Here is a 57,147-nt window from a genome sequence, read left to right on the forward strand (position 1 = left end):
CAGGTGGAATTCGACATCATGTATGGCGAAGGCATCTCCAAGATGGGCGAGCTGCTGGATCTGGGTATCAAGGCCGGTGTGGTGAACAAGGCCGGCGCCTGGTTCAGCTATGGCGACGAGCGCATCGGCCAGGGCCGCGAGAATGCCAAGCAGTTCCTGCGCGAACACAGCGCCATGGCGCTGGAGATCGAGGACAAGATCCGCGCCGCCCACGGGTTGGAGTTCGACATGGCGGCGCAGGACACCGACGGCGACGACATCCTGGAGGCCTGAGCGCGTCCCGGTCGGACAGAGGGGCCTGGTCCTTCGCCAAAGATCGGACTGGCAGTGACAGACAGAGGCGGGGCAGCGGTCCCGCCTTTTTTCGTTGCCGCCTCCGTTCGCCTTCTGCCGCAGTTTCGGGCAAGCGGGAGTGGACAGGGCCGGGGCGGGGGGATAAACCTGCGCGGAAACCGCATAACTGGCCGTCGAGAACCCTAAAATGCCCACGCTGAACGAAATTCGATCGACGTTTCTGAACTACTTCGCGAAACAGGGGCACGAGGTCGTGCCCTCTGGCCCGCTGGTGCCGCGCAACGACCCCACCCTGATGTTCACCAACTCCGGTATGGTGCAGTTCAAGAACCTGTTCACCGGCCTTGAGCACCGCGATTATAAACGCGCCACCTCGGCGCAGAAATGTGTCCGCGCCGGCGGCAAGCACAACGACCTGGACAACGTCGGGTATACGGTGCGCCATCATACCTTCTTTGAAATGATGGGGAATTTCAGCTTCGGCGATTATTTCAAGAAGGAGGCGATCCCCTTCGCCTGGGAACTGGTGACGCGGGAATTCGGCATCGACAAATCGCGGCTGCTCACCACGGTCTATCACACCGATGACGAGGCCTTCGAGATCTGGAAGAAGGTTGGCGTGCCGGAGGATCGGATCATCCGCATCGCCACCTCCGACAACTTCTGGCAGATGGGGCCGACCGGGCCCTGCGGCCCCTGCACCGAGATCTTCTACGATCATGGCGACCATATCTGGGGCGGCCCTCCGGGCAGCGCGGAGGAAGACGGCGACCGGTTCATCGAGATCTGGAACGTCGTTTTCATGCAGAACGAACAGTTCGAAGACGGCAGCCTGCGCGAACTCGACATGCAGTCGATCGACACCGGCATGGGGCTGGAACGGATCGGCGCGCTGCTGCAGGGCAGCCACGACAACTATGACACCGATCTGTTCCGCGCGCTGATCGAGGCTAGCGCGGAGGCCAGCGGCGTCGATCCCTTCGGCGATCACAACGTGCATCACCGGGTGATCGCCGACCACCTGCGCTCCACCTCCTTCCTGATCGCGGATGGGGTGATGCCGTCGAACGACGGGCGCGGTTATGTGTTGCGCCGGATCATGCGGCGGGCGATGCGCCACGCCCATCTTCTGGGGGTCAAGGACCCGCTGATGTATCGGCTGGTGCCGGCGCTGGTGCGCCAGATGGGCGAGGCTTACCCCGAGCTTGGCCGGGCGCAGACGTTGATCGAGGAAACCCTGCAGCTGGAGGAAACCCGCTTCAAGCAGACGCTAGACCGCGGGCTGAAACTGCTGGACGAGGAGCTGGACAAGCTCGACGACAGCGCCGCGCTGCCGGGCGATGCTGCCTTCAAACTCTATGACACCTATGGCTTCCCGCTCGACCTGACCCAGGACGCTCTGCGCGAAAAGGGCCGCAGCGTCGATATCGAAGGGTTCGATGCCGCCATGGCCGAACAGAAGGCCAAGGCGCGCGCCGCCTGGGCCGGTTCGGGCGAGGCCGCGGATGCCACCATCTGGTTCGAGGTGGCCGAGAACAAGGGCACGACCGAATTCCTCGGCTATGACACCGAAACCGCTGAGGGGCAGATCCTCGCGCTGGTGAAGGACGGGGAAGAGGTCGCTGCGGCCAGTGCCGGCGACAGTCTGCAGATCGCGCTGAACCAGACGCCGTTCTATGGCGAATCCGGTGGTCAGGTCGGTGACACCGGCACCCTGCGGACCGATGGCGGTGTGGCGCGGATCATCGATACCCGCAAGACCGCCGGCGTCTTCATCCATTTCGCGGAAGTGGTCGAGGGCACGATTTCCACCGGGGAGGGCGCGCTGCTGGAGGTCGATCAGGACCGTCGCGCGGCGATCCGCGCCAATCACTCCGCCACCCACCTGCTGCATGAGGCGCTGCGCCAGGCGCTTGGCGATCACGTGGCACAGCGCGGCTCGCTCAACGCGGCGGATCGGCTGCGGTTCGATTTCAGCCATGCCAAGGCGCTGAGCCCGGAAGAGCTGGCCCAGGTCGAGGCGGAGGTGAACGATTACATCCGTCAGAATTCTGCGGTGGAAACCCGGATCATGACCCCGGACGATGCCCGTGAGCTCGGCGCCCGGGCGCTCTTCGGCGAGAAATACGGCGATGAGGTGCGGGTGGTCTCGATGGGGGTGCTGCCGGGATCGGGCAAGGGGGCGGATCACGCCACCTATTCGCTGGAGCTCTGCGGCGGCACGCATGTCAAGCGCACCGGCGATATCGGTGAATTCGTCCTGCTGGGCGACAGCGCCAGCAGCGCTGGCGTGCGCCGGATCGAAGCGCTGACCGGCCCGGGGGCGGAGGCCTATGTCGCCCGGATGCGCGGCATTCTCGCCGATCTGCAGGGGGAGCTGAAGGCGGCGCCGGAAGAGCTGATCGACCGGGTGCGGGCCGATCAGCACCGTATCAAGGAGCTGACCAATGAGCTGGCGCAGCTCCGGCGCGAGCTGGCGATGGCCGGCGGCGGCGGTGCGGCGCCCGAGGCGAAAGAGATCGGTGGCGTCAAATTCGTGGCCCAGGTGCTTTCCGGCGTGACCGGCAAGGACCTGCCGCCGCTGATCGACGAACACAAGGTCCGCATCGGCTCTGGCGCGGTGCTGCTGATCGCCGATACCGGCGGCAAGGTTGCAGTGGCGGCGGGGGTGACCCCGGATCTGACCGACAAGATCAAGGCGCCCGATCTGCTGCGCCCGGCGGTGGCCGCGCTCGGGGGCAAGGGCGGCGGTGGCCGGCCCGACATGGCGCAGGGCGGCGGCAGCGATATCACCCAGGCCGATGCGGCAATCGCCGCGGCCGAGAAAGTGCTGGAGGGATAACAGATGGGCGCACTCTGGATCGCGCATGTGACCGTGACGGACGAAGAGGCCTATGGCAAATATGCCAAGCTGGCCGGTCCGGCGATTGCCAAGCATGGCGGTGAATTCATCGCCCGTGGCGGCAATTATGTGCAGCTGGAAGGCAAGGAGCGGCCGCGCAACGTGGTTGCCAAGTTCCCGGACGTGGATACCGCGGTGCGCTGCTATCACTCGCCTGAGTATCAGGAGGCGCTGAGCCATGCGCGCGGCGCCTCGGAACGCGAATTGCTGGTGGTCGAAACCAGCGAATGACCCCTGAAGGGTGCGGGCCGGGCCCGCGCCCTGTCGCGCCGGGCGCTGCAGCTCAGAACGGGTTTCTGGCGCTGCGGTCGTCCGACAGGCTCTGCTGACGGCGTTCGACCAGCGCCTCGATCGCATCGGCCAGATGCACTTCCTCGATATGATCGTCGCCCCGGCCGGTGCGGATGCGGTGCGCCTCGATCATCACATCGGCATGGCTGCAGCCGAAGGGCGGCTCGAACTTGTAGCAGGCCAGTTCGATTAGCATGCCGAGCGGATCCTTGAAATAGAGCGAGTCCATGAAACCGCGGTCTTTCGGCCCGAAGTAATGAATCCCGCGCGCCTTCAGCCGCGCCTCCGCCTGGGAAAAGCTGGCGTGCGAGACGTTGAAGGCCAGATGGTGGACACAGCCGGGATCGGTGGCGGTGCGGTGGCGGTCGCCGGGGCGGTTCTCATTGGTGAAGATGGTGATCAGCCGGCCGTCGCCGGGATCGAAATAGAGGTGGCTGTCGCCGGGATTGTCCAGATTGGGCTGTTCGAAGACGAAGGGCATGCCCAGCACCCCCTCCCAGAAATCGATGGAGGTCTGGCGATCCGCCCCCATCAGCGTGATGTGATGCATACCCTGTACCTGAATCTTGCGCATGTCCGGCCTCCTCTCTGGTGGCCGACAGCCTAGCGCATCGATGCTCTTCCCGCAGCCCCGTTGTCCCGCAAACGCGAAGAGGGGCCTTGCGGCCCCTCTTCAACGATCTCTGGTCTCCATGGCGGCGCTTATTTGCCCAGGAGCGCCTTGACCTTGGCGGCGGTCGCCTCTGCGGTGATGCCGAATTTCTCATAGAGCACATTGGCCGGGGCGGAGGCGCCGAAGCCCTCCATGCCGACGAAATCGGCCTTGGCCTCGCGACCGCGCTCGCCCAGCAGCCAGCGGTCCCAGCCACCGGCACGCACCGCGGCCTCGACCCCGACCCGCACCGGACCCGCCGGCAGCACCTTGCGGCGGTAGGCTTCGTCCTGTTCGGCGAAGAGCTCCATGCAGGGCATGGAGACCACGCGGGTGCCGATGCCCTCGGCCTGCAGCAGGTCGCGGGCCGCCATGGCGATGGAGACTTCGGAGCCGGTGGCGATCAGGATCGCCTCGCGCTTGCCTGTCGCATCCGCCAGCACATAGGCGCCTTGGGCAGTCAGGTTGTTGATCTTGTGGTCCAGCCGCAGGGTCGGCACCCCCTGGCGGGTCAGCGACAGAACGCTGGGGGTTTCCTTGGCGCTCAGCGCGATTTCCCAGGCTTCGGCGGTTTCCACGGTGTCTGCGGGGCGGAACACATAGGTGTTGGGCGTCGCCCGCGAGATCGCCAGATGCTCCACCGGCTGGTGGGTCGGCCCGTCTTCGCCCAGACCGATGGAATCATGGGTCATCACGAAGACGGTGGGAATGCGCATCAGTGCGGCCAGACGCATTGCCGGGCGGGCATAGTCGGTGAAGGCCATGAAGGTGCCGCCATAGGGCCGCACGCCGCCATGCAGCGCCATGCCGTTCATCGCCGCCGCCATGCCATGTTCACGGATGCCCCAATGCACGTAGCGGCCCTTGCGGTTCTCCGGCATGAAGATGCCGAGATCGGCGGTCTTGGTGTTGTTCGACCCGGTCAGGTCGGCAGAGCCGCCGACAGTTTCCACCATCAGCGGGTTGACCACCTCCAGCACCTTTTCCGAGCTGGCGCGGGTGGCCAGTTTCGGTGCGGTTTCGGTGATCTGCTTCTTCAGCGCGCGGATGGTGGCCGACAGCTTTTTCGGCACCTCGCGATCATAGGCGCGGGTGAATTCGGCCTGCTTGCGTTCGGAGAGCGAGGCGAAGCGCACGTTCCAGTTGGCGCGTTCCACCGCGCCGCGCTGGCCGATGGCCTCCCACTGCGCCTTGATGTCATCCGGGATGACGAAGGCGGGTGCGGTCCAGCCATAGGCGGCCTTGGCGTCCGAGATCAGCTGCGGATCGGTCAGCGCGCCATGGCCCTTGGAGGTGTCCTGGGCCGAGGAGCCGAGCGCGATATGGGTCTTGCAGGCGATCATCGACGGCTTGCGGGTGGCCTTGGCCTTCTCGATGGCGGCATCGATGGCTTCGGGGTCATGGCCGTCGATGTCCTGCACATGCCAGCCGGAGGCGCGGAAGCGGGCGATCTGATCGGTGCGGTCGGCCAGATCGACGGTGCCGTCGATGGTGATGTTGTTGTTGTCCCAGAAGACGATCAGACGGCCCAGTTGCTGGCGGCCGGCAAAGGCGATGGCCTCCTGGCTGATGCCCTCCATCAGGCAGCCGTCACCGGCGATGACATAGGTATAGTGATCGACCACCTTCTTGCCATAGCGCGCGCGCTGCAGTTCCTCGGCCATGGCGAAGCCGACGGCGGTGGCAATGCCCTGGCCCAGCGGCCCGGTGGTGGTTTCGATGCCTGGCGCGTGGCCGTATTCCGGGTGGCCGGCGGTGATCGCGCCCCATTGGCGGAAGTTCTTGATCTGCTCCAGTGTCATTTCCGGGTAGCCGGTGAGATAGAGCAGCGAATAGAGCAGCATCGAGCCGTGGCCGGCCGAGAGGATGAAGCGGTCGCGGTCGGGCCAGTTCGGGGCCGCGGCGTCGAACTTCAGGTGCTTTTCATAGAGCACCGTTGCCACGTCGGCCATGCCCATGGGCATGCCGGAATGGCCGGAATTGGCGGCGTGAATGGCATCCAGCGTCAGCGTACGGATGGCGGCAGCCTTGTTCCAGTGGTCGGGATGGGCGGTGCGCAGGGCGGTCAGATCCACGGGAGGAGTCCTCGGACGTTATGGAGCGAATGAGCCGCTCAATATCAGCCGGGGGCCAAAGATCAAGTTTTGTACGGTTTTTCGCGGGTTTCACATAAGGTCAACCGGCCAAGTGCTTGAAACCAAAGGGGGGGTATTTTGCCCCTTGTTTGGGTAGACTAAGGCTGACCGGGGGCCGGCGCGATTCGTCGGACGCGGAACGGGGCATGCGGGGTCGTCGTGACCGGGGAGGCCCCGGGGGAAACGTGCGCAGCGCACCGGGGGCCACCCGGGCGAGAGGCGCGCAGCAGAAGGTAAGAGGCATGAGCCAGATAGAGGAATTGGAAAGCCGGATCACCGCAGCGATGGCCCGCATCGGCGTCGGCCTCGGTGCGCTGAGCGCGCAGGCGTCCGAGCGCGCCGCCGCGGATGTCGATCTGGCCAGCGCGCTCGAGGAAGAGAAGCTGGTCACCGCCCAGCTGGAGGAGCGGCTGAAGCATCTGAAGGATCGTCACGCCGAGGAGATGGCGGCGCTGCAGGCCGAACTGGAGGCTGCCGGCAGCGCCGAAACCGCGGAACCGTCGGAAGAGGCGGCGGCAGAGATGGAGGCGTTGCGCGCCGAGGTCGCCACGTTGCAGGCCCGGTTGGCGGAGACCGCCGATCTGGAGGCGCTGAGCGCTGAGCTGGAGACGCTGAAGACGGCGCTGGCCGAGGACGGCGCCGAGGCGGAGGCGCTGCGGGCCGAACTGGCCGCGCTGAAGGCCGACCGCAGCGACAGCGCCACGGAGGAGGCCCTGCGCGCCGAGATCGCGGCGCTGCGGGCCGAGATCGCCGAGCGGCCCGGTCCGGAGGCCGTGGCCGATCTGGAGGCCCTGCAGGCGGAGATCGCGCATCAGGCGGAAATGGCGGCGCGGCTGGATGTCGATGTGCAGAGGCTGCGAAAATCGAACGAACAACTGCGTGAAGCCAATGCCGCCCTGCGCGAGGCCAATGAGGCCGGCGTCGGGGAGCCCAGCCTGATCAACCGTGCCATGCTGGCCGAGCTGGAGGCGCTGCGGGCCACCCAGGCCGCCGATGCGGCGGAGGCTGGTGCAATCCTGTCGCGGCTGGAACCGCTGTTGTCGCATGCCGCGACCCGGCCGGAAGGGGAGGACAACTGATGCCCGAAGTGACCATTCATATCGGCGGGCGCGGCTTCGACGTCTCCTGCCAGGAGGGCGAGGAAAGCTATCTGCATTCCGCCGCCAAGATGCTGGATGACGAGGCGCGGGTGCTCTCCGACCAGATTGGCCGCATCCCGGAGGCGCGGATGCTGCTGATGGCCGGGCTGATGCTGGCCGACAAGACCGCCGCGGTCGAGGACCGGATCAAGGAGGTCGAGGCGCGGCTGGCCGAACGCGAGGCCGAACTGGAGGCGCTGCGCAATGCGCCGGCGCCGGAACCGGAGCGGATCGAGGTGCCGGTGGTGCCGGCCTCGGTCACCGAGACGCTGGCCGAACTGGCGGCTCGGGCCGAGGCGCTGGCCGATGAGATCGAGGAAAAGGCCGGCGCCGAGAGCTGAACCGGCGGGCTGCAAGACCCAGAGACCCGGAAAAAAGCCTGCGGGAGGGATGCTCCCGCAGGCTTTTTTGTCACTTCGGCGGAAGGGCCGCGACGCGCTCAGGCGTTGGCTTCGCGGATCTTCTCGGCGGCGTCCTTGTCGTAGGTCACGCCCTTGTCGTCGAACAGCTGATCCAGCTCGCCCGACAGGATCATCTCGGTGACGATATCGCAGCCGCCGACGAATTCGCCCTTCACATAGAGCTGCGGGATCGTCGGCCAGTCGGAGAAATCCTTGATGCCCTGGCGGATGTCGGCATCGGCCAGCACGTTCACATCGGCGTAGTCTACGCCCATGTAGTTCAGGACCCCGGCCACACGCTGGGAAAAGCCGCATTGCGGCATGTCCTTGGTGCCCTTCATGTAGAGCACCACGTCATTGGCGGAAATCGTTTCCTGGATACGGTCTGCTGCGTCGGTCATTTCGCGCGTCTCCTTGCGGCAGGTGGATGGATGGGTCAGTCGGGGGCTTTGGTGGTCAGCGCCAGCGCGTGCAGATCGCCGTCCGGTCCGTCCATCTTGCCCTTCAGCGCCGCATAGACGGCGCGCTGCTGCTGAACCCGGTTCTGGCCCCGAAAGCTCTCGTCGATCACCTCCGCGGCCCAGTGATTCCCGTCGCCGGCCAGATCGGTGATGGTGATCTGGGCAGAGGGGAAGCTGGCACGGATCAGAGCTTCGATTTCGTGGGCTTGCATGGCCATGCGGGGTAACTCCTGTTGGTCTCGTGACCAGATGTAGGATGCAAGGGCACGCCGCGCAAGCGCGGCGCACCCGTCTGGCGCAGGTTGCGGGCGGCTTAGCCCAGGGTCGCTTCGAAGCTGCCGCGATAGAGCGCGGAGAGCTCTTCCAGCGGTGCCTCGGACCCGTCGAACCGCACGGTGTCGCCGGTGAAACGGCCGACCGTGGTGATCGGCACGCCGGCCTGGCCGGCGGCGATCATCAGCGCCTCGGCCTGATCGAAGTTGCAGGCGATCAGATAGCGCGCCTGATCCTCGCCGAAGAGGAAGGGGGTGTTGCCGTCATCCAGATGCACGCCGACGCCGGAACCCTCGGCCAGCTCGAATGCCGCCAGTGCCAGGCCGCCGTCCGACAGGTCGGTGCAGGCGGTGATCAGCGCGCGATTGTTGCGGATGAAATCGCCGTTGCGCTTCTCGGCCTCCAGATCGACCGCCGGCGCATCGCCGTCCTCGCGGTTGAAGACCTCGGCCAGCAGGGCGGACTGGCCCAGATGACCGTCGGTCTCGCCGACCAGAAGCGCCACATGGCCGTCGCGGACCTGACTTCCGATCACATCGTCCCCGGTGGCGATCAGGCCGACCGCGCCGATGGTCGGTGTCGGCAGGATGCCCTGGCCGTCGGTCTCGTTGTAGAGAGAGACGTTGCCGGAGACGATCGGCATGTCCAGCGCGCCGACCGCAGCGCCGATGCCCTGGATGGCGCCGACGAACTGGCCCATGATCTCGGGCTTTTCGGGGTTGCCGAAATTGAGGTTGTCGGTGGAGGCCAGCGGTGTCGCCCCCACGGCGGTCAGGTTGCGATAGGCCTCTGCCACCGCCTGCTTGCCGCCCTCGACCGGGTTGGCCTTGACGTAACGCGGGGTCACGTCCGAGGTGAAGGCGAGCAGTTTCTCGGTGCCATGCACCCGCAGGATGCCGGGGCCGAAGCCGGGACCGCGGGCGCTGTCGGCCATCACGGTGCTGTCGTATTGCTCGTAGACCCACTGTTTGGCTGCGTAGTTCGGCGAGGAGATCAGCGCGCGCAGCCCGTCGATCGGATCGATCTGCGGCACATCGGCGAGCGGCTCGGCAGCTGGGGTTTCGACCCAGGGGCGATCGTATTCCGGCGCTTCCGACGACAGTTTCGACAGCGGCAGATCGGCCTTGGTCTCATTGTTCATCATGATCAGGAACCGGTCTTCGGCAATCGTCTCGCCGACGATGGCGAAATCCAGGTCCCATTTGTCGAATACCGCGCGCGCCTCGGCCTCTTTCTCCGGGCGCAGCACCATGAGCATCCGCTCCTGGCTTTCCGACAGCATCATCTCGTAGGCGGTCATCGCCTCTTCGCGGCAGGGCACCTTTTCCAGGTCGAGCCGCACGCCCAGTTCGCCCTTGTCGCCCATCTCGACGGCGGAGCAGGTGAGGCCTGCGGCCCCCATGTCCTGGATCGAGATCACCGCGCCGGTCTTCATCAGTTCCAGCGTGGCTTCCATCAGCCGTTTTTCGGTGAAGGGGTCGCCAACCTGAACGGTGGGGCGCTTTTCCTCGATGGTGTCGTCGAATTCGGCTGAGGCCATGGTGGCGCCGCCGACGCCGTCGCGTCCGGTTTTCGCCCCGAGGTAGACGACCGGCATGCCGACACCGGAGGCGGCGGAATAGAAGATCTTGTCGGCGTCGGCCAGGCCCGCGGCAAAGGCGTTGACCAGGCAGTTGCCGTTATAGGCGGGGTGGAAACGAACCTCGCCGCCCACGGTCGGCACGCCGAAGCTGTTGCCGTAACCGCCGACGCCTTCGACCACGCCATGCACCAGCTGCTTGGTCTTCGGGTGATCGACCTCGCCGAAGCTGAGCGAGTTCATCGCCGCGATTGGCCGGGCGCCCATGGTGAAGACGTCGCGCAGGATGCCGCCGACGCCGGTGGCCGCGCCCTGATAGGGCTCGATATACGACGGGTGGTTGTGGCTCTCCATCTTGAAGACCACCGCCTGATTGTCCCCGATATCGACGACGCCGGCATTCTCGCCGGGGCCGCAGATCACCTGCGGGCCGGTGGTGGGCAGGGTGCGCAGCCACTTCTTGGACGACTTGTAAGAGCAATGCTCGTTCCACATGGCGGAGAAGATGCCGAGTTCGGTGAAAGTCGGCTCGCGTCCGATGATGTCGAGGATCCGCTCATATTCGTCCGGCTTCAGCCCGTGGCTCGCGATCAGCTCCGGCGTGATCTCTGGGTCTTGCATCGGTCGGGGGTCTCCGCATGGCTCATGTCTGCGGTTCTCATAAGGCATGGCCTGCTTGGGGAAAAGGGGATTGCTGCTGTCACCGCAGCGGCGGCGCAGTACGATGCACAAAAAAAGAGGCCGAGCACTAAGCTCGGCCCAAGTCCAACAGGGAGGTATGAAGATGATGCGCAACTGGGCGCCATCGCCTTCGAGTGGTCATTTAGGCGCCACTTGGCGAACCTTCAAGGCCATTTATGCCGCAGGTGCAGCATGTCAGGCATGTTTTTTGTGCATAGCTCAGATCTTGCCGAGCTGGCGCAGCTGTTTGCGGTGGGAAATAATCTCGTCCTGAACGAAATCGCGGAAGGCGGCGATCCGTTTGGAGTGGCGCAATTCCTCGGGGTAGGCGAGGAAAACAGGGACTTCGGCCGACTCTATCTCCGGCAGCACCCGCACCAGATGCGGGAAATCCTCGGTCAGGTAATCGGGCAGCACGCCGATGCCGAGATCGTGCAGCACCCCTTGCAGCACGCCGAAATAGTTGTTCACCGTCAGCAGCGAATGCGGGTTGTTGCTGATCAGTTGCTGCACCAGCAGCGCCCCGGCGCCGACCTGCGGCGCGTTGGCGTTCTGACAGACCAGCCGGTGATCCGACATGTCGTCGAGCGATTTCGGCTCTCCCGAGCGGTCGAGATAATCGCGCGAGGCATAGAGCTGCATCTGCACCGTCATCAGCCGCTTGCGGATCAGGTCGGCCTGGCTCGGTTCCTTCATGCGGATGGCGACGTCGGCCTCGCGCATCGGCAGGTCGAGCACCCTTTCCTCCAGCATCAGGTCGATCTTGAGGTCGGGGAACTTCTCGAAGAGCTTGGGCAGGCGCGGCGCCAGCCAGAGAGTGCCGAACCCGGTGGTGGTGGTCACCTTGAGTTCGCCGAAAACCTCTTCCTCGCTGTCGCGGATGCGGGCGGATGCGGCCTCCAGCCGTTTCGACATCGAGGAGGTGGCGTCGAACAGCAATTCGCCCTGTTCGGTCAGGATCAGACCGCGGGCGTGGCGGTGGAACAGCGTGGTGTTCAGCGATTCTTCCAGCGCGCGGATCTGGCGGCTGACAGCGGACTGGGACAGATTGAGCCTGTCGCCGGCGTGGGTCAGACTGCCCGCGTCGGCAACGGCGTGGAAGATTCTGAGTTTGTCCCAATCCATAACGGGCGCTTTCGTCCTTTTGGCTGTCTCTAGGTCGAGGTCACAGAGGCTTTACCACTGTCATGCAGCCTTCGTAACAGAATGTACAAAAAAAACCCTACACGGGTCAGTCTTTTTGACCTAATATTGAAGGCGATTGTTGCAAACTGGTCAGACTGGGGAGGTGCCTGATGGGAACGCAAAAGATTTCTCTCAACGATAGGTTCGATCTGGAGAAGAGCCCCGTTCTTCTCAACGGGACCCAGGCGCTGGTGCGCCTGATGTTGATGCAGAAGGCCCGCGACCGCGCGGCCGGATATAACACCGCCGGTCTGGTGACCGGCTATCGCGGGTCGCCGCTGGGGGCGGTCGACATGCAGATGGTCCGGGCGGCCAAGCATCTGACCGCTAGCGATATCACCTTTCAATATGGGTTGAACGAGGATCTGGCGGCCACCGCGCTCTGGGGTGCGCAGCAGGCGGAACTGCGGGGCGAGGGGAAATTCGACGGGGTCTTCGGGCTCTGGTACGGCAAGGGCCCGGGGGTCGACCGTTCCGGCGACGCCATCCGCCACGCCAATATGGCCGGCACATCGCCGCTCGGTGGCGTGCTGATGGCAATGGGGGACGATCACACCGGCGAATCTTCCACCGTGCTGCACCAGTCGGAATGGGCGCTGATGGATGCCTATGTGCCGATCGTCAGCCCCGCCGGGGTGCAGGAAATCCTCGATCTCGGCATCTATGGCTTCGCCCTGTCGCGTTTCTCCGGTCTCTGGGTCGGGCTGAAGACGATGAAGGACACCGTCGAGGTGACCTCGGTGGTGGATGGCCGGCCTGACCGGATGCAGCTGGTGACGCCGAAATTCGACATGCCGCCAGGCGGGCTGAACATCCGGCTGGTCGACGACCGGACTGCGCAGGAGGCGCGGCTGATCGATATCAAGCGGTTCGCGGCCGAGGAATTCGCCCATGCCAACAAGATCGACAAGCGGGTCTGGGGCAAGCCGGGTGCCAAGATCGGCTTTGTCGCGGCGGGCAAGAACTGGCTGGACCTGCAGCATGCGCTGAGCCTTCTGAACATCGACGAGGCCGAGGCCGAGCGTCTGGGCATCACCACCTACAAGATCGCCCAGGTCTTCCCGCTGGACATGAAGGGCTTCCACGACTGGGCCGAGGGGCTCGACCTGATCGTGGTGGTGGAAGAAAAGCGCAAGCTGATCGAGGTGCAGATCAAGGAGGCGATCTTTGACGACCGCCGCGGTCGCCGGGTCTATGGCTGGTACAAGGGTGGCGCCGGCGGCATGCATCAGGAAGAGCTGTTCCCGACCCGGGGCGCGCTGGATCCGCTGATGATCGCCGAGAAGCTGGGTGGCATCCTGATCGAGGAAGGCCGCGATACCGACGGGCTGCGCGCCGGGCTTCAGGCGCTGGACGACGCGCGCCGCGCCGACAATGCCGAGGAACTGGCCAGCCGATTGCCCTATTTCTGCTCGGGCTGTCCGCATAACACCGGCACCAAGATCCCCGAAGGGTCGCGCGCCTATGCCGGGATCGGCTGCCACTTCATGGTGCAGTGGATGGATCGCGACACGCTCGGCTTCACCCATATGGGGGCGGAGGGCGCCAACTGGATCGGCGAGGCGCCGTTCTCCAAGACCAAGCATGTGTTTCAGAACCTGGGCGACGGCACCTATAACCACTCTGGCGTGCAGGCAATCCGGGCGGCTTTGGCAGCCGGCACCAATATCACCTACAAGATCCTCTATAACGACGCCGTGGCGATGACCGGCGGGCAGGAGAACGAGGGCGGGCTGTCGGCGGCGCGCATCGTCAACGAGCTGCACGCCATGGGGGTGAAAAACCTGGTCGTGGTCTATGACGAGAAGGAAGACGTCGATTTCGCCGCTTTCCCCAAGGGCGTGCCGACCCATGAACGGGCGGAACTGCTGAAGGTCGAGGAAGAGCTGCGCGATAAAGAGGGCGTTTCCGCCATCGTCTATATCCAGACCTGCGCGGCGGAAAAACGTCGCCGCCGCAAGCGCGGCACCTTCCCCGATCCGGACAAGCGGGTGCTGATCAACGAGGACGTCTGCGAAGGCTGCGGCGATTGCGGGGTGCAGTCGAACTGCGTCTCCATCGTACCGAAGGAAACCGAACTGGGCCGCAAGCGGGCCATCGATCAATCGTCCTGCAACAAGGATTTCTCCTGTCTCAAGGGGTTTTGCCCGTCCTTCGTGACGGTTGAGGGGGCCAAGATCCGCAAGGAGGCCACCACCGATCTGGACCTGCCGCATCTGCCGCAGCCGGAGCTGCCAGCGATCGACGGCACCTTCAATGTGGTGATCACCGGCGTCGGCGGCACCGGCGTTGTCACCATCGGCGCGGTTCTGGCACAGGCGGCGCAGATCGACGGCAAGGGGGCCGGAATGATGGAGATGGCCGGCCTCGCCCAGAAGGGCGGCGCGGTGCATATCCACTGCCGGCTGGCCGAGAAACCCGAGGATATCAGCGCCATCCGCGTCGCCACCGGCGAATGCGATGCGCTGATCGGCGGCGATCTGGTGGTCAGCGCCGGCGCCAAGACGCTGGGGCTGATGCGCCCGGGGCGGAGCGGGGCCGTGGTCAACAGCCATGAGATCGTGACCGGCGATTTCACCCGCGACACCGAATTCAGCATCCCCACCGACCGGCTGTCCCTGGCGCTGGAGGCGCGGCTGAAAGAGCGGCTGTCGCTGTTCGATGCCTCGGAACTGGCGCGGGCGACGCTGGGGGATTCGATCTATTCCAACATGATGGTGTTCGGGGCCGCCTGGCAGCGCGGGCTGGTGCCGATCAGCCATGAGGCCATCGTGCAGGCGATCGAGCTGAACGGCGCCGCCGTGCAGCAGAACCTGCGGGCTTTCGAGATCGGCCGATGGGCGGTGCTGCATGAGGCGGAGGCTGCCCGGCTGATGACCCCGAATGTGGTCGAGCTCCCCAAGACGCTGGATGAGAAGATCGCGTTCCGTGCCGGGCAGCTGGTGGACTATCAGGGGCCGCGGCTGGCCAAGCGCTACTCCAAGATGCTGGAGGGCATCGAGGACAAGGGCCTGAAGGAAGCGGTGGCGCAGGGCTATTACAAGCTCCTCGCCTATAAGGACGAATACGAGGTCGCCCGCCTGCTGCTGAGCAGCCGCGACAAGGCACGCGAGGAATTCGATGGCGATCTGAAGCTGACCTTCCATCTGGCGCCGCCGATTCTGGGCGGCACCACGCCGGAGGGACGGCCGAAGAAGCGCGAGTTCGGCGAATGGATGGAACGGCCGTTCCGCCTGCTGGCGCGGATGAAGGGGCTGCGCGGCACGCCCTTCGATCCCTTTGGCTATACCGCCGAACGCAGGATGGAGCGGGCGCTGATCAAGCAGTATGAAGCGGATATGAAGGAGGTCCTGGCCAAGGTCACTCCCGCCACCCGCGACATCGCCGTGGCGCTGGCGCTGCTGCCCTTGCAGATCCGCGGCTTCGGCCCGGTGAAGATGGAGAACGAGGCGAAGGCGGCCAAACGCCGGGAGGAGCTGCTGGCGGCTTTCCGCGCAGGAGGCCCCGATCTGGCGCAGGCGGCGGAATAGGCTTTCATGTTTCTGTCACCGGGCTGATGCATGAACTCTGAACCGCGTGATTCGCTGCGGAGGAGCCCATGACATCGCGCCGCCATATCGCCCGTGACATTTCCTATGCCCACTCGGCCGCCACGCGCGGTGGCCGGGTGGTGATCCGTCTGATGGAGAACTCCACCGGGCGATTGCGTCTGATCAAACGTGCCGATGGTTATGAACGCGACATCGCCGCGGGGCGCGATTTCTGGTCGGTTATGATGGACCGCTACGGCCTGTCGGTCGATGTGATCGGCGGCGCGCTGGAGAATATTCCGGCGACCGGACCGCTGATCCTGATCGCCAACCATCCCTATGGCATTCTCGACGGTCTGGTGATGGGCCATATCCTGGCCCGGCGGCGCGGCGATTTCCGCATCCTGGCGCACCGCATCTTTCGCAAGGCCCCCGATGTCGAACGGGTGATCCTGCCGATCAGCTTTGATGAAACCAAGGAGGCGCTGCGGGACAACCTGGAGACGCGCAAGACGGCGCTGGAGTATCTCGGGCAGGGCGGCGCCATCGGCATCTTTCCCGGCGGCACCGTCAGCACCTCGGCCCGGTTGTTCTCGCATCCGATGGACCCGGGCTGGCGCGGGTTCACCGCCCGGATGGTGGGCAAGTCGCGGGCGACGGTGGTGCCGCTGTTCTTCGACGGCCACACCAGCCGGCTGTTCCAGATTGCCAGCCATATGCACGCCACGCTGCGCATGGGGCTTTTGATCAAAGAGTTCCGCAAACGTATCGATACGCCCGTCCGGGTGGTGGTGGGCGAACCGATCGGTCGGGAAATTCTCGACCCGATGGCAAAGGATGCGCGGCAGATGATGGATTTTCTGCGCAAAGCGACTTATGAGCTGTCCCCACAACCGCTGAAGTCTTATGACTACGGCTATGAATTCGAGGAACGGCATCGCGCCTGACGAGCAATGGCAGTAGGTATTTTCGATTCCGGCCTGGGCGGGCTCACCGTCCTGGACGCCGTGCAGAAACAGCTCCCGGATGTGGAGTTTCTTTACTATGCCGACAGCGCGCATGCGCCCTATGGGGTGCGCGATGCCGAGGATATCTTTCAGCTGACCAAACACGCGGTGGAAACCCTGTGGGCGCGGGGCTGCGACTTGGTGATCCTGGCCTGCAACACCGCCAGCGCCGCAGCACTGAGGCGGATGCAGGAGGCCGGTGTGCCGCAGGGCAAGCGGGTGCTGGGCGTCTTCGTGCCGCTGATCGAGGCGCTGACCGAACGGCAATGGGGCGACAATTCCCCGCCGCGCGAGGTGGCGGTGAAGACCGTGGCGCTGTTCGCGACGCCGGCGACCGTGGCCAGCCGGGCGTTTCAGCGGGAACTGGCGTTCCGGGCCATCGGCGTCGATGTCGAGGCGCAGGCCTGCGGTGGCGTCGTCGACGCGATCGAGGAGGGCGACCGCATCCTGGCGGAGGCGCTGGTGCGTTCCCATGTCGAGGCGCTGAAGCGCAAGATGCCGCATCCCGACGCGGCGATCCTGGGCTGCACCCATTATCCGATCCTGGAAGAGACCTTTCGTACGGCCCTGGGGCCGGAGGTGCAGGTGTTCAGCCAGGCGCGGCTGGTGGCCGAAAGCCTGGCCGACTACCTCAAACGCCACCCGGCGATGCTGGGGACGTCGCCGGGAGGTTTCCTGACCACGGGCGATCCGCGCAAGGTTTCGGATCAGGCCATGCGGCTGTTGCGACGACAGGTCGAATTCCAGAAGGTCTGACGGCCTTCCTTCCTGTCTGAACATCACGTAAAATCAAGAGGTAAGAGGTCGAAGATGACCCATAACATCGCCATTCTCGGAGCCAGCGGGTACACCGGGGCCGAACTGATCCGGCTGATCGCGCAACACCCGAATATCGAGATCAAGGCGCTTTCGGGCGAACGCAAGGCCGGCATGGAGATGGCCGAGGTATTCCCGCATCTGCGGCACATGCAGCTGCCGACGCTCTGCAAGATCGAGGAGATCGATTTCTCCGGCATCGACCTGTGCTTCTGCGCCCTGCCGCACAAGACCAGCCAGCAGGTGATCGCGGCGCTGCCCACCGATCTGAAGATCGTCGATCTGTCGGCGGACTTCCGGCTGCGCGATCCGGCGGAATACGAGAAGTGGTACGGCAACCCGCATGCGGCGCTCGCCCAGCAGGAAGAGGCGGTCTACGGTCTCACCGAATTCTATCGCGACGAGATCAAGGCCGCCCGGCTGGTCGCCGGCACCGGGTGCAACGCCGCCACCGGGCAGTTCGCGCTGCGGCCGCTGATCTCGGCCGGGGTGGTCGATCTGGATGAGATCATCCTGGATCTGAAATGCGCCGTCTCCGGTGCAGGCCGGTCGCTCAAGGAAAACCTGCTGCATGCGGAGCTGAGCGAGGGCTATAATCCCTATTCCTTCGGCGGCACCCACCGGCACCTCGGCGAATTCGATCAGGAATTCTCCAAACTCGCCGGCCGGCCGGTCAGGGTGCAGTTCACCCCGCATCTGATCCCGGCGAACCGCGGTATTCTGGGCACGGTCTATGTCAAAGGCGATGCCGAGACCATCTATCAGACCCTGGCTGAGGCCTATGCGGCGGAGCCCTTCGTGCAGGTGCTGCCCTTCGGTCAGGCGCCCTCCACCCACCACGTGCGCGGCTCCAACTATTGCCACATCGGTGTCGCCGCCGACCGGCTGCCGGGGCGGGCGATTGTCTTCGCCGCACTGGATAACCTGACAAAAGGTAGCAGCGGTCAGGCGTTGCAAAATGCCAATCTGATGCTAGGTGAGAAAGAGGAGGAGGGGCTGACCATGGCCCCGCTGTTCCCGTAAGCGGGAAAAGCAGCTGGTGAGGGGACGATGAAGAGTCTGAAAAAACAACGGCGTATCCAGATCATCGCGCTGGCGGCGGCGGCCCTCGTGGTTTCTACCGCGCTGATCGGTTATGCCATGCGCGACGGCATCAACTTCTTTCGCGCCCCGAGTCAGGTCATGGCGGAGCCGCCCTCGGCCACGGAGGTCTTTCGTCTGGGCGGGCTGGTGGAAGAGGGCACGCTGGTCCGCGATCAGGGCGAGCGGGTGCATTTCTCCGTCACCGATGGCGGCGCGTCGATCCCGGTGGTCTTCACCGGGGTGCTGCCCGATCTCTTCGCCGAGAACCAGGGCATGATCGGCACCGGGCGCTACGTGAACGGTGTCTTTGAAGCCTCTGAAATCCTTGCCAAACACGATGAGACCTACATGCCGAAAGAGGTCATGGACGCGCTGAAGGAACAGGGCGTGTATCAGGCCCCGGGCGAGAGCTGATCCCGCCGCGTTCCGGGCGGTCGCAGCGACAGGTGACGGGCCCCGTGGGCCCGCGGCGCGCGTGCCTTCGGCGAGGATATTTCAAGCCAGAAAAAGACCGGGAAAGAGGCAGTGGGGCGGCGCGCGCCCTGCGCCTGCGGGCGCTGCGGTGAGTGGCGGTTAATCTTTGCTGCGGAGGCTTTGCGTGGGTCCTGAGAGGAGGCGCGCGATGCTGGATGTACGGCAGATTGCCGAGGAGATCGTCGGTCGGGAGGGCGGGTTCGTCCATGATCCCGACGATCCCGGGGGGGCGACCAATCGCGGGGTAACGATCCACACGCTGCGGCGGCTGCGGCTGGATCTGACCGGTGACGGGGTGGTGGATATCGCCGATGTGCGCGCGGTGAGCCCGACGGTGGCGGCGGATATCTTCATCACCCAGTATTACCAGCGGCCGCGGATCGGCGAGCTGCCGCCGGCGCTGCAGCCGTCTGTCTTCGACATGTATGTGAACGCCGGGGCCAATGCGGTGAAGATCCTGCAGCGGCTGCTGGGCGAGATGGGCTTTGCCGTCGGTGTCGACGGGCTGCTGGGACCTGAGAGCCTGGGCGCGGCGGCGGCGGCGGCGCGGCCCGATCCTGTGGCTCTGCGCGATGCCTATGGGGTGGCGCGACGGAATTACTATTTCCGGCTGGCCGATGCCCGGGTGGCGAGCCGCAAATACGCCCGCAGCCGGTCGGGCGGCAAGGGCGGCTGGATCCGGCGGGCTGAGGCCTTCGTGTCGCCGCGCTATCATCTGAGCGATCAGGCGTTTCGCGCCCGGGTGGCGGCATGGGGATGATCGGCGGGATCTGGCAGGCGCTGGTCGGGGGCGGCAATCTGCTGCCGCAGACGGTGGAGCTGTTCCGGCCCAATGCCGAGGCCGAGGCGCAGCGTGGCGTCGGGCTGCGCGACGGGGCGATGGCGCAATTCGCCGGCGAATTCGCGGCGCCGAGGCGTGGCCGGTTCGACCGGGTGATGGATGGCCTCAACCGGCTGCCGCGCCCGGCGCTGGCGCTGGGAACGCTGGGGCTGTTTGCGGCGGCGATGGTCGACCCGTTGTGGTTCGCGGCGCGGATGCAGGGGCTGGCGCTGGTGCCGGAGCCGCTGTGGTGGCTGCTGGGGGTGATCGTGTCGTTTTACTTCGGCGCCCGCTATCAGGTGAAGCATCAGGCGTTTCAGCGCGATCTGGCCAGCAGCCTGGCCCGGGCGCCGCAGGTGCGCGAGAGCCTTGCCGCGCTGGAGCGGTTGCGGGCCGACAGCCCCGGTGCGGCGGAGACCGGGGCGGACGCGGCGCTGACGCTGGCCGCGCTGGGGCCGGAGGAGAATCCGGCGCTGGAGAACTGGCGGCGGCAGCGGTCGGCCTGAGCCGGGGAAGGGCGCGCGGCCGGTTGCGACATCGTGAACTGCGGCCCCTTGCGAAAAGGATTGGCCGGGACGGGTGCCCGGCCTATACATCAGGGCATGATTACGGAACTTGGTCACTTCGCCCTGACGCTCGCCTTCATGGCCGCGATCGTGCAGATGGTTGTCCCCATGGTGGGCGCCCAGAAACGCTGGCCCGGCTGGATGGCCGTCGCCGAACCCGCTGCAACCCTGCAGTTTCTGATGACGGCCTTCGCCTTTGCGGCGCTGGTCTATGCCTTCGTCACCTCGGATTTCTCTCTGAAGGTGGTGGTGGAGAATTCCCATTCGGCCAAGCCGATGCTGTATAAGATCAGCGGCGTCTGGGGCAACCACGAGGGCTCCATGCTGCTCTGGGTGCTGATCGTGTCGCTGTTCGGCGCCACGGCGGCCTGGTTCGGTGGCAATCTGCCGCCCAGCCTGAAGGCGCGGGTGCTGTCGGTTCAGGGGGCCATCGGGGTGGCCTTTCTGGCCTTTATCCTCTTTACATCCAACCCGTTCCTGCGTCTGGCGGTGCCGCCGTTCGATGGCGAGGATCTGAACCCGCTGCTGCAGGATCCGGGGCTCGCCTTCCATCCGCCGTTCCTTTACCTCGGCTATGTCGGGCTTTCGATGTCCTTCAGCTTCGCCGTTGCGGCGCTGATCGAGGGGCGGATCGATGCCGCCTGGGGCCGTTGGGTGCGGCCCTGGACGCTGGCGGCCTGGATCTTTCTGACCATCGGCATCGCGCTGGGGTCCTGGTGGGCCTATTACGAGCTGGGCTGGGGCGGCTTCTGGTTCTGGGACCCGGTGGAGAACGCCAGTTTCATGCCCTGGCTGCTGGCCGCGGCGCTGCTGCATTCCGCCATCGTGGTGGAGAAGCGCGAGGCGCTGAAGAGCTGGACCATCCTGCTGGCGATTCTGGCCTTCGGCTTTTCGCTGATCGGCACCTTCATCGTGCGGTCGGGGCTGCTGACCTCGGTGCATGCCTTTGCCAACGACCCGGAACGGGGCGTCTTCATCCTGATGATCCTGGCGCTGTTCACCGGCGGGGCGCTGACGCTGTTCGCGATGCGGGCCAGCGCCATGGAGGCGCGCGGCGTCTTCGCCATGGTCAGCCGCGAAAGCGCGCTGGTGGTGAACAATATCCTGCTCGCGGTGGCGAGCTTCGTCGTGTTCTTCGGCACGCTCTGGCCAGTGGCGGCGGAGATGGGCTTTGACCGCAAGCTGAGCGTCGGTCCGCCCTATTTCAACGCCGCCTTCACGCCCTTCATGCTGGTCTTGGGGCTGATCCTGCCCGTTGGCGCACTGCTGCCGTGGAAACGCGGACGTCTGGGCAAGGCGGCCTGGTCGCTGCGCTATGCGCTGGTTCTGGCGCTGGCGCTGGCGCTTCTGGTCTGGGTGTTGCAGACGGGGCAGAGCGCATTGGGGCCGATCGGCGTATTCCTGGGCGCCTGGATCGTGTCGGGGGCCGTCGTCGATCTGTGGTCGCGCACCGGGCGCGGCGGCAACCGGCTGGGCCGGCTGGCGCGGCTGCCGCGGGCCGACTGGGGCAAGGCGGTGGCGCATGCCGGGCTGGGAGTGACCATGTTCGCGATCGCCGGGCTGACCGCCTGGGAGAGCGAGGACATCCGCGTCACCCGGCTGGGCGAGACCTTTGAGGTGTCCGGCTTCGATCTGACGCTGGAGAAGGTCGAGCGTGTGCGCGGCCCGAACTATTTCTCCACCATGGGGACGGTGCGGGTCGAAAAGGATGGGCGGGCTCTGACCACGCTGCATCCCGAAAAACGGGTCTATCCGGTGGCGCAGATGCCCACCACCGAGGCGGCGATCGACAATGGCTTTACCCGTGATCTCTATGTGGTGATCGGCGATCAGCAGGCCGATGGCGGCTATACCGTGCGGACCTATGTCAAACCCTTCGCCAACTGGATCTGGGGCGGCGCGCTGATGATGGCCCTCGGCGGGTTGCTGAGCCTGAGCGACCGGCGCTTCCGCGTCGCCGCCGGTGCGCGCAAGGCCGGCAGCGCGGCCAAGCCGGTGGCCGCCGAATGAGCCGCCTGCTCCAGCGGGTGGGGGCGTTGTGGCTGGTGTTGCTGATCGCCCTTGCACCCGCCGCCCAGGCGGTGCTGCCGGATGAGATCCTGGCCGATCCGGCGCTGGAGGCGCGGGCGCGCGAGATCAGCAAGGATCTGCGCTGCCTGGTCTGCCGCAACGAGAATATCGATGAATCCAATGCCGAACTGGCCCGCGATCTGCGGCTTCTGGTGCGCGAACGGCTGACCGCCGGCGACAGCGACGAGGAGGTGGTGGCCTATATCGTCGACCGCTACGGCGAATATGTGCTGCTGCGCCCGACCGCGACCGGGGCCAACTGGCTGTTGTGGGGGGCGGGGCCGCTGATGCTGCTGATCGGCGCCGGTCTGGCCTGGGGCTACCTGCGGGCGCGGGCACGGGCGCCGCGGCTGCAGGAGGCCGCCCTGACCGATGAGGAACAGGACCGTCTGCGTCGCATTCTTGACGACGAATGACGTGCGGTTCCCTCTTTCCCCGGCGCCTGCTCTGGGTCAGGGTGCGCCCGACCGGAGCGAGGGAGTGAGACATGGACTATCAGACCATCACGCTTGAAATCACCGATGGGCTGGCGGTGCTGACGCTGAATCGGCCCGACAAGATGAATGCGCTGAACGCGCAGATGCGGGCCGAGATCACCCATGCGGTCGGCGTCGCCGGGAACACGGCCCGGGCGCTGGTGCTGACCGGGGCCGGACGTGCCTTCTGTACCGGCCAGGATCTGGGCGATGCCAGCGGCGGGCTGCCGGATCTGGAACGGATTCTGCGCGACGAATACGCGCCGATGCTGCAGGCGATCACCGGCTGCCCGATCCCGACCATTGCCGCGGTGAACGGCCCGGCGGCGGGGGCAGGGGCCAATCTGGCGCTGGCCGCCGATGTGGTGATCGCGGCCGAGAGCGCCTATTTCCTGCAGGCCTTTACCCGGATCGGGCTGATCCCCGATGCCGGCGGCACCTGGATGATGCCGCGCCAGATCGGTCTGGCCAAGGCGATGGGGGCGGCGCTGTTCGCCGAGAAGATCACCGCCGCGCAGGCCGAGGCCTGGGGCATGATCTGGGAGGTCGTCCCGGACGAGGGGTTCGAGGCGCAGTGGCGCAGCCGGGCGGCCTATCTCGCCGGCGGGCCGACCAAGGCCTTCGCCGGGGTGAAACAGGCGCTGCGGGCCAGCTTCGGCCAGTCGTTCGAAGACCAGCTGTCGCTGGAGGCGCGGCTGCAGGGCGAGTGCGGCCGGACCCGCGATTTCGAAGAGGGCGTGATGGCCTTCCTGCAAAAACGCCCGGCGGCATTCGAAGGTCGCTGAGGCTCCCCGCGCGATGACCGCCGCGGCGCCGCTGCTGCAACCGCTGGGCCGGGATCTCTGGCTGGCGGCGGGGCCGGAGGTGACGGTTCTGGGCTTTCGCTATCCGACCCGGATGGCGGTGATCCGTCTTTCGGGCGGCGGGCTGCTGATCTGGTCGCCGGTGGCGTTGAGCGATCCGCTCTGCCGCGCGATCCGCGATCTGGGGCCGGTGCAGGAGATCGTGGCGCCGAACCGCCTGCATCACCTGTCGCTCCTGTCATGGCATCAGGCCTTTCCCGGCGCTCGCCTGCATGCTGCCCCTGGGCTGCCGGAAAAACGGCGCGACATCCCCTTCGATCGCAGCCTGGGAGAGGCGCCGGACCCAGCCTGGGCGGCGGATCTGGATCAGGTGCTGGTGCGCGGCAATCTGATCACCCCGGAGGCGGTGTTCTTTCACCGCGCCACCGGCACGGTGCTGTTCACCGATCTGCTGCAAGGGTTTGCGCCGGGCTGGTTTTCCGGCTGGCGGCAGGCCGTGGCGCGGCTGGACGGGATGGTCGGGCCGGAGCCGGCGGTGCCGCGCAAATTCCGCCTGGCGTTTCAGGACCGCAAGATCGCCCGGGCCGGGGTGGCCCGGATCCTCGACTGGCGGGCGCGTCAGCTGGTGATGGCGCATGGGCCGGTGGTGACCCAAGAGGTGCCGGCGCTTCTGTCGCGGGCGTTTCGCTGGCTCGGCGCATGACCGAAGCGACCCGGGGCGGCCGGTGCCGCGCCCCCGGGTCGCGGCCGGGCGGGCTCAGCCGCGGCGGCGGCTGCGCCGGCGCCCGCGGGGTTCGGCGCCATCGTCGTCACCGGTCCCGTCGGAGGCCGAACTGAAGGGCCCGAGCGCATCGGTGATCTGCTCCAGCGTCGGCCGGTCGCCGCGCGGCCGGCTGTCGAGCGCCTCGCGCATCATCCGCAGGTGATCCGGAGTGGTGCCGCAGCAGCCGCCGATGATCCGGGCGCCGGCATCGCGGGCCATGGCGGCATAATCGCCCATCAGCTCCGGGGTGCCGTCGTAATGGATGTGGCCATCGTGGTACTTCGGAATGCCGGCGTTGCCCTTGGAGATGATCGGACGTTCGGTCCCCTGGGCAACGAAGCCCAGCACCGTGCGCAGGATATCCGAGGCGCCGGTGCCGCAATTGGCCCCGAAGGCGAGCGGCGCCGGTTCCAGCTCGTCGACCAGCCGTACCAGATCGGCCGAGGTCACGCCCATCATGGTGCGCCCGGCGGTATCGAAGCTCATGGTGCCGCACCAGGGCATGCCGGCCAGCGCGAAGGCTTCGGCGGCGGCGCGGTATTCCTCGGGGGCGGAGATGGTCTCCAGCCAGAGCACGTCGACGCCGCCCTCCTTGAGCCCGTCGGCCTGTTCGTGGAACATCTCCACCGCCAGGGCATGCGACAAGCTGCCGACGGGTTCCATGATCTCACCAGTCGGGCCGACCGAGCCGGCGACGACGATCTTGCGTTCGGCCTTGTCGGCGACATCGCGGCCCAGTTCGGCGCCGACGCGGTTCAGTTCGCGCACCCGCTTTTCGGCACTGTGCAGTTTCAGCCGCGCCGCGTTGCCACCGAAGGTATTGGTCAGGAACAGATCGCTGCCGGCATCGACCGAGCCCTGATAGAGCGCCTTGATCTTGGCCGGTTCGTCGGTGTTCCACAGCTCCGGCGCATCGCCGGATTGCAGCCCCATGTTGAAAAGGTTGGTGCCGGTGGCGCCGTCGGCAAGGATACAATCCAGCCGGTCGAGCATCTGGGAAAGGGCGTCGGTCATCTTGGTGGCTCCGGAGTTGCGGAGTTTCGGGAAAGGGCGGGGCGCGGAACGCTGATAACGAAAACGCCCCGCCTGCGAAGGACGGGGCGCCGCGGCAGATCAGCGCTGCTGCGTTACGAGCCGTGCGCCCGGCCCGCGGGAAGCCGGGTCAGCTGCCCACTTCGTTCATGATCTGGGCCTGGGCCTCGACCAGCAGCTCGGCCATCTTGGCGCGGATCTCTTCCGGGCTGGACTTGTCTTCCAGATCGGCGGCGACCTTGCGCACCACGTCCTCGTGGCCGGCTTCCTCGAAATCGGCCTTCACCACCGAGGCGGCATAGGCCGTGGCATCGTCGCCGGTCTTGCCCATCAGCGCCGCAGCCCAGAGCCCCAGCAGCTTGTTGCAGCGGGCCTGCGCCTTGAACTGCATTTCCTCGTCGTGAGCAAACTTGGCCTCGAAGGCGTTTTCGCGATCGTCAAAAGTGGTCATGGGTCTGCTTCCCTGCAAAAAGTCTGTCCATCTCCGTATGCCGCCCCGGAGCCCCGAGAGCAAGAGGAACCCGCGCAGCTTGCGACACAGCGGTGCTTGTACTATGTGGGCGACAGGCGCGGGGACTCATCCCCGCCGCACAGCCGAAAGGTATGCTATGGCCCGCCGCAAGAAAATCTACGAAGGCAAGGCGAAGATTCTGTACGAAGGCCCGGAACCGGGGACCATCGTTCAGTATTTCAAGGATGACGCCACCGCTTTCAACGCGCAGAAAAAGGACGTGATCGAGGGCAAGGGGGTGCTGAACAACCGCCTGTCCGAGTTCTTTATGACCGGGCTGAACCAGATCGGCGTGCCGACCCATTTCCTCAAGCGGCTGAACATGCGCGAACAGCTGGTGCGCAGTTGCGAGATCATCCCGCTGGAGGTGATCGTGCGCAACTTCGCCGCCGGTTCGCTGTCCAAGCGGCTGGGCATCGACGAGGGCACCCAGCTGCCGCGCCCGATCGTCGAGTACTGCTACAAGGACGATGCGCTCGGCGATCCGCTGGTGACCGAGGAACATATCGCCGCCTTTGGCTGGGCCAGCCAGCAGGACATGGACGATGTGCTGAGCCTGGCGCTGCGGGTCAACGATTTCCTCTCCGGCGTGATGCTGGCGGTGGGGATCCGGCTGATCGACTTCAAGATCGAGATCGGCCGCGTCTATGACGGCGACTTCCAGCGGCTGGTCGTGGCCGACGAGATCAGCCCCGACAGCTGCCGGCTGTGGGACATTGAGACCGGCCGTCACCTGGACAAGGATGTGTTCCGCCGCGATCTGGGCAGCCTGACGGATGCCTATTCCGAGGTGGCCCGGCGTCTGGGCGTGCTGCCGCAGGCGGCGCCGACCAAGCCCACGCTGATCAACTGAGCGCCGTGCCCGGCGACGGGCGCGGGAAATTTGAGTATTTAGGCAGAGAAGAAGCGGCAACGGCGCTCTCTGCAACGACCGGGGTGCAGGAATGAAAGCACGGGTGCATGTGATGCTGAAGAACGGGGTTCTCGATCCGCAGGGCGAGGCCGTGCGCCACGCGCTGGGGGCGATGGGCTTCGACGGGGTCGAGGGCGTGCGTCAGGGCAAGGTGATCGACCTGGAGCTGGCCGAGGGCACCACCGAGGCGCAGGTCGCCGAGATGTGCGAAAAGCTGCTCGCCAACACGGTGATCGAATCCTACAAGATCGAGATGGGCGCATGAAGGCCGCCGTCGTCACCTTTCCCGGCTCGAACGCGGACCGGGATCTGGCCGTGTCGTTCCGGGACGCGGGTTTCGACGTCACCATGGTCTGGCACAAGGACGCCGCGCTGCCCGAGGGGGTCGATATCGTCGGCATTCCCGGCGGCTTCTCCTTCGGGGACTATCTGCGCTGCGGCGCCATCGCGGCGCAATCGCCGATCACCCGCGCGGTGAAGGAGCATGCCGACCGCGGCGGCTATGTGTTGGGGGTCTGCAACGGCTTTCAGGTGCTGACCGAGACCGGCCTGCTGCCGGGAGCGCTGCTGCGCAACTCCGGGCTGAAGTTCATCTGCCGCACCGTCGGGTTGAAGGTCGAAACCTCGGCCAGTGTCTTCACCGAAGGCTATAACGCCGGTGACGTCATCGATATCCCGATCGCGCATCACGACGGCAACTACTTCGCCGATGCAGAGACGCTGGAGCAGCTGAAGGCCGAGGACCGCATCGCCTTCACCTATACCGACAACCCCAATGGCTCTCTGGGCGATATCGCCGGCATCCTGTCGGCCAACCGCCGGGTGCTGGGGATGATGCCGCACCCCGAACGCGCGGCCGATACCGGCCATGGCGGCACCGACGGGGCGGCGCTCTTCCGCGCATTGGCAGGGGGTCTGACCCTGGCGTGACTTGAGCCTTGGCCGCGGGCCAAGTAGCTTTAAGGCCATGACAGTGCCGAACAAACTGCCTCTGCTCTGGCCGCGCGGATCCACCATCAGCTGGCGGGTCCGCCTGGCTTTGGTCGCGCTGCTGATGGCGGCGGTGGCGACCATCTGGGTCACCAACCGGTTCCTGTCGGACCGGTTTACCGAAAGCACCCGCTACCGCGCCGAGCTGCGCCTGGCGCTCTACAGCGGCAACCTGCTGAGCGAGCTGCGCCGCAATGCCATCGTGCCGCAGCTGCTGGCGCGCGATCCGACGCTGATCGCGGCGCTGCAGTCCAAGGATTACTCGCTGTCCACCCAGCGGCTGATCTCCTTCGTCGAGGAGATCGGCGCCGCCTCGCTGCTGCTGCTGGATCAGGACGGTCGGGTGGTGGCGGCGACCGATCGCAACCGGCTGGGCCAGCAACGCCGGCAGGAGGCCTATTTCGTCGAATCGATCCGGGCGAATTCCACTGTGTTTTCAGTGATTCCCAGGGAATCGGGCGGCTATGCCTTCACCTATTCCCGCCGCATGAGCGACAGCGCCGGCATCCTCGGGGTGATCGTGGTCGAGGTCGATCTGCAGAAGTTCGAACGCGCCTGGGCCGGGATTTCCGACGCTGTGCTGGTCACCGACAGCACCGGCACCATCGTTCTGGCCACCGAGCCACGCTGGCGCGGGCTGAGCGAGGACGAGGCGCTGCAGCGCCAGACGCCGCAGGGGGCGATCCAGCGCGCCATCCGGCTGACCGCCGACTGGACCGCGCTGCCAGCGGATGCCTATCTGCAGGGCGAGGCGGTGATGCGGATGGAAACCCGCATCCCGTTCCGCGGCTGGCGCATGGCGTCCTTCACCACCTATGCCTCGATCCGCGAGAAGGTGAATGCGGTGCTGGCGCTGGAGATCATGGGCTTCGCGATTCTGCTGGCGCTGGCCTTCTATTTCCTCAGCCGCAAGACGGCGCTGCGGATGGCGCTGTTCCAGCGGGAGTCAGCGGAACTGCGCGAGCTGAACAGCCGGCTTCAGCGGGAAATCGCCGAACGCGAGAGGGTGCAGGAAAACCTGGCCGTGGCGGAACAGACCCTGGCGCAGAGCTCCAAGCTCGCCGCTCTGGGCGAAATGTCGGCCGCCGTCAGCCATGAGCTGAACCAACCGCTGGCGGCGATGAAGACCTATCTGGCCGGTGCCCGACTTCTGCTGCGCCGCAACCGGCCGGAGGAGGCGCTGGCCAGCTTCGGGCGCATCGACGACCTGCTGGAACGGATGGGGGCGATCACCCGGCAGTTGAAATCCTATGCCCGCAAGGGCGGCGACACGCTGTTGCCGGTCAACCTGGCGGATGCGCTGATCTCGTCGCTGTCGATGATGGAGCCGCAGCTGCGCCAGCGGCAGGTTCGGATCACCAAGATCCTGCCCGACCAGCCGGTGCTGGTGATGGGCGACCGGATGCGGATCGAACAGGTGATGATCAACCTCTTGCGCAACGCGCTCGACGCCACCAAGTCGGTCAGCGATCCGGAGGTGGAGATCATCCTGGCCGCCGGAGAGACCGCAACGCTGACCGTGCGCGACAACGGCTCGGGGATCGAGGATTTCGATGCGCTGTTCGAACCGTTCTATACCACCAAGCAACCCGGGGACGGGGTGGGGCTGGGCCTTGCCATCTCTTCCGGGATCGTAAGCGATCTGGGCGGCCGTCTCACCGCCCGCAACGGCCAGAAGGGGGGCGCGGTCTTCGAGATGCAGCTGCCCATTCTGGACGAAGGCATCGAGGCCGCAGAATAACAACGAAAGGAATTGGCTTATGGCACAGGCGATGAAGATTGCCATCGTGGACGATGAACAGGACATGCGTCAGTCGATCAGCCAGTGGCTGGCCCTGTCGGGCTATGACACGGAAACCTTCGCGCGGGCGGAAGATGCGCTCAAGGTGCTGGGGCCGGATTACCCGGGCATCGTGATCTCAGACATCAAGATGCCCGGCATGGACGGCATGCAGTTCCTGAAGAAGCTGATGGGCAGCGACAGCGCGCTGCCGGTGATCATGATCACCGGCCATGGCGACGTGCCGATGGCGGTGGAGGCGATGCGCGTCGGCGCCTTCGACTTCCTGGAAAAGCCGTTCAATCCGGACCGGATGTCCGATCTGGCGAAACGCGCCGCCAATGCCCGCCGGCTGACGCTGGACAACCGCGCGCTCAGGAAGGAGCTGAGCGACGGCACCCAGCTGATGAAGAAGCTGATCGGCTCCTCGCCGGTCATGGAGCGGTTGAAGGAGGATATCCTCGATCTTTCCCAGGCCGACGGCCATGTGCTGATCGAGGGCGAGACCGGCACCGGCAAGACGTTGGTTGCCCATGCGCTGCATGCCGCCGGCAGCCGCGCCGGCAAGAAATTCGTGCTGATCTCCTGCGCCGCGCTGGAAGAGGACGCGTTGTCCAAGCGGCTGTTCGGGCCGATGATGCCGGAGGACTCGCAGCTGCCCGCCATAGAGGAGGCCCGTGGCGGTACCCTGGTGCTGGAGGATATCGAGGCGTTGAGCGATGCGCTGCAGGCCCGGTTGCTGAGCGCGATCAACGAACAGGGGATGCCGGCGGAAACCCGTATCATCGCCATTTCCAACCTGCAGGAGGCCGGCAAAACCTGCGAGGACGTGCTGCGCCCCGATCTGTTCTATCGTCTGGCCGCGCTCAGGGTGATGGTGCCGCCGTTGCGCCAGCGCGGCGAGGATATCCTGACGCTCTTCACCCGCCTGACCGAGCAGTTTTCCGAGGAATACGGCTGCGAGGCACCGAAGGTCAGCGCCCAGGAGGCGGCCCAGCTGTTGCAGGCGCCCTGGCCGGGCAACGTGCGCCAGCTGATCAACGTCGCCGAACGCGCGGTGCTGCAATCGCGGCGTGGCTCCGGCACCATCGCGTCGCTGCTGATGTCGGATCACGAGGAAATGCAGCCGGTGATGACCACCGAAGGCAAGCCGCTGAAGGAATATGTCGAGGCTTTCGAGCGCATGCTGATCGACAACACCATGCGTCGTCACAAGGGCTCGATCGCCAGCGTGATGGAGGAACTCTGCCTGCCGCGTCGCACCCTGAACGAGAAGATGGCGAAATACGGGCTGCAGCGCTCGGATTACCTTTGATCGCTAAACTCTGTCTCCGGTTCGGTTTTCGGGCCGGAGCCACTTGCGCCGGGCGGACGGTGGCCGGTCGCCTGCAGCAAGAATGCCGCCTTTCTCAACCACACGCAGAAATCCGTGGCGGCGCTGCAACAAGCCCATTGTATTTTCCCACAAGCACCCCTTATGCTGTGGAGACGGGTCGCGCGAATTGACGCGCCGTACCCGAGGAGAGATTCGCTGTTACAGCCTGGTACGGACAGAGCTTTCGGGGCGACCCGAGGCTCTCGCTCCGAAAGACTGGACAGACCGATAGCGCCCCATGTGGGTAAATTTTCGCCCGGACCGGACTGCGGACGGGCATCATAACGGGCAGGCAACGGCAACAGCCGACCTGTCGGAGAAGAACCGCGATGACGCGCGCGCGAGCATGCACCAGACAGGTCAGAGGTCCGCAGGACGGACCTTGCCGCGCGCCGTCAGACATCGCCCTGACAAGACACCATCCCAAACGGGCGCGGCCTCCTGGTCGGGCCCCGTCGGCTGCGTGCAACAAGGACATATGGCAAAGAAAATGCTCATCGACGCCACCCACGCGGAAGAAACCCGCGTCGTGGTGGTGGACGGCAACAAGGTCGAGGAATTCGACTTTGAATCCGAAAACAAGCGGCAACTCGCAGGCAACATCTATCTGGCAAAAGTAACGCGGGTCGAACCCTCGCTGCAGGCGGCCTTTGTCGATTACGGCGGCAACCGTCACGGATTCCTTGCGTTTTCCGAGATTCATCCGGATTACTACCAGATCCCGGTCGCCGACCGCGAAGCGCTCATGGCCGAGGAACAGGCCTATGCGGACGCCATGCGCGCCCGTGACGAGGACGAGGAAAAAGGCTCCGGCCGCAGCAAGTCGCGGTCCAAGTCGAAGTCGAAAAGCAAGACCAAGGCGGAAGAGCTGAAAACCACTGACGCGGTCGAGACCAAAGAGGTCGAGACCGAGATCAGCGGTATGGAAACCATCGATTTCTCCGACCCCGACGAGGGCGAGGACGTGTTCCCCGCCGTCGAGGAGGGCAGCTCGCCGATGGAACGGGTCGAAGAGACCCCGGTCGAGGAACCTGCCGACGAGGGAACCGCGGTGGAGGCGGAGGAGATCGCCGACAGCGATCAGGCCGAAGCCGCAGAGCCCGCGGCGGAAACCGAGGCCGGGACCGAAGCGGAGGCAGCCGCTGACGCCGAGGACGAGGACGACGAAGAGGCCGAGGACAGCGACGACGAGGGCGAGGCCCGCAACGACGCCGCTGCCAAGGACGACAGCATCGAATCCGTCGCCGATGACGACGATCACGAAGATATCCGGCCGCCGCGCAAGCCGCGCCCGCGCCGCTACAAGATCCAGGAAGTCATCAAGGTCCGTCAGATCCTGCTGGTGCAGGTCGTCAAGGAAGAACGCGGCAACAAGGGGGCGGCGCTCACCACCTATCTGTCGCTGGCCGGCCGCTATTGCGTGCTGATGCCCAACACCGCCCGTGGCGGCGGCATCAGCCGCAAGATCACCAATGCCACCGACCGCAAGAAACTGAAGGAAATCGCCGCCGAGATCGACGTACCGAAGGGCGCCGGTCTGATCATCCGCACCGCCGGCGCCAAGCGCACCAAGGCGGAGATCAAGCGCGACTACGAGTACCTGCAGCGGCTGTGGGAACAGATCCGCGAACTGACGCTGAAATCCATCGCGCCGGTCAAGATCTATGAAGAGGGCGACCTGATCAAACGGTCGATCCGCGATCTCTACAACCGCGAGATCGACGAGGTTCTGGTGGAAGGCGAGGGCGGCTACCGCATCGCCAAGGACTTCATGAAGATGATCATGCCGTCCCACGCCAAGAACGTGAAACACTACCTCGATGCGATGCCGCTCTTCGCGCGCTATCAGGTGGAGAGCTATCTCAGCTCGATGTTCAACCCGGTGGTGCAGCTGAAATCCGGCGGCTATATCGTGATCGGCGTGACCGAGGCGCTGGTGGCGATCGACGTCAACTCCGGCCGTGCCACCAAGGAAGGCTCGATCGAGGAGACCGCGCTCAAGACCAACCTCGAGGCCGCCGATGAGGTCGCCCGCCAGCTGCGCCTGCGCGACCTGGCCGGTCTGATCGTGATCGACTTCATCGATATGGACGAGCGGAAGAACAACACCGCCGTCGAGAAACGCCTGAAGGACAAGCTCAAGACCGACCGGGCCCGCATCCAGGTGGGTCGGATCTCGGGCTTCGGCCTGCTGGAAATGTCGCGTCAGCGGCTGCGTCCCGGCATGATCGAGGCGACCACCCAGGCCTGCCCGCATTGCCACGGCACCGGGCTGATCCGCTCGGACGACAACCTGGCTCTGAACATCCTGCGTCAGATCGAGGAAGAAGGCGTGCGCCGCCGCTCGCGCGAAGTGCTGCTGAAATGCCCGGTGGGCATCGCCAACTACCTGATGAACCAGAAGCGCGATCATGTCGCCCAGATCGAGAGCCGCTACGGGTTGTCGGTGCGGATCGAGGCCGACCCGCATCTGATCAGCCCGGATTTCTCGATCGAGAAGTTCAAGACCGCGTCGCGCGTGGTGCCGGAAGCCACCGCGCCGGTGGTCTCGGTCGACACCTCGCTGATGGATCAGATCGACAGCACCGCCGAGGTGGAGGAAGAGGAGCCCGAAGAGGTTCAGACCACGTCCGCCGCCGGGGCCGAGGACGAGACCGGCAAGCCCAAGCGCAAGCGTCGGCGTCGGCGTCGGCGGTCGTCCTCGAAGTCCGAGAATGGCCAGTACGGTGAGGGCTCGGAAAACGGCGAGGCCGATGGCGAGGACAGCATCTTGCCCGAGACCGTCATGGCGGAGACCGTCGAGGCGGAGACCGGTGGCGAGAGCGCAGCAGAGAGCGTGGCGGCCGAGCCCGAGACGGTGACCGAACCCGCCACCGAGGCGACCGAAGAGGGGACGGAGAAACCGAAGTCCTCGCGCAGCCGCTCGCGTTCCTCGCGCTCGCGCAAGAGCAAGTCCACCAAGACCGAGGAGGGGGCCGAAGTCGCTGCCGCCGAGGCGGCGGAGACGCCTGTCGATGCCGAGGCTCCGGCGCTGGTTGAGGTCGCCGCCGCTGAAGCCGGGACCGCTGCCGCTGTCGTGGCGGAGGTGGAAGCCGACGTCGAGGCGATAGCCCCGACGGCCGAGCCGGGCGCTGCGGAGACGGAAACGCCGGTAGAAGAGCCGGTCGTGGCCGAGGCCGATGCGGAGCCCGAGGCTGACGCGGAGCCCGAGGCTGACGCGGCCCCGGCCCCCGAGGCCGAGCTTGCTGCGGCGGAGGCGCCCGCGATGGAGGAGCCCGTGGTGGCAGAGGTCGAAGCAGAGGCCGAACCGGTCGCCGAAGAAACCGACACGAACGCCGAGGCGGAAGCCGTCGACACCGCAGAGCCCGAGGCTCCGGTCGAGGACACCCCCGAGGAAGCGGCAGTGCCCGAGGCGGAACCGGTGCTGGAGACCACAGAGGCCTCCGACGCGGCCGAGGACGAGGACGACGACAAGCCGAAACGGCGCGGCTGGTGGTCGCTTGGCGGTCGTTGAGCCCCGATAGCCAAACACGGCGGACAGTCTCAAGGCCCCGGACATGTTCCGGGGCCTTTTGCGTTCCCACCTTCGACCTGGAGACAAATATCCCGGGGGACTCGCCGCAGGCGAGGGGGGCAGCGCCCCCTCCACCCTCGACCTTCGCGGCGCGGTTCAACGGCTGTCTGAACCGGACCGCCTGCGACAGCCTGCCAGACCGGGTGCATTGCGAAGGCGTGGCGGACCGCTCCGGCGCGCCGCTCAGCCCCCCTTGCGGATCAGATAGATCTGGTGATCGCCGCAGGCCTCGCTCCCGAGGAAACCATGGCCGGCCTCGTGACAGAAATGAGGCACGTCGATCACCGCGGCGGGATCGCTGGCCAGCAGCCGCAGCAGGGTGCCGGGCGCCAGTGCCTGCAGGCGTTTGCGGGCGCGCAGCACCGGCAGCGGGCAGAGCAGCCCGATCGCATCCACCGTCACCGCGCTGTCGTCGATCTTGTCCATGCGCCCGGCATAGGATGCTCTTGGCGCGCTGTCCATCCGCGGCGGACATCTGACATTTTCGCGATATGTCCGCCGGTCGGCGTGACCGCCGCGCCGTGATGGCCTATGTCGGGACCATGTTGGGAATCGATATCATCGACGCAGGGCTGATCCCTGCCATGGTCGTGGCGCTGGCCGCCGGCATCGTCAGCTTTCTGTCGCCCTGCGTGCTGCCGATCGTGCCGCCCTATCTGGCCTATATGAGCGGGGTGTCGGTCACCGATCTCAGCTCCGGCCAGGCGGCGCGCAACAAGGCGCTGCTGCCGGCGCTGTTCTTCGTCCTCGGCCTCTCGACGGTATTCCTGTTTCTGGGCTTCACCGCCTCGGCGATCGGCACGTTGTTTCTGCAATATCAATCGGTCTTCAACACTGTCGCCGGTGTCCTGGTGATGATCTTCGGGGCGCATTTCGTCGGCGTCTACCGGATCGGCTTTCTCGACCGCGAGGCGCGGATCGACGTCGGCGACCGAGGCGGCAGCGCGCTCGGTGCCTATGTTCTGGGGCTCGCCTTCGCCTTTGGCTGGACCCCCTGCATCGGCCCGCAGCTGGGCGCGATCCTGTCGCTGGCCGCTTCCGAGGCCTCGGTGGCGCGTGGCACGTTGCTGCTGGCGATCTATGCGCTGGGGCTCGGCATTCCCTTCCTGCTGGTGGCCGCCTTCCTGCCGCGGCTGACCGGGCTGATGGGCTGGATGAAGCGGCATATGGAGCGGATCGAGCGGATCATGGGCCTGCTGCTGTGGACCATCGGCCTGCTGATGCTGACCGGCGGTTTTTCCTCTTTCTCCTACTGGCTTCTGGAAACCTTCCCCGGGCTGGCGCTGCTGGGCTGAGCCCGGCGCCTTACTCTCGCCGCAAAACGGGGTTAACGTCGCCCGCAAAGCAAGAGGGCACGATGGGCAGCGATCAGCCGGATCAGAGAGAGGAGACCGCCGGGCGGGTGCGCCGGCGGTTGGTGTTCTACATTCCCGGCTACGATCCGATCCACCCCCGCCGCTACCGAGAGCTCTACCGCAAGGAAGGCGCGGCGCAGGCGGCGATCTCCGGCTATGACATCGCGCTGCGTCCGAAACCGGCCGGGCAGGGTGGCCCCTATGGCTGGCAGGTCGAGGCCGGGATCGAAGGGGCGACGACAAGGGCCGAGATCGAGGTTCTGGTCTGGTCCGATATCGTTCGCGACAGCATGTCGAATTCGATCCCGGCAACCTATTTGCAACTGGCGCAGACCGCCTGGGCTTATATCGCCAGCGGTGCGCTGGGGCGGCTGATGCGGCTGCGCAAGGGGCCGGTGATCGCCGCGCTCTATCCGGTGGCGATGTTGCTGGGGCAGTTGCTGCTGGCGCTGGCACTGGCCTGGGGGATCGCCGCCGTCACCCGCTGGGGGGCGAGCGCCGGGGGTGGGGCTCCGCTGGAGCTGCCGGCCGCGATCCTCGGCTGGGGGCTGGGGGCGGTGGCCGCCGTTGCGCTGCTGCGCTGGTTCAAGGGGAAGGATGGTAAATTCTTTGCCTACTACCTGATGCATGACTATGCTTATTCCGCCCGTCATCGCGGTGCCAACCCGCCTGAGCTGGAGGCCCGGATGGCGGAATTTGCCGCCCGCGTCGCCGAGGCGCTGCAAAGCGATGTCGATGAGGTTCTGGTGGTCGGCCATTCCTCGGGCGCGCATCTCGGCGTCTCGATCCTGGCCGATCTGATCCGACAGGGGCGGGTGCCAGCCGATGGCCCGGCGCTGGGATTCCTCAGCCTGGGGCAGGTGGTGCCGATGGTGTCCTTCCTGCCGGATGCCTGGCGGCTGCGCGCCGATCTGGCCTATCTCTCCACCCGAGAGGAGCTGAGCTGGATCGACGTCACTGCCCCGGGGGATGGCTGTGCCTTCGCGCTCTGCGATCCGGTGGCGGTGAGCGGCGTCGCCCCCGCGGACAAGCGCTGGCCGCTGGTGATCTCCGCCGCCTTCACCCAGACACTGAGCCCGGCCCGATGGGCAGAGCTGCGCTGGCGGTTCTTCCGGCTGCATTTCCAGTATCTCTGCGCCTTCGACCGGCCGGGGGATTACGATTACTTCCGTGTCACCGCCGGGCCGATGACGCTGGCGGCGCGCTATCGCGGCCGGGTGCCGTCGAAATCGCGGATCGAACGGGCGGTCTCGAAATTCACCAGTGTCGCCGCATGACCGGCTCCGATCCGACGCTGCCGCCGAAACCGCCGGCCCGACCCGACCGTGTCTCGCTCTGGCGCTATGTGCGGCTCTTCAAGGCCGATATCCTCTCGGCCCAGCCAGCGCGGCTCTATCGTGCCTGGATGGCGGAGTTTCGCACGCCCTTCTTCCGCTCCTTCCTGATGAACCAGCCCGATCTGGTGAAGACCGTGCTGAAGGAGCGGCCCGACGATTTCCCCAAATCCGATCGCATCGGCGAGGGGCTGAAACCGCTTCTGGGCCAGTCGGTCTTCCTGACCAACGGCGCGCAGTGGAAACGCCAACGCCGGATCATCGACCCGGCCTTCGAGGGGGGGCGGCTGAAGGATACCTTTCCGGCGATGTGGGCGGCGGGAGAGGCTGCCCTGGCACGGCTGGAGCGGCAGGTGGCGCGGGCAGAGGGCCGGGCCATCGAGGTGGAAGAGGTGACCAGCCACGCCGCCGCCGATGTGATTTTCCGCACGCTGTTCTCCATCCCCATCGAACATGAGGTTGCGGCCGAGGTCTTTTCCCGCTTCCGCGCCTATCAGCGGGCGCAGCCGATCCTGAACCTCGCCGCTTTCGTGCCGCTGCCGCGCTGGGTGCCGCGGTTCTACCCCCGGGGTACCCGCGCCAACGCCCGGATCATCCGCGACCTGATCCGCCGGCTGACGGCGGAACGGATGACGGCGATTGAGGCCGGCACGGCGCCCGACGATCTGGCGACCAAGATCATGACCACCCGCGACCCGGTGACCGGCGAAGGCTTCGGCACCGAGGAGATGGTCGATCAGGTGGCGATCTTCTTTCTGGCCGGGCATGAGACCAGCGCCTCGGCGTTGGCCTGGACGCTTTATCTGATGGCGCTCTATCCGGAGTGGCAAGAGCGGCTGGCGGAGGAGGCGCAGGCGATGGTGCCGGAATTCTCCGGCATGTCGCGGTTGCGGCTCAGCCGCGATGTATTCCGCGAGGCGCTGCGGCTTTATCCGCCGGTGCCGATGATGGTGCGCGAGGCGGCCTGTCCGGAGCGGTTCCGCGACCGTTCCGTGCCGAAGGGCTCGCAACTGGTGCTGAGCCCCTGGCATCTGCACCGGCATGAGCGGCTGTGGGACAATCCCGACGGCTTCGACCCGACCCGCTGGCAGACCGAGAATGGGAAGCAGTGCCAGCGCGAGGCCTATATCCCGTTCTCCGCCGGCCCCCGGGTCTGCACCGGGGCGGGCTTTGCCATGGTCGAGGGACCGCTGCTCTTGTCGATGCTGCTGCGTCGGTTCCGAGTCGAGCGCGTCGCCGGGCGCGAACCGGTGCCGGTGGCGCATTTGACGGTGCGGGCGAAAGACGGCATCTGGTTGAAGATCAGCCGGCGGGACTGAGGCCGGGAAAATTCGAACGTTCGCGGCAAATTTCTTCGAAGGAATTCGGGGTCAGCGAATGATGCGGACCGGTTCCTGATTGCAGAAGATGACGATCTGGCCGGCAGTTCTCCACTGCACGGAGCCCACGCTGGGCCAGTTCGGCTTCGAACCGCGCCCGGACGACCAGGAGGTCGATATCCCGGCCTGATGTCGGATGACGCCACCCTCGCAGGCTGGCCGGAGCCGAACAGGTGGTAGAGTCATTTCTCGGGGCTGATGCCGGGGAAAGCCGGGTCATGCGCCCAGCATCGCCCGGTTTGTTTACCGCGCCCTCAACCGGCGCAGCACGAACAGCCGGATGGCCGAGGCCAGACCGGTGTCGATGCCCCGATCGGCATCGATTTCAGCGGCCAGATCGTTGATCGCGCGGTCCTCCGCCGCGGCGATCTCGCGGAAGGCCTGCCAGAATTCGTCTTCGAGCGACACGCTGGTGCGGTGACCGCGCAGGGTGAGGGAGTGCTTCTTCGGCCGGCTCATGCGTCGTCGGGCGCGTGGCCATCGAGATCGCGGGCAGCCTTTTCAGCGTGGGCGCGCTCCAGCTGCTTCTCGGCCTTGGTGCGGCCGAATTTCACGGCGTTCTGGTCAGCGCGGGCCTTTTGGTCGGCCCGCGCCCTGTCCTTGCGATACCGGTTCAGATTGACCGGCTTGCCCATCAGTCCTTGGGACCGATCATCTGTTCGGGCCGCACCACCGCGTCGAAGGTCGCCTCGTCGACGAAGCCGAGGGCGATCGCCTCTTCCTTCAACGTGGTCCCGTTCTTATGCGCGGTCTTGGCGACCTTGGTGGCATTGTCATAGCCGATGGTCGGCGCCAGCGCGGTGACCAGCATCAGGCTTTCGTTCATCAGCTTGTCGATGCGCGGTTCGTTGGCCTTGATGCCGTTCAGCATCCGCTCGGTGAAGCTGTCGGCCACATCGCCCAGCAGCTGGATCGACTGCAGCAGGTTGTAGGCCATCATCGGGTTGTAGACGTTCAGTTCGAAATGCCCCTGGGAACCGGCGAATTTCATCGCAGCATCGTTGCCCATGATATGCGCCGCGACCTGGGTCATCGCCTCTGCCTGGGTCGGGTTGACCTTGCCCGGCATGATCGACGAACCCGGTTCGTTCTCCGGCAGGATCAGTTCGCCCAGACCGGAGCGCGGGCCGGAGCCGAGGAAGCGGATGTCGTTGGCGATCTTGTAGCAGGAGCCGGCGACGGTGGCGACGGCTCCGGACATGAAGACCATGGCGTCATGGGCGGCCAGCGCCTCGAACTTGTTGGGGGCGGTGACGAAGGGCAGGCCGGTGATCTCGGCCATATTGGCGGCGACGGTTTCGCCCCAGCCCTTGCGGGTGTTCAGCCCGGTGCCGACGGCGGTGCCGCCCTGTGCCAGTTCGTAGATGCCGGGCAGGCAGGTCTTTACCCGGGCGATGCCCTGGCGGATCTGCTGGGCATAGCCGGAGAATTCCTGGCCCAGGGTCAGCGGCGTCGCGTCCTGGGTGTGGGTCCGGCCGATCTTGATGATGTCCTTGAACTCTTCCGACTTGGCCTCAAGCCCGGCCAGCAGTTTTTCCAGACCCGGCAGCAGCACGTCGCGTACCGACATGGCGGTGGCGATATGCATGGCGGTCGGGAAGGTGTCGTTCGACGACTGGCCCATGTTGCAGTGATCGTTCGGGTGCACCGGATCCTTGGACCCGATGACGCCGCCGAGGATTTCGATCGCGCGGTTGGCGATGACCTCGTTGGCGTTCATGTTCGATTGCGTGCCCGATCCGGTCTGCCAGACCACCAGCGGGAAGTTGTCGTCGAACTTGCCGGCGATCACCTCGCCCGCGGCTTCGATGATGGCATCGGCGATGCGGGCGTCCAGGCTGCCATTGGCCTTGTTGGCCATGGCGCAGGCTTTCTTGATGACACCCAGGCCGCGAACGATGGCCACGGGTTGTTTTTCCCACCCGATGGGGAAGTTCATCAGCGACCGCTGGGTCTGCGCGCCCCAGTATTTGTCGGAGGGAACTTCGAGCGGGCCGAAGCTGTCGGTTTCGGTACGGGTTTGGGACATCGGTAGACTCCGTCTCGTGGACTATCTTTGTATGCGGTTGCATGCCGTCTAGCCGGAGTGCCGTCGCGGCGCAATCGGCCAGTTGCGCGCAGCATAATTTCTTCCGCGGCCAGGGGCCAGCGCCGATCACGGCGGCAAAAAACTGCTGGGACGATCTGGACCATTGTTCAAAAAGGCCCAGATTGTAAAGTAGCGGGGCTCCGCCCGGCCGCTGGCTGCCGGAGCCCTATCGGCGATGTGCCGCAAGACACGAACACGGGGCTGGCTATGGTGATGACGATGCTGAAACGGCCGATGCGTCCAGGCGTTCTGGTGGCGACCCTGCTGCTGTGGATCGTCGCCCTGGGCGCCCGCGCGGGAGAGGTCAACCCGATCACCCCCTTCATCGGCGATTACACCGGCTCTGCCGAGGTGATCAGCGTCGACGGTGAGCGTATTCCCCGCGACATGAGCGTGAGTATCCGGGCCAACGACGACGGGTTCACCGTGCAATGGACTTCGATCACGCGAAAACCTGACGGGCGACTGAAGGAGAAATCCTATTCCATCGATTTCCTGCCCAGCGAGCGGGGCGGTATCTATTCGGCTGCGATGCGGCGCAATGTCTTCGGCCACGCGGTGCAGCTCGATCCGATGAAGGGGGAACCCTTCGTCTGGGGCCGGATCCACGAACAGACGCTGACGGTCTATTCGCTCTTCGTGGATGAGAATGGCGGCTACGAGCTGCAGCAATTCGACCGGACCCTAGCCGAAGGTGGCCTGATCCTGGAGTTCACCGATCTGCGCAACGGCGACAAGCAGCGGTCGGTCGAGACGTTCCTGACCAAACAATAGCGGCTGGTCTGCGCCGGGGCGGCGGATGTGCGCGGCGGGCGATGATGAGGGGCTGAGAGGTCGGGAAAAACGCGCAGGGACCGCGGGCGCGGGGGCGCCCGGCGGTGCTCAGGTCACTTGCGGAAACTGTCGAGGGAGACCACATCCGCGTCGGACCGCGGCGCCTCCGGATCCTCGGCCTCATCGGTCGGGATCTCGTCCTCTTCCTCGTCGTCCTCATCGACATCTTCGGCGGCTTCGAACCGCAGCCCGAATTCGACGGAGGGATCGACGAAGGTCTTGATCGCATCATAGGGAATGTAGATCGGTTCGGGAGAGTCGCCGAAGTTCAGCGTGACGGAGAACCCGTCTTCGCCGACCTCGAGATTCTCGTACCAATGCTGCATCACCACGGTCATCTCGTGCGGATACCGGTCGGCGAGCCAGTCGGCGATCTTCACCTCCGGATGCGTGGTGTCGAAGGTGATGAAGAAATGATGCGCCCCGGGGAGGCCATTGGTTTCCACGTCCTTCAGCACCGTCCGGATCAGGCCGCGCATCGCCTGATGCATCAGGTTTCCGTAATCAATATTGTGCGCCATCGCAGCACTCCAGCTTTGCTGTCGTCAGCATAGGGGATTCGGTGGGAAACGAAAGACCCGTCGCGGCCTGTCCCGGCGCCGGTTGGATGGAGCCGGAGGGCTGGGCCCGGAACCGGCAGCACTGCGGAATTCTGCAGCGCAGAGACGACGCCACCCGCTCTGTTCCGGTGTCCCGAACACGCGCGAAGGCCGGATGCGGAGAAGGCTCCGCCCGGCCGCCTGCGGGGTGTCCCGCCTTCGAAACGGTGCCGATCAGGCCCAGTCGAGCTTGTGCCCGGTCAGGAAGATCGTCAGCGAATCCGGCGGAACCAGACCCAGCTGTTCGAAGAAGGCCAGATAATCGAAGTGGTTATAGGCTTCGGCCATGCGGTCGCCGTTGAAGCGCAGCATGACCTGTCCGGCCACTTCGATCGGGGCGCCGTTATCGGCCCGGCTGGTGCGGAAGTTCATCATTGCCGCCAGCCAGTCGCCTTCCTCGACCGTTTTCAGGATTTCTGCTTCGATCGGACCGACATGGTGGCGCAGCACGCTCACCAACTCGCGAAAATCATCGGGGCCGATCTGCATTTGCGGCACAACGCCGCTCGTCACTGCGGAGGGATCGAACAACTCTCCGATCGCATCCAGGTTACCATCACGCCAAACTTCGTCACACCACCGTTGCAACACCTCAATCTTGGTCATTGGCGACTCCTAGCTCGTCCAAAGGGAGGATGGCCTCAATCTCTCAACAAAAACTGAATTATTTTCGGGAAATACAGAACAATCTGCAGGATTCGATAAGTTTTCCTGCGATCCGCCCCCGCAGCGGAAAGAAAGTGCAGGCTTCTGTTGCCAGGTGCCTGCGGACCCCGCCTTACGCTGCTAGGCGCAAGGACTTAGATTTCGATACCTCGAACTGCTTACGCAGCCAGAGCCATCGGAGCACGATTGTTGTTGGCAATTGTACTGTTCGGACCGGTAACGGTGGTACCTCACCGAGACAAAGCTAACCCCTTTAGACGTTCGTCGATCCTGTTTCGGCCCCATGACCCGCCAACAACGGGTGATTTGGTGGAGCCGCCGGGTACCGCCCCCGGGTCCGATCCGCTTATTACGAGCGCGTTTATGTCCATAGTCCCCGAGGGAACGCCGCGAATATAGGCACAGATATCGCCGAGGTGAAGGGGGAAGCTGCAGGAAAATCGAATCGTGCCGCTCCGGGCCCGGCGCCGGACATGACGGTACGGCGCGGGAAATTGGCGATTTCCTTTTCGGGCGGTTTGCGGAAACCTGTGGCCGGACCGATGCAGGACGACTCGCCCGGGGAGAGGCAGACGAGATGATCCAGCCCGCATATTGCCGTGCGATGGCACGTTATAACCGCTGGCAGAACGCCCAGCTTGAGGAGCTGTTGCAGCCGCTGCCGCAGGCGGAGCTGCGGCTGGACCGTGGCGCCTTCTTCGGATCGATCCTGGGCACGCTCAGTCACCTGGTCTGGGCCGACCAGATGTGGATGTCGCGCTTTGCCGACAGCCCGCGGCCGGCGGGCGGCATCGCCGACAGCCCGGAGGTCTGCGCCAGCTTCGGCGCCTGGAGCGCGGAGCGGTTCCGGGTCGACGGCCAGATCCTGACATGGGCGGAAGAGGTCGGCCACCTCGATCTGCTGGGGGAGCTCAGCTGGGCCTCCGGCTCCACGGGAGAGGTGATGAACCGGCCGATGGGGCTCTGCGTGGCGCATATGTTCAACCATCAGACCCACCATCGCGGTCAGATCCACGCGATGATGACCGCCGCCGGGCTGCGCGCGCCGGTCAGCGATCTGGCCTTCATGCCGGAGCCGTGAGGCGCGGCGGGCGGCGCCTTCGGCGAGAGTATTTGAGACAGAGAAGAACAGGGCATCGGCGCCCTGTCGGAGAGGAGAGGACATGACGTTCAACGCACTTGTGGTCGAGAAGGACGAGGACAGCGGCAAGACGGCCGCGGCCCTGCGTCAGCTTGAGCTGGGCGATCTGCCGGAGGCAGAGGTGCTGGTGGCGGTGGAGTATTCCACGGTCAATTACAAGGACGGGCTCTGCCTCGGGCCGGGCGGCGGGCTGGTGCGCAGGTATCCGCATGTTCCGGGCATCGACTTCGCCGGCACCGTCGAGGAGAGCGCCGATCCCCGCTACAAGCCCGGCGACAAGGTGGTTCTGACCGGCTGGCGTGTCGGCGAGGCGCATTGGGGTGGCTACGCCCAGAAGGCGCGGGTCAAGGCCGACTGGCTGGTGCCGCTGCCCGAGGGGCTGAGCACGCGCTCCGCCATGGCGGTGGGCACCGCCGGGTTTACCGCCATGCTGGCGGTGATGGCGCTGGAGGATCACGGGCTGAAACCCGGGCACGGGCCGGTTCTGGTGACCGGCGCGGCCGGCGGTGTCGGCTCGGTCGCGACCGCGATCCTGGCGCATCTGGGCCATGAGGTGGCCGCCGTCACCGGCCGGCCGGAACAGGCCGCGTATCTGCAGAGCCTTGGCGCCACCACCATCGTGCCGCGTGAGGAGTTGACCGAGGTGACCCGCAAGCCGCTGGAGAGCGAGCAATGGGCCGGTTGTATCGACGCGGTTGCGGGCGCCATGCTGGGTCGGGTACTGAAGCAGATGAAATACGGCACCTCGGTCGCCGCCATCGGGCTGGCCGGCGGGGCTGCCATCGAGGGGGCGCTGATCACGCCCTTCATCCTGCGCGGCGTCAACCTGCTGGGGATCGACAGCGTGATGCAGCCCTACGACAACCGGTTGCGGGCCTGGGGCCGGATCGCCCGCGATCTGCCGCTCGACCGGCTGGAGGAGATGGTGCAGCCCGCCACGCTGTCCGACCTGCCGGAACTGGGGGCGGCGATCCTCAAGGGGCAGGTCAAGGGCCGGGTCGTGGTCGATGTGAACGCCTGAACCAGGCCCCGAACCGACCGTCGGGAACCGTTGTCATGTCGTAAGCCGCGGCCAAAGGGTCGCGGCTTTTTTGCATTCCGGGCCTGGCTTCGTTACCCTTGGAGACGGAGGAGGCGGCCTTTCGGCGCCATGTCGGGGCGGATCGGCCAGAGATTTTCGGCGGCAGATCCGCCGGAACCAACATGCGAAGGAGGCGACAGACCCTTGTTTTCAAAAATCATGATCCCGGTCGATCTGGCCCATCTGCCCAGCCTGCGGCGGGCGCTCGACGTGGCCGCCGACCTGGCGGCCCATTACGGCGCGACGCTGATCTATGCGGCGGTGACCGCCGATACCCCCGGTGCGCTGGGGCACACCCCGGCGGAGTTCGCCAAGCGGCTGGAGAGCTTCGCCGCCAGCGAGGCCGACGCCCATGGCATCGCCACCGAGGCGCTGGCGCTGACCAGCAATGACCCCCGGATCGATCTCGACCGCACCCTGATCAGGGCGGCCGATGAGATTTCCGCCGATCTGGTGGTGATGGCCAGCCATATCCCCAATCTGACCGATTACATCTGGCCCTCGAACGGCGGCACCATTGCGGCGCACGCAAAGATTTCGGTCATGATCGTGCGCGGCTGAGCGGACGGAAATCCCAAGACAGATGAGGAGGTCAGACATGACCGACGAAAACTCCAACCAGGGCATTCCCCTGCCCGAAGGCGAGGCGCAGCTGATCGACACCGATTACGAGATCGGACAGGATAATATCGAAACCCAGATCGGTCCGTTCGGGATCGACATTCACAACCCCGTCTTTCTGATTTCGGGGCTCTGCATCGTCGCTTTCGTCTTCTACGCCCTGGCGCTGCCGGAGCAGGCGGGCGCGGCCTTCAGCTGGATGTTCGGCTTTGCCACCAAGACCTTTGACTGGTTCTTCCTGGGCGCGGCGAATGTCTTCGTGGTGTTCTGCCTGCTGCTGATCGTCACCCCGGTTGGGCGGGTGCGGCTGGGCGGCGCCGATGCGACCCCGGATTACGGCTATATCGGCTGGTTCGCCATGCTGTTCGCCGCCGGCATGGGCATCGGGCTGATGTTCTTCGGCGTGCTGGAACCGGTTTATCACATGGCGGTGTCGGAGCCGCTGGGGGTGCCGTCGCCCTTCGCGGCGGATGGCACGCTGATCCCGGAAAATGTCGCGGCGGCCAAGCAGATGGGGCTGGCGGCGACGATCTTTCACTGGGGGCTGCACCCCTGGGCGATCTATGCGGTGGTGGCGCTGGCGCTGGCGCTGTTCAGCTTCAACAAGGGGCTGCCGCTGACCATCCGCTCGGCCTTCTATCCTATCCTGGGGGAACGGGTCTGGGGCTGGTGGGGCCATATCATCGACGTTCTGGCTGTCTTCGCCACGCTGTTCGGTCTGGCGACCTCGCTGGGTTTCGGGGCGCAGCAGGCCAATGCCGGTCTGAACTATGTCTTCGGGGTGCCGGTGGGGCCGACCGCGCAGGTGTTGCTGATCACCGGGATCACCGCCATTGCGCTGGTCTCGGTGCTGCGCGGGCTCGACGGCGGGGTCAAGGTGCTGTCGGAGATCAACATGGGGATCGCGGCGCTGTTGCTGCTGTTCGTGCTCTTCGCCGGGCCGACGATGCTGATCCTGTCCGATTTCGGCGAGGGGCTGCTGGCCTATCTGAAGGACATCGTGCCGCTGTCCAATCCGATCGGGCGGGAGGATACCGGATTCGTCCAGGGCTGGACCTCGTTCTACTGGGCCTGGTGGATTTCCTGGTCGCCCTTCGTCGGCATGTTCATCGCCCGGGTCAGCCGCGGCCGCACCGTGCGCGAATTCGTCATCTGCGTTCTGATCATCCCGTCACTGGTCTGCGTGCTGTGGATGGCCGTCTTCGGTGGCGTGGCCATCGACCAGGTGCTGAGCGATCCGGCAACGTCGGCGGTCAAGGCCAATGTGATCGACAGCTACAACCCGCCGCTGTCGCTCTTCGCGATGCTCGAGGGGTTGCCGCTCTCCGGGATCACCTCGGTGATCGGGATCGTGCTGGTGATCGTCTTCTTCGTCACCTCGTCGGACTCCGGCTCGCTGGTGATCGACACCATCACCGCCGGCGGCAAGGTCGATGCGCCGGTGCCGCAGCGGGTGTTCTGGTGCGTCTTCGAGGGCGCGGTGGCCATCGTGTTGCTGCTGTCCTCGGGTGGGCTGTCGTCGCTGCAATCGATGGTGATCTCGACCGGGCTGCCGTTCACCCTGGTTCTGCTGCTGATGTGCTGGGCGATCTGGCGCGGTCTCAAGGCCGAACAGACCTGAGCCGGAAGCCCCTCGGCAAGTGACAAAAAATTGCTCCCGGGGTTCTTGCACCCCGGGAGCAATTGCATTTCATTGCCCCGAAACTTCTGGGGAAATTGGGATGGCTCTGGATATCGATTTCGTGCGGGCGCAGTTTCCCGCCTTTTCCGAACCCGGTCTGCAGGGGCAGGCCTTCTTCGAAAACGCCGGCGGCTCCTATACCTGCAAACCGGTGATCGACCGGCTGACGCGCTTCTACACCCAGCGCAAGGTGCAGCCCTATTCGCCCTATGAGGCCAGCCGCTTGGGCGGTGAGGAGATGGACGAGGCGCGCGCGCGCATGGCTTCGATCCTCGGGGTGGAAACGGACGAGCTGTCTTTCGGCCCCTCGACCACGGCGAATACCTATGTGCTGGCTCAGGCCTTCCGGCAGTGGCTGAAGCCGGGCGAGGCGATCGTCGTCACCAATCAGGATCACGAGGCGAATTCGGGTCCCTGGCGGCGGCTGGCGGACGAGGGCATCGAGGTGCGTGAATGGCGGATCGATCCGATCACCGGCCATCTCGACCCCCAGGCGCTGGCGGCGCTGCTGGATGAAAATGTCCGGCTGGTTTGCTTTCCGCATTGCTCCAACGTGGTGGGAGAGGTGAACCCGGTGGTGGAGATCACCGCCATGGCCCATGCCGCCGGGGCCTTCGTCTGTGTCGACGGCGTGTCCTATGCGCCGCACGGTTTTCCCGATGTCGGCAATCTGGGGCCGGATATCTATCTGTTCTCTGCCTATAAGACCTATGGCCCGCATCAGGGGCTGATGGTGATCCGCCGCAATCTGGGCGAGCTGCTGCCGAACCAGGGGCATTATTTCAACGGTGGCACGCTCTACAAACGTTTCACCCCGGCAGGGCCGGATCATGCCCAGGTGGCGGCCTGCGCCGGCATGGCGGATTACGTCGATCTGCTCTGCGATCACCACGGTGGCCCGGCCGAGGGCGCCACGGCGCGGGCGGGCTTCGTCAACGATCTGTTCCACGTCCATGAAACCGCGCTGCTGCAACCGTTGCTGGACGCGGTGAAGGAGCGCAACGCCGTGCGCCTGCTGGGGCCGTCGCGGGCGGAGGGGCGGGCGCCGACGGTGGCGCTGGCGCTGACCCGTCCGGCCACCGCGATCGCCGCCGATTTGGCGGCCGAGGGGATCATGGCCGGCGGCAGCGATTTCTACGCCGTCCGCGCGCTGGAGGCGATGGGGCTGGATCCGGCGCGCGGCGTGTTGCGGCTGAGCTTCACCCATTACACCACCGCCGAGGAGGTCGACCAGCTGATCGCGGCGCTGGACAGGCATCTGTGATCTTGCGGCTCCTTTGCCTATAGTTCTGCGCAAAGCGGAACCAGCGGGGGCGGCACATGAGAGGCGACGTGAAACCGGTCATTCTGTGGCTCAGGCGCGATCTGCGGCTGGCCGATCACCCGGCGCTGACGGCGGCTGTCGCCGAGGGGGCGCCGGTGATACCGGTCTTCATCCGCGACGAGCAGGTCGAGGCGCTGGGGGCGGCGCCGAGATGGCGGCTGGAGCGCGGGCTGGAGGTCTTCGCCCGCAGCCTGGCGGCGCGCGGCAGCCGCCTGATCCTGCGTCAGGGGCCGGCGGCGGAGGTGCTGGATGCGCTGATCGCCGAGACCGGGGCGGGCGCTGTCCACTGGACCCGGGCCTATGATCCGGGCGCGCGCGACCGCGACGGCGCCATCAAATCCGATCTGAAGGCCCGGGGCATCGCCGCGCGATCCTTTGCCGGGCATCTGCTGTTCGAACCCTGGACGGTGTCGACCGGGGCAGGCGGTTTCTACCGGGTCTTCACGCCCTATTGGAAGGCGGTGCGCGGCCGTCCGGTGGGCCCGCTGCTGCCGCCGCCGGAGCATCTGCCGGCGCCGGACCGCTGGCCGGCCAGCGATGCGCTGGAGGACTGGCAGCTGGGGGCGACGATGCACCGGGGTGCGGCGGTGCTGGCCCGGCATACTGAGGCCGGCGAGGCTGCCGCCCAAGCGCGACTGGACCGGTTTTGCGATGCCGCGATCGCCCAGTATCAGGACCGGCGCGATTTTCCGGCGGAGCCCGTGACCTCCGGGCTGTCGGAATACCTCTCCCTGGGAGAGATCAGCCCGTACCGCTGTTGGCATCAGGCGCAGCGACAGCGCGATCAGCTGGGCGGCAGCGGGCCTGAGACATTTCTCAAGGAACTCGCCTGGCGCGAATTCGCCTATCACCTGATGTTCCACTCGCCGCATATCCTGACCGGCAACTGGCGCCCCGAATGGGACGATTTTCCCTGGCGCGAGGACCCGGGCGCGGCCGATGTGCTGGCCTGGAAACAGGGGCGCACCGGGGTGGTCTTCGTCGATGCCGCCATGCGTGAGCTCTGGGTGACAGGCAAGATGCACAACCGTGCGCGGATGATCGTGGCGAGCTTTCTGACCAAGCATCTGATGACCCACTGGCGCGTCGGTCAGGCCTGGTTCGAGGAGACGCTGACCGATTGGGACCCGGCCAGCAACGCGATGGGCTGGCAATGGGCGGCGGGCAGCGGCCCCGACGCGGCACCCTATTTCCGTATCTTCAACCCGGACACCCAGCTCAAGCGGTTCGATCCCGATGGTGCCTATGCCCGGGCCTGGATCGCCGAGGGGCAGAAAAGCCCGCCGGAAACCGCGCTGGATTTCTTCCAGGCGGTGCCGCGACGCTGGCGGCTGGCACCGGGGGCCCCCTATCCCGACCCGGTGATCGAGCTGGGCGAGGGACGCAAACGGGCGCTGGCTGCCTATGAAAGCCGCAAGAGCATGGGGTGAACCGCCCATCGGGCATCGCCCCTTGCAGAGCGGCGCGCCGCTGCGTTAGCTGCTGACAGGTTTCCGGAGAGCGCCCATGCCCACTGCCGCCCGTCTCGTCGCCGCCCTCTGCCTCGGCCTGCTGGCCTGGGGCTGTTCCTATCTGGTGATGGCCCGGATGCCGGAGATGGCAGATTTCGGCCTTTTCATCCCGGTGAACATCGGTCTCGGGCTGCTGGTGGGCTGGCTGTATATGGGCCGTCACACCGGCGCCGGGCCGGTTCATATCCTGAACAACGGCGTCACCAGTATAGTGCTGCTGGTGTTCTGGGTGCTGGCGGTGCAGGGCGGCTATGAGATGTTCCGACTGGCGATGAACCGTCGTTATCACGGGCCGCTGGAGGCGATCTACGGCATCGTCGAAAATGCCCTGGGATATGCGCAGGTTCTGCTCCATCCCGAAATCCCCGCGGCGCTTCTTGTGGGGGGGATCGTCAGCGCCATCCTCACCCGTCTGGCCGCCCGTTCCTGGCGCTGAGCGTTTCCAGTTTTCATTCGTATTCAAGGATCTGCCTCCCGTGACTAAAGTTTTACTTCATGCCTGTCTGCGGCATCTGCCGCTGCTTGAGACCGTGCTGGGCCATTCGCTGGACGTTGCCGCGCTGAGCCCGGCGACCCTGCCGGGATATCGGCTGGCGGAGGCCGCTGGCGGCGGTGGCTGGGATGCGGTGCTGATCGCGGCGGTGGGCGAAACGGTGCCGGGCCTGATCCTGAGCGCTGGGGCCGAAGATGTGGCGCGGCTCGACTATTATCAGACCGCTCTGGGCCAGCGGGCGGCCGAGGTGGTGATCGACGCGGTGGGCGCGGTTCGGATCTACCTTCCAGAATCCGAAGGGAGATTGGAAGGTATATGGAATTCAAGCGATTGGGAGGCGAAGTGGAGCGTTAGCGTGACCCGGGCCGCGACCGAGATGATGGCCTGGTACGGGCGCCTCGATGCGAAGGAACTGGGCCGGCGCCTGCATGGGCTGCGGCTGCGGGCGGCAGCGCGTACCGCCATCGCCGAATACCCAGCACAGGGCGGGCATGACATCAACCAAGATGTGAAGATGATCGAGCATCGCTTTGCCTATATGGATTATTTCGGGATGGAGGAGGCCTGGCTGCAGTTCCGCCGCCATGATGGCAGCTTCAGCGAACCGCTGCCGCGTTCGACCCTGGCGACCGGGCGCGCCAGTGTGGTGCTGCCCTATGATCCGCGCCGTGATTGCGTGCTGCTGGTCGAACAGTTCCGCGCACCGCTTTATCTGGCTGGCGATCCGGCGCCCTGGCTGTGGGAACCGGTGGCCGGCATGATCGACCCGGGAGAGACGCCGGAACAGGCGGCGCGGCGCGAGGCGGAGGAAGAGGCCGGGCTGCGCCTGACGGCGCTGGAGAAGGCGGGCGAGGCCTATTCCAGCTCCGGCTCCTCGATGGAATATTGCCATCTCTTCGTCGGGCTGGCCGATCTGGGCGATGCCGAGGGGATCGGCGGGCTGGCGACCGAGGGTGAGGATATTCGCAGCCAGGTGGTGCCCTATGCCGATCTGATGGCCGGGATCGACGCGCAGCGCTATCGCGACATGCCGCTGATGATCCTGGCGCTGTGGCTGGCCCGGCATCGCGACCGGCTGCGCGCGCAAATGTGATCCCTCTATTTCCGCCGGGACCGGCGGGCTGTTCGTCCCGGTCAGGGCGGGCAGGAAAGCCGTTCCGGATCGGGCGCGGGCGGGCGAACGACCGTCCGCATTTCGCCGATCCCGGGCGGGCTGTGCTTGAGCTTGTCCCGGGGCGGCGCTACATCTGATCGCAACATGCCGTCGATGGAGGACAGGATGAACATTGCACAGGATCTGGCCGAGGCCATTGGACATACCCCCCTGATCCGGCTGAAGAAGGTCAGCGAGCTGACCGGCTGTAACATCCTCGGCAAGGCTGAGTTTCTGAACCCCGGCCAGTCGGTCAAGGATCGCGCCGCGCTCTACATCATCCGCGATGCCATCGCCAAGGGGCAGCTGAAGCCCGGCGGCACCATCGTCGAAGGCACCGCCGGCAACACCGGTATCGGTCTGGCGCTGGTCGGCGCCTCGATGGGGTTCAAGACGGTGATCGTCATCCCCGAGACGCAGAGCCAGGAAAAGAAGGACATGCTGCGGCTCGCCGGCGCCGAGCTGGTGCAGGTGCCTGCCGCCCCCTACAAGAACCCCAACAACTATGTTCGTTATTCCCAGCGGCTGGCCGAGGAACTGGCCAAGACCGAGCCGAACGGCGCCATCTGGGCCAATCAGTTCGACAATGTCGCCAACAAGCAGGCGCATGTGGAAACCACCGGCCCGGAGATCTGGGAACAGACCGATGGCAAGGTCGACGGTTTCACCTGTGCCGTGGGCTCCGGCGGGACGCTGGCCGGCGTGGCCGAGGCACTGCAGCCCAAGGGGGTGAAGGTGGCGCTGGCCGATCCGATGGGCGCGGCGCTCTATTCCTACTACACCACCGGGGAGTTCAAATCCGAAGGCTCCTCGATCACCGAGGGCATCGGCCAGGGCCGGATCACCGAGAACCTCAAGGGCTTCACGCCCGATTTCGCCTATCAGATCCCGGATGAGGAGGCGCTGCCTTACGTCTTCGATCTGCTGCGGGAAGAGGGGCTGGTGCTGGGTGGCTCGTCGGCGGTCAACGTGGCCGGCGCCGTGCGGCTGGCCCGCGATCTGGGGCCGGGCAAGACCATCGTGACCGTGCTGTGCGACTACGGCACCCGCTATCAGTCGAAGCTGTTCAATCCCGATTTCCTGAAAGAGAAATCGCTGCCGGTGCCGGAGTGGATGACGGCGGCTCCGGCCAGCATTCCGGGCGTTTTCGAAGACATCGCATGATCCCGGGCCCGCGCGTCACTCCGATCCGCCGGGGCGGCGCGCTGGCGCTGCTGCTTTTGCTGCTGCTCAGCCTCGGCGTCGGCCGCGGGCTGGCGCAGACGGCGACCCCCGACACCGCCGCCGGCGCCGCCGCCGGGTCGACCATGGCGGAGCAGGTGACTACCGCCGGCAGTGATCCGGACGGCGCACCCATCGTTCTGGATCAGGCGGATCAGGCCACCGCGTCGATGGTGCGCAAGGTGATGACGCCGGAGCAGGACCGCTATTACCTGTCCTGGCTGGCCGTCGCCAACCGGGCGGAGGCAGCGATCGACGCCAACAGGGCATCGAATGCTGCACTGGAGGAATTGCGCGCGGAAATAGTGTCTTACCGGCAAACCTTCATGTCGGAGCGGGACAAGAACTCGGCTCGGATCACCACGCTTGAGGCGCAGATCGCCGCCCTCGGGCCAGCGCCGGAAGAGGGCCAGAGCGAGGCGGAGGATATCGCCCGGCTGCGCAAGACACTGGAAGAGCAGATGGCCACGGTGCGGGTGCCGGCGCTGGTGGCGCAGGAGGCCTACAGCCGCGCCGACGGCCTGATTTCGGAAATCGACCGTATCATCCGCGAACGCCAGACCCGCGCCCTGATGGCGCGCGGCAGCAGCCCGCTGAACCCGGCGGAATGGACCGCGGCGCTGACCGAGGCGGAGGATTTCATCCGTGACATCCGCAACGAGACCTACAACAGCTGGAGCGCGGCGCGCGATCTGCAGCGGATCCGGTCGAACCTGCCGCTGATCCTGGTGCTGACGCTGGCCGGCCTGGTGCTGCTGTTCCGCGGTGCCCATTGGGCCGAGCGTCTGGGCGACTGGCTGCACCGGATGGGCGGGCGGGCTGCCAATGTGGTGCGCTTCATCGTCTCGCTGGGGCGGATCGTGCTGCCGCAGGTCGGGCTGTTCCTGCTGACCCAGGCGGTCACCGCCACCGGCACCATCGGGCTCAGGGGCAGCACGCTGATCGGCTTGTTGCCGTTGCTGGGCATCACCGTCTTCGGCTTCATGTGGCTCGCCAACCAGCTCTACCCGCGCGAGGAGCAGGATGCGATGGTGCCGCTGCCGGCGCCGGCGCGGGCCGCGATGCGGCGCAACATGGTGATCGCGGCGCTGGTGCTGGTGCTCTACCGCGTGGTCGGAGAGATCGAGACGGTGCAGACCATCGGCGAGACCTCCCGCGCGGTGATGGTCTTTCCGGTCATGCTGGCGGCCTCTTACGTGCTGATACGGATCCGGCGGCTGACCCTGCGCCCGCAGGAGGGCGAGGAGGCCGAGGCGCTGCCATCCGGCCTGCGCCGGATGGCGCCGGGGCTGCAGCTTCTGACCATGACCATCGCGGTGGGGGCGCCGGTGCTGTCCGCCATCGGCTATCAGGCGCTGGCCGAGGCGGTGATCTTTCCCGCGATCAAGAGCCTCGCGGTTTTCGGGCTGGTGATCGTGCTGCAGCATTTCCTGCGCGATATCTATGCCTGGCTGTCCGGCAAGGGCGATGCGGTGGACGAGACCGTCGTTCCGGCGCTGACCGGCTTCGTGCTGGCCATCGCGGCGCTGCCGGTGCTGGCGCTGGTCTGGGGTGCCAGGGTCACCGATCTGACCGAGCTCTGGGCGCGGTTCCTCGAAGGGTTCTCGATCGGCGACGCACAGATTTCTCCGACCGATTTCCTGACCTTCGCGGTGATCTTCGGCATGGGATATGCCGCCACCCGGGCGCTGCAGGGGGCGCTGAAGGGCAGCCTGCTGCCGCGCACCCGGCTGGATGCCGGCGGCCAGAATGCGGTGGTCAGCGGCACCGGCTATATCGGTATCATCGCCTCGGCGCTTCTGGCGATCACGCTGGCGGGGATCGACCTCAGTTCGTTGGCCATCGTCGCCGGTGCGCTCTCTGTCGGCATCGGCTTCGGCCTGCAGACCATCGTGTCGAACTTCGTCAGCGGCATCATCCTGCTGATCGAGCGGCCGATCTCGGAAGGCGACTGGATCGAGGTGAACGGCCAGATGGGTTATGTCCGCGACATCTCGGTGCGCTCGACCCGGATCGAGACCTTCGACCGCACCGATCTGATCGTGCCCAACGCCGATCTGGTCAGCGGCATGGTGACCAATTTTACCCGCGGCAATACCGTTGGCCGGGTGATCGTGCCGGTGGGCGTCGCCTATGGCACCGATACCCGGCGGGTAGAGAAGATCCTGGGCGAGATCGCCAATGGCCACCCGATGGTTCTGGCCAACCCGGCGCCGACGGTGGTGTTCCAGGGCTTCGGGGCGGATTCGCTGGATTTCGAAATCCGGGCGATTCTGCGTGACGTGAACTGGGTGCTGTCAGTGAAATCCGACATGAATCACCAGATCGCCCAGCGGTTCGCCGAAGAGGGGATCGAGATTCCCTTCGCGCAGCGCGACATCTGGCTGCGCAACCCCGAGGCGCTTCGTGGCGGCCCCGAGGCCGTGGCGACACCGCCGGCGCCGGCCGCGGAGACAGCGGCAAAAGGCCCCGCGAAACCGGCGGGCGCACATCTGTCGGCCGAGGATCTGGGCCTCGCCGACGGCGAGGCCGAGGGCGACGAGACCTGAGACCCGCCTGTCCGGGCGGGTCCGGCGCACCGCGACGATTTCCCAAGGCGATTCAATCGCAAAAAGGCTCAATTTGCACCTTGCATTGCCCGCTCCGATCCTGCACATATCCGCCGCACGGACAGTTGGCCGAGTGGTCGAAGGCGCACGCCTGGAAAGTGTGTAGGCGGGAAACCGTCTCGAGGGTTCGAATCCCTCACTGTCCGCCATCCATCAATCATCTGATATTTTCAGAAAACCTCCCTGACTTCCTGCGTAATTTCAGGGATTTTGGCGCGGCGGGCTCATGCAGAGACGTCTGTGCCGATGGGAACTTCCCCTGGTTTTCCTGCGGGTCTCTGTCGGGGGTGATTTGGGGTTCGGTTTTCCCTGCTTTGCAGGGACTCTGCAGGGAATTTTCGCGATTTCGGGTGGTTGTGGGGGGGGCGGGAGGTTTTCGCCCGGAAACGACCTGTGCGCTCAGTGACTTAGGCGCGATTTCCCTGCTCGGCAAGGAGCAGGGAATTTTGATTGTCGGGCTGGGAATGGTGCTGTCAAGGCGACGTGCTTGAGCAGGGCAGCGGCGTAGCCTCAGGGCATGACGAAACCGACCCCGTTCCGCTACTTCCTGACCAGCCGCGAAATCATCCGGCTGGCTGTGATGTTGTACATCCGATTTCCGCTGTCACTGCGGAGCGTCGAGGACTTGTTGCACGAGCGCGGGATCGATGTGAGCCACGAGCCGGTCCGGTTCTGGTGGCAGCGTTTTGGCCCGATGTTCGCCGCCGTTCATGCCTCAGTCTTCAACCATTTCAATTCGCAGCGCAGCCTGACCTCCAGAGCAAATTACAAGCTGAACCGCGCCGCCGCTTTTGCCGGGCGGCGCTGTCTCTGCGCGGCATAGAGGGCAGCGATCCTGGCCTTGTGAAGACTGGTTCTCATCGGTCTTACAGCACCGCCGCCAAGCGCGGCCTCAGCGTGGCGGCAGATGCCAGGGAAAAGCCGTCGCGTTCGGGGCGTTGGCCCAGGACTGCAGCGTCTGGCCGCCGTCGATCAGCCAGTCGACTCCGGTGATGTGGCGCGCCTCGTCGGAGGCGAGGAAGGCCACGGCGGCAGCGATATCTTCGGGCTGGCCGATCCGGCGCAGCGGGATGCGATCAGCGAAGTGGCGCACATTGGCGAGATAGGCTTCGCGGTCCGCTGCCGGCACCCCCAAGGGGGTTTCGACCACCCCGGGGCAGATGGCGTTGACCCTGATGCCGTAGCCTGCCGCATCCAGTGCGGCGCTGCGGGTCAATCCGGTGACGGCATGCTTGCTGGCGACATAGCCGGGACTGGCCGACAGCACGTCCCAGCCGGCCATGGAGGAGCCCATGTTGACGATGGCGCCGCCCTGGCCGCCTATGATCATCGCGCGAATCGCGGCGCGCAACACCAGAAACATGCTGCGCAGGTTGGTGCGGATCACGTGATCCCATTCCTCGGGCGTCAACTCGAACACCGGGCGGAGCGGGCCGGAAATGCCGGCGTTGTTGAACAGACAGTCGATCCCGCCGAACGC

General features: G+C 65.7%; 51 protein-coding genes, 1 tRNA gene, 1 other RNA gene and 1 pseudogene (2 of these 54 running past the window's edge). 38 read left to right on the plus strand and 16 right to left on the minus strand.

Features of this window, described 5'->3' with window-relative positions; translation table 11 throughout:
- From recA to QO033_RS12435, 3 genes are all read left to right on the plus strand, one after another.
- Positions 1-273, plus strand: partial view of a recombinase RecA gene (gene recA, locus QO033_RS12425; protein ID WP_284481300.1) — the end only. Its footprint begins 807 nt before the window's first position; only the last 273 of its 1,080 coding nucleotides appear in the window; its start codon lies beyond the left edge, outside the window; it ends in the stop codon at positions 271-273.
- Positions 274-481: 208 nt separating this feature from the next.
- Complete coding sequence (alaS, locus tag QO033_RS12430) at positions 482-3,136, plus strand: alanine--tRNA ligase (RefSeq protein WP_284481301.1); 2,655 nt, start codon at positions 482-484, stop codon at positions 3,134-3,136.
- Positions 3,137-3,139: 3 nt separating this feature from the next.
- Positions 3,140-3,427 carry a DUF1330 domain-containing protein gene (locus tag QO033_RS12435; protein WP_284481302.1) on the plus strand — a complete coding sequence of 96 codons (288 nt, stop codon included), beginning with the start codon at positions 3,140-3,142 and terminating at the stop codon, positions 3,425-3,427.
- Positions 3,428-3,479: 52 nt separating this feature from the next.
- Here QO033_RS12435 and QO033_RS12440 read toward each other — a convergent pair whose 3' ends face one another.
- The gene (locus tag QO033_RS12440; protein ID WP_284481303.1) at positions 3,480-4,061 is read right to left on the minus strand and encodes a VOC family protein; all 582 of its coding nucleotides are present in this window, start codon (positions 4,059-4,061) and stop codon (positions 3,480-3,482) included.
- 128 nt (positions 4,062-4,189) lie between these two features.
- Positions 4,190-6,214 carry a transketolase gene (gene tkt / locus QO033_RS12445; RefSeq protein ID WP_284481304.1) on the minus strand — a complete coding sequence of 675 codons (2,025 nt, stop codon included), beginning with the start codon at positions 6,212-6,214 and terminating at the stop codon, positions 4,190-4,192.
- Positions 6,215-6,516: 302 nt separating this feature from the next.
- Between tkt and QO033_RS12450 the strand changes: the two genes are divergently transcribed.
- On the plus strand, positions 6,517-7,353 hold the full coding sequence (locus QO033_RS12450) for a coiled-coil domain-containing protein (protein WP_284481305.1): 837 nt from the start codon (positions 6,517-6,519) through the stop codon (positions 7,351-7,353).
- Complete coding sequence (locus tag QO033_RS12455) at positions 7,353-7,754, plus strand: cell division protein ZapA (RefSeq protein ID WP_284481306.1); 402 nt, start codon at positions 7,353-7,355, stop codon at positions 7,752-7,754. The genes QO033_RS12450 and QO033_RS12455 overlap by 1 nt, the downstream gene beginning before the upstream one ends.
- A gap of 98 nt (positions 7,755-7,852) precedes the next feature.
- On the opposite strand, the gene grxD is transcribed toward QO033_RS12455, so the two are convergent.
- The 4 genes from grxD to QO033_RS12475 all read right to left on the minus strand — a co-directional run bounded on the left by grxD (position 7,853) and on the right by QO033_RS12475 (position 11,933).
- Complete coding sequence (gene grxD / locus QO033_RS12460) at positions 7,853-8,215, minus strand: Grx4 family monothiol glutaredoxin (protein ID WP_284481307.1); 363 nt, start codon at positions 8,213-8,215, stop codon at positions 7,853-7,855.
- A gap of 35 nt (positions 8,216-8,250) precedes the next feature.
- Positions 8,251-8,493 carry a BolA family transcriptional regulator gene (locus QO033_RS12465; RefSeq protein WP_284481308.1) on the minus strand — a complete coding sequence of 81 codons (243 nt, stop codon included), beginning with the start codon at positions 8,491-8,493 and terminating at the stop codon, positions 8,251-8,253.
- A gap of 95 nt (positions 8,494-8,588) precedes the next feature.
- Positions 8,589-10,748, minus strand: a complete 2,160-nt coding sequence (gene purL, locus QO033_RS12470; protein WP_284481309.1) for a phosphoribosylformylglycinamidine synthase subunit PurL — start codon at positions 10,746-10,748, stop codon at positions 8,589-8,591.
- A gap of 279 nt (positions 10,749-11,027) precedes the next feature.
- A complete protein-coding gene (locus QO033_RS12475; RefSeq protein WP_284481310.1) occupies positions 11,028-11,933 on the minus strand; it encodes a LysR family transcriptional regulator in 906 nt (301 codons plus the stop codon).
- Between the two features lie 170 nt (positions 11,934-12,103).
- On the opposite strand from QO033_RS12475, the gene QO033_RS12480 reads away from it, so the two are divergent.
- From QO033_RS12480 to QO033_RS12530, 11 genes are all read left to right on the plus strand, one after another.
- The gene (locus QO033_RS12480; protein ID WP_284481311.1) at positions 12,104-15,523 is read left to right on the plus strand and encodes an indolepyruvate ferredoxin oxidoreductase family protein; all 3,420 of its coding nucleotides are present in this window, start codon (positions 12,104-12,106) and stop codon (positions 15,521-15,523) included.
- A gap of 68 nt (positions 15,524-15,591) precedes the next feature.
- A complete protein-coding gene (locus QO033_RS12485; protein WP_284481312.1) occupies positions 15,592-16,470 on the plus strand; it encodes a lysophospholipid acyltransferase family protein in 879 nt (292 codons plus the stop codon).
- 6 nt (positions 16,471-16,476) lie between these two features.
- Positions 16,477-17,286, plus strand: coding sequence for a glutamate racemase (gene murI, locus QO033_RS12490; RefSeq protein ID WP_284481313.1), 810 nt, complete (start codon positions 16,477-16,479; stop codon positions 17,284-17,286).
- A 54-nt stretch (positions 17,287-17,340) separates the two neighbouring features.
- A complete protein-coding gene (gene argC / locus QO033_RS12495; RefSeq protein ID WP_284481314.1) occupies positions 17,341-18,369 on the plus strand; it encodes an N-acetyl-gamma-glutamyl-phosphate reductase in 1,029 nt (342 codons plus the stop codon).
- Positions 18,370-18,396: 27 nt separating this feature from the next.
- Positions 18,397-18,843, plus strand: coding sequence for a cytochrome c maturation protein CcmE (ccmE, locus tag QO033_RS12500; protein ID WP_284481315.1), 447 nt, complete (start codon positions 18,397-18,399; stop codon positions 18,841-18,843).
- Positions 18,844-19,051: 208 nt separating this feature from the next.
- Complete coding sequence (locus QO033_RS12505; RefSeq protein WP_284481316.1) at positions 19,052-19,663, plus strand: holin-associated N-acetylmuramidase; 612 nt, start codon at positions 19,052-19,054, stop codon at positions 19,661-19,663.
- Entirely contained in the window at positions 19,654-20,229 is a 576-nt protein-coding gene (locus QO033_RS12510) for a holin family protein (RefSeq protein WP_284481317.1), read from the plus strand. Before QO033_RS12505 ends, QO033_RS12510 begins: the two co-directional genes overlap by 10 nt.
- A gap of 96 nt (positions 20,230-20,325) precedes the next feature.
- Positions 20,326-22,299: a heme lyase CcmF/NrfE family subunit gene (locus tag QO033_RS12515; protein WP_284481318.1), complete on the plus strand. Its 1,974-nt coding sequence runs from the start codon at positions 20,326-20,328 to the stop codon at positions 22,297-22,299.
- On the plus strand, positions 22,296-22,775 hold the full coding sequence (locus QO033_RS12520; RefSeq protein WP_284481319.1) for a cytochrome c-type biogenesis protein: 480 nt from the start codon (positions 22,296-22,298) through the stop codon (positions 22,773-22,775). Before QO033_RS12515 ends, QO033_RS12520 begins: the two co-directional genes overlap by 4 nt.
- 71 nt (positions 22,776-22,846) lie before the next feature.
- Positions 22,847-23,620, plus strand: coding sequence for an enoyl-CoA hydratase-related protein (locus QO033_RS12525; RefSeq protein WP_284481320.1), 774 nt, complete (start codon positions 22,847-22,849; stop codon positions 23,618-23,620).
- A 13-nt stretch (positions 23,621-23,633) separates the two neighbouring features.
- On the plus strand, positions 23,634-24,341 hold the full coding sequence (locus tag QO033_RS12530; protein ID WP_284481321.1) for a DUF4336 domain-containing protein: 708 nt from the start codon (positions 23,634-23,636) through the stop codon (positions 24,339-24,341).
- Between the two features lie 54 nt (positions 24,342-24,395).
- Here the strand turns inward: QO033_RS12530 and bmt are convergent, their stop codons facing one another.
- Complete coding sequence (gene bmt, locus QO033_RS12535) at positions 24,396-25,415, minus strand: betaine--homocysteine S-methyltransferase (protein ID WP_284481322.1); 1,020 nt, start codon at positions 25,413-25,415, stop codon at positions 24,396-24,398.
- A gap of 148 nt (positions 25,416-25,563) precedes the next feature.
- Positions 25,564-25,884, minus strand: a complete 321-nt coding sequence (locus tag QO033_RS12540) for a DUF1476 domain-containing protein (protein ID WP_284481323.1) — start codon at positions 25,882-25,884, stop codon at positions 25,564-25,566.
- Positions 25,885-26,041: 157 nt separating this feature from the next.
- Here QO033_RS12540 and purC point away from each other — a divergent pair, with 157 nt between their 5' ends.
- The 6 genes from purC to QO033_RS12570 all read left to right on the plus strand — a co-directional run bounded on the left by purC (position 26,042) and on the right by QO033_RS12570 (position 34,516).
- Positions 26,042-26,797, plus strand: coding sequence for a phosphoribosylaminoimidazolesuccinocarboxamide synthase (gene purC, locus QO033_RS12545; protein WP_284481324.1), 756 nt, complete (start codon positions 26,042-26,044; stop codon positions 26,795-26,797).
- A 91-nt stretch (positions 26,798-26,888) separates the two neighbouring features.
- Complete coding sequence (gene purS, locus QO033_RS12550) at positions 26,889-27,122, plus strand: phosphoribosylformylglycinamidine synthase subunit PurS (RefSeq protein WP_284481325.1); 234 nt, start codon at positions 26,889-26,891, stop codon at positions 27,120-27,122.
- Positions 27,119-27,787 (plus strand): phosphoribosylformylglycinamidine synthase subunit PurQ, encoded by a 669-nt coding sequence (purQ, locus tag QO033_RS12555; RefSeq protein ID WP_284481326.1) that lies wholly within the window; start codon positions 27,119-27,121, stop codon positions 27,785-27,787. The genes purS and purQ overlap by 4 nt, the downstream gene beginning before the upstream one ends.
- A gap of 37 nt (positions 27,788-27,824) precedes the next feature.
- Positions 27,825-29,588: a sensor histidine kinase gene (locus QO033_RS12560; RefSeq protein ID WP_284481327.1), complete on the plus strand. Its 1,764-nt coding sequence runs from the start codon at positions 27,825-27,827 to the stop codon at positions 29,586-29,588.
- A 19-nt stretch (positions 29,589-29,607) separates the two neighbouring features.
- Positions 29,608-30,942, plus strand: coding sequence for a sigma-54-dependent transcriptional regulator (locus QO033_RS12565; protein WP_284481328.1), 1,335 nt, complete (start codon positions 29,608-29,610; stop codon positions 30,940-30,942).
- Between the two features lie 538 nt (positions 30,943-31,480).
- Entirely contained in the window at positions 31,481-34,516 is a 3,036-nt protein-coding gene (locus tag QO033_RS12570) for an Rne/Rng family ribonuclease (RefSeq protein ID WP_284481329.1), read from the plus strand.
- Between the two features lie 243 nt (positions 34,517-34,759).
- Here QO033_RS12570 and QO033_RS12575 read toward each other — a convergent pair whose 3' ends face one another.
- Positions 34,760-35,002 (minus strand): sulfurtransferase TusA family protein, encoded by a 243-nt coding sequence (locus QO033_RS12575; RefSeq protein WP_284481330.1) that lies wholly within the window; start codon positions 35,000-35,002, stop codon positions 34,760-34,762.
- A gap of 116 nt (positions 35,003-35,118) precedes the next feature.
- Between QO033_RS12575 and QO033_RS12580 the strand changes: the two genes are divergently transcribed.
- The 3 genes from QO033_RS12580 to QO033_RS12590 all read left to right on the plus strand — a co-directional run bounded on the left by QO033_RS12580 (position 35,119) and on the right by QO033_RS12590 (position 38,584).
- Complete coding sequence (locus QO033_RS12580; RefSeq protein ID WP_284481331.1) at positions 35,119-35,871, plus strand: cytochrome c biogenesis CcdA family protein; 753 nt, start codon at positions 35,119-35,121, stop codon at positions 35,869-35,871.
- A gap of 62 nt (positions 35,872-35,933) precedes the next feature.
- On the plus strand, positions 35,934-37,208 hold the full coding sequence (locus tag QO033_RS12585) for a hypothetical protein (RefSeq protein ID WP_284481332.1): 1,275 nt from the start codon (positions 35,934-35,936) through the stop codon (positions 37,206-37,208).
- Positions 37,205-38,584 (plus strand): cytochrome P450, encoded by a 1,380-nt coding sequence (locus tag QO033_RS12590; protein WP_284481333.1) that lies wholly within the window; start codon positions 37,205-37,207, stop codon positions 38,582-38,584. The genes QO033_RS12585 and QO033_RS12590 overlap by 4 nt, the downstream gene beginning before the upstream one ends.
- 303 nt (positions 38,585-38,887) lie before the next feature.
- Here QO033_RS12590 and QO033_RS12595 read toward each other — a convergent pair whose 3' ends face one another.
- The 3 genes from QO033_RS12595 to fumC are packed head-to-tail and all read right to left on the minus strand — an operon-like array spanning position 38,888 to position 40,673.
- Positions 38,888-39,103, minus strand: coding sequence for a ribbon-helix-helix domain-containing protein (locus QO033_RS12595; protein WP_284481334.1), 216 nt, complete (start codon positions 39,101-39,103; stop codon positions 38,888-38,890).
- Positions 39,100-39,279, minus strand: coding sequence for a DUF4169 family protein (locus tag QO033_RS12600; protein WP_284481335.1), 180 nt, complete (start codon positions 39,277-39,279; stop codon positions 39,100-39,102). The genes QO033_RS12595 and QO033_RS12600 overlap by 4 nt, the downstream gene beginning before the upstream one ends.
- On the minus strand, positions 39,279-40,673 hold the full coding sequence (fumC, locus tag QO033_RS12605) for a class II fumarate hydratase (protein ID WP_284481336.1): 1,395 nt from the start codon (positions 40,671-40,673) through the stop codon (positions 39,279-39,281). The genes QO033_RS12600 and fumC overlap by 1 nt, the downstream gene beginning before the upstream one ends.
- Positions 40,674-40,940: 267 nt before the next feature.
- Here fumC and QO033_RS12610 point away from each other — a divergent pair, with 267 nt between their 5' ends.
- Complete coding sequence (locus QO033_RS12610) at positions 40,941-41,507, plus strand: hypothetical protein (protein WP_284481337.1); 567 nt, start codon at positions 40,941-40,943, stop codon at positions 41,505-41,507.
- 113 nt (positions 41,508-41,620) lie between these two features.
- Here QO033_RS12610 and QO033_RS12615 read toward each other — a convergent pair whose 3' ends face one another.
- From QO033_RS12615 to ssrA, 3 genes are all read right to left on the minus strand, one after another.
- Complete coding sequence (locus QO033_RS12615) at positions 41,621-42,088, minus strand: SspB family protein (protein ID WP_284481338.1); 468 nt, start codon at positions 42,086-42,088, stop codon at positions 41,621-41,623.
- A 252-nt stretch (positions 42,089-42,340) separates the two neighbouring features.
- Entirely contained in the window at positions 42,341-42,772 is a 432-nt protein-coding gene (locus tag QO033_RS12620) for an ester cyclase (protein ID WP_284481339.1), read from the minus strand.
- A gap of 133 nt (positions 42,773-42,905) precedes the next feature.
- Positions 42,906-43,257: a transfer-messenger RNA gene (gene ssrA, locus QO033_RS12625) on the minus strand.
- A 152-nt stretch (positions 43,258-43,409) separates the two neighbouring features.
- On the opposite strand from ssrA, the gene QO033_RS12630 reads away from it, so the two are divergent.
- From QO033_RS12630 to QO033_RS12685, 12 genes and pseudogenes are all read left to right on the plus strand, one after another.
- Positions 43,410-43,913: a DinB family protein gene (locus QO033_RS12630; protein WP_284481340.1), complete on the plus strand. Its 504-nt coding sequence runs from the start codon at positions 43,410-43,412 to the stop codon at positions 43,911-43,913.
- Positions 43,914-43,995: 82 nt separating this feature from the next.
- Positions 43,996-44,994, plus strand: a complete 999-nt coding sequence (gene acuI, locus QO033_RS12635; protein WP_284481341.1) for an acryloyl-CoA reductase — start codon at positions 43,996-43,998, stop codon at positions 44,992-44,994.
- A 204-nt stretch (positions 44,995-45,198) separates the two neighbouring features.
- The gene (locus tag QO033_RS12640) at positions 45,199-45,615 is read left to right on the plus strand and encodes a universal stress protein (protein ID WP_284481342.1); all 417 of its coding nucleotides are present in this window, start codon (positions 45,199-45,201) and stop codon (positions 45,613-45,615) included.
- A gap of 37 nt (positions 45,616-45,652) precedes the next feature.
- On the plus strand, positions 45,653-47,296 hold the full coding sequence (locus QO033_RS12645) for a BCCT family transporter (protein ID WP_284481343.1): 1,644 nt from the start codon (positions 45,653-45,655) through the stop codon (positions 47,294-47,296).
- Between the two features lie 100 nt (positions 47,297-47,396).
- Complete coding sequence (locus QO033_RS12650) at positions 47,397-48,620, plus strand: aminotransferase class V-fold PLP-dependent enzyme (RefSeq protein ID WP_284481344.1); 1,224 nt, start codon at positions 47,397-47,399, stop codon at positions 48,618-48,620.
- Positions 48,621-48,676: 56 nt separating this feature from the next.
- Positions 48,677-50,110, plus strand: a complete 1,434-nt coding sequence (locus QO033_RS12655) for a cryptochrome/photolyase family protein (RefSeq protein ID WP_284481345.1) — start codon at positions 48,677-48,679, stop codon at positions 50,108-50,110.
- Positions 50,111-50,186: 76 nt separating this feature from the next.
- The gene (locus tag QO033_RS12660) at positions 50,187-50,627 is read left to right on the plus strand and encodes a TrgA family protein (RefSeq protein ID WP_284481346.1); all 441 of its coding nucleotides are present in this window, start codon (positions 50,187-50,189) and stop codon (positions 50,625-50,627) included.
- 40 nt (positions 50,628-50,667) lie between these two features.
- Positions 50,668-51,777: an NUDIX domain-containing protein gene (locus tag QO033_RS12665; RefSeq protein ID WP_284481347.1), complete on the plus strand. Its 1,110-nt coding sequence runs from the start codon at positions 50,668-50,670 to the stop codon at positions 51,775-51,777.
- A 186-nt stretch (positions 51,778-51,963) separates the two neighbouring features.
- Positions 51,964-53,001 (plus strand): cysteine synthase A, encoded by a 1,038-nt coding sequence (locus tag QO033_RS12670; RefSeq protein ID WP_284481348.1) that lies wholly within the window; start codon positions 51,964-51,966, stop codon positions 52,999-53,001.
- On the plus strand, positions 52,998-55,607 hold the full coding sequence (locus tag QO033_RS12675) for a DUF3772 domain-containing protein (RefSeq protein ID WP_284481349.1): 2,610 nt from the start codon (positions 52,998-53,000) through the stop codon (positions 55,605-55,607). The genes QO033_RS12670 and QO033_RS12675 overlap by 4 nt, the downstream gene beginning before the upstream one ends.
- 119 nt (positions 55,608-55,726) lie before the next feature.
- Positions 55,727-55,816, plus strand: a tRNA-Ser gene (locus QO033_RS12680).
- Between the two features lie 368 nt (positions 55,817-56,184).
- A pseudogene (locus QO033_RS12685) lies at positions 56,185-56,370 on the plus strand (IS6 family transposase); the annotation flags it as partial.
- Positions 56,371-56,559: 189 nt separating this feature from the next.
- Here QO033_RS12685 and QO033_RS12690 read toward each other — a convergent pair.
- Positions 56,560-57,147: the 3' portion of an SDR family NAD(P)-dependent oxidoreductase gene (locus QO033_RS12690; protein WP_284481350.1), read on the minus strand. Its footprint extends 225 nt past the window's final position; only the last 588 of its 813 coding nucleotides appear in the window; the start codon falls outside the window, past its right edge; its stop codon occupies positions 56,560-56,562.

This window comes from Pseudodonghicola flavimaris (genome assembly GCF_030164425.1).
In the GTDB taxonomy this organism is placed as follows: domain Bacteria; phylum Pseudomonadota; class Alphaproteobacteria; order Rhodobacterales; family Rhodobacteraceae; genus Pseudodonghicola; species Pseudodonghicola flavimaris.

Coding starts and splice junctions, on each gene's coding strand:
- QO033_RS12570 (WP_284481329.1), top strand. CDS start 31,481: ATGGCAAAGAAAATGCTCATCGACGCCACCCACGCGGAAGAAACCCGC.
- QO033_RS12670 (WP_284481348.1), top strand. CDS start 51,964: ATGAACATTGCACAGGATCTGGCCGAGGCCATTGGACATACCCCCCTG.
- QO033_RS12540 (WP_284481323.1), bottom strand. CDS start 25,884: ATGACCACTTTTGACGATCGCGAAAACGCCTTCGAGGCCAAGTTTGCT.
- QO033_RS12485 (WP_284481312.1), top strand. CDS start 15,592: ATGACATCGCGCCGCCATATCGCCCGTGACATTTCCTATGCCCACTCG.
- QO033_RS12590 (WP_284481333.1), top strand. CDS start 37,205: ATGACCGGCTCCGATCCGACGCTGCCGCCGAAACCGCCGGCCCGACCC.
- murI (WP_284481313.1), top strand. CDS start 16,477: ATGGCAGTAGGTATTTTCGATTCCGGCCTGGGCGGGCTCACCGTCCTG.
- QO033_RS12675 (WP_284481349.1), top strand. CDS start 52,998: ATGATCCCGGGCCCGCGCGTCACTCCGATCCGCCGGGGCGGCGCGCTG.
- argC (WP_284481314.1), top strand. CDS start 17,341: ATGACCCATAACATCGCCATTCTCGGAGCCAGCGGGTACACCGGGGCC.
- QO033_RS12565 (WP_284481328.1), top strand. CDS start 29,608: ATGGCACAGGCGATGAAGATTGCCATCGTGGACGATGAACAGGACATG.
- purC (WP_284481324.1), top strand. CDS start 26,042: ATGGCCCGCCGCAAGAAAATCTACGAAGGCAAGGCGAAGATTCTGTAC.
- QO033_RS12645 (WP_284481343.1), top strand. CDS start 45,653: ATGACCGACGAAAACTCCAACCAGGGCATTCCCCTGCCCGAAGGCGAG.
- QO033_RS12660 (WP_284481346.1), top strand. CDS start 50,187: ATGCCCACTGCCGCCCGTCTCGTCGCCGCCCTCTGCCTCGGCCTGCTG.
- purS (WP_284481325.1), top strand. CDS start 26,889: ATGAAAGCACGGGTGCATGTGATGCTGAAGAACGGGGTTCTCGATCCG.
- grxD (WP_284481307.1), bottom strand. CDS start 8,215: ATGACCGACGCAGCAGACCGTATCCAGGAAACGATTTCCGCCAATGAC.
- QO033_RS12655 (WP_284481345.1), top strand. CDS start 48,677: ATGAGAGGCGACGTGAAACCGGTCATTCTGTGGCTCAGGCGCGATCTG.
- QO033_RS12455 (WP_284481306.1), top strand. CDS start 7,353: ATGCCCGAAGTGACCATTCATATCGGCGGGCGCGGCTTCGACGTCTCC.
- QO033_RS12615 (WP_284481338.1), bottom strand. CDS start 42,088: ATGGCGCACAATATTGATTACGGAAACCTGATGCATCAGGCGATGCGC.
- QO033_RS12610 (WP_284481337.1), top strand. CDS start 40,941: ATGGTGATGACGATGCTGAAACGGCCGATGCGTCCAGGCGTTCTGGTG.
- QO033_RS12530 (WP_284481321.1), top strand. CDS start 23,634: ATGACCGCCGCGGCGCCGCTGCTGCAACCGCTGGGCCGGGATCTCTGG.
- QO033_RS12465 (WP_284481308.1), bottom strand. CDS start 8,493: ATGGCCATGCAAGCCCACGAAATCGAAGCTCTGATCCGTGCCAGCTTC.
- QO033_RS12475 (WP_284481310.1), bottom strand. CDS start 11,933: ATGGATTGGGACAAACTCAGAATCTTCCACGCCGTTGCCGACGCGGGC.
- QO033_RS12575 (WP_284481330.1), bottom strand. CDS start 35,002: ATGGACAAGATCGACGACAGCGCGGTGACGGTGGATGCGATCGGGCTG.
- QO033_RS12525 (WP_284481320.1), top strand. CDS start 22,847: ATGGACTATCAGACCATCACGCTTGAAATCACCGATGGGCTGGCGGTG.
- QO033_RS12440 (WP_284481303.1), bottom strand. CDS start 4,061: ATGCGCAAGATTCAGGTACAGGGTATGCATCACATCACGCTGATGGGG.
- QO033_RS12520 (WP_284481319.1), top strand. CDS start 22,296: ATGAGCCGCCTGCTCCAGCGGGTGGGGGCGTTGTGGCTGGTGTTGCTG.
- bmt (WP_284481322.1), bottom strand. CDS start 25,415: ATGACCGACGCCCTTTCCCAGATGCTCGACCGGCTGGATTGTATCCTT.
- QO033_RS12585 (WP_284481332.1), top strand. CDS start 35,934: ATGGGCAGCGATCAGCCGGATCAGAGAGAGGAGACCGCCGGGCGGGTG.
- QO033_RS12650 (WP_284481344.1), top strand. CDS start 47,397: ATGGCTCTGGATATCGATTTCGTGCGGGCGCAGTTTCCCGCCTTTTCC.
- acuI (WP_284481341.1), top strand. CDS start 43,996: ATGACGTTCAACGCACTTGTGGTCGAGAAGGACGAGGACAGCGGCAAG.
- QO033_RS12630 (WP_284481340.1), top strand. CDS start 43,410: ATGATCCAGCCCGCATATTGCCGTGCGATGGCACGTTATAACCGCTGG.
- purL (WP_284481309.1), bottom strand. CDS start 10,748: ATGCAAGACCCAGAGATCACGCCGGAGCTGATCGCGAGCCACGGGCTG.
- purQ (WP_284481326.1), top strand. CDS start 27,119: ATGAAGGCCGCCGTCGTCACCTTTCCCGGCTCGAACGCGGACCGGGAT.
- QO033_RS12620 (WP_284481339.1), bottom strand. CDS start 42,772: ATGACCAAGATTGAGGTGTTGCAACGGTGGTGTGACGAAGTTTGGCGT.
- QO033_RS12515 (WP_284481318.1), top strand. CDS start 20,326: ATGATTACGGAACTTGGTCACTTCGCCCTGACGCTCGCCTTCATGGCC.
- QO033_RS12450 (WP_284481305.1), top strand. CDS start 6,517: ATGAGCCAGATAGAGGAATTGGAAAGCCGGATCACCGCAGCGATGGCC.
- QO033_RS12505 (WP_284481316.1), top strand. CDS start 19,052: ATGCTGGATGTACGGCAGATTGCCGAGGAGATCGTCGGTCGGGAGGGC.
- QO033_RS12595 (WP_284481334.1), bottom strand. CDS start 39,103: ATGAGCCGGCCGAAGAAGCACTCCCTCACCCTGCGCGGTCACCGCACC.
- alaS (WP_284481301.1), top strand. CDS start 482: ATGCCCACGCTGAACGAAATTCGATCGACGTTTCTGAACTACTTCGCG.
- QO033_RS12435 (WP_284481302.1), top strand. CDS start 3,140: ATGGGCGCACTCTGGATCGCGCATGTGACCGTGACGGACGAAGAGGCC.
- QO033_RS12480 (WP_284481311.1), top strand. CDS start 12,104: ATGGGAACGCAAAAGATTTCTCTCAACGATAGGTTCGATCTGGAGAAG.
- QO033_RS12580 (WP_284481331.1), top strand. CDS start 35,119: ATGTTGGGAATCGATATCATCGACGCAGGGCTGATCCCTGCCATGGTC.
- ccmE (WP_284481315.1), top strand. CDS start 18,397: ATGAAGAGTCTGAAAAAACAACGGCGTATCCAGATCATCGCGCTGGCG.
- QO033_RS12600 (WP_284481335.1), bottom strand. CDS start 39,279: ATGGGCAAGCCGGTCAATCTGAACCGGTATCGCAAGGACAGGGCGCGG.
- QO033_RS12510 (WP_284481317.1), top strand. CDS start 19,654: ATGGGGATGATCGGCGGGATCTGGCAGGCGCTGGTCGGGGGCGGCAAT.
- fumC (WP_284481336.1), bottom strand. CDS start 40,673: ATGTCCCAAACCCGTACCGAAACCGACAGCTTCGGCCCGCTCGAAGTT.
- QO033_RS12560 (WP_284481327.1), top strand. CDS start 27,825: ATGACAGTGCCGAACAAACTGCCTCTGCTCTGGCCGCGCGGATCCACC.